The organism is Nocardioides mangrovi (assembly GCF_020073815.1).
Lineage (GTDB): Bacteria > Actinomycetota > Actinomycetes > Propionibacteriales > Nocardioidaceae > Nocardioides > Nocardioides mangrovi.
Genome location: NZ_JAIQZJ010000006.1, coordinates 112,832 through 167,567 on the forward strand (window position 1 = coordinate 112,832; position 54,736 = coordinate 167,567).

Below are 54,736 nucleotides of genomic sequence, written 5' to 3' on the forward strand. Positions count from 1 at the left end.
TAGGCGCCCTGGAGGCCGGTGGTCCCGTCGACGGTGCGCACCTTCGCTCGCATGCGGACGCGCGGCCGGGTCTTGGTGAGGCAGTCAGCCGCCACGGACACCACCGTCCGGTGGGCTCGCAGCGACGTCGCGATCCGCGAGCACGGGAGCACATGCGGCTCGATCGGGTCGTTCAGCGGTCGCCACGTCAGGCTCTTGTCGACGACCCGACCGCGGCGGTCGCGCAGGATGGTGACCGCGTAGACCTTGTGCCTGTTGCTCGGCTTGATCAGGAGCTCGGTTCCCGAGAGTCGGCCGGCGCGCATCCTCGGGATCGTCACGTTGGCCGTGATCCGATGGGCGGTCCGCCGTACGACGAGCTCCGTGATGTCGACGGCGTGCGAGGTCGAGTCGCCGCGTCGGTCGGACACGCCGCGCTGCTGCGCCTCCGCGCTGACCGGCGCGAGGGCCAGACCGGTGCCGAGGCTGAGGGCGATGAGTGCGCGTGCGGTGGCCTTCATGCGGGTCTCCTTCGGTGCTGTGGGGCAGGTACTGAGGATGAGACGTCCTGGACCCGGCCCCAGGTCACCGATCGACCGGACTTCTTTTCTGCGTCAGGACTGTGACCTTCTCGGTCCTCGGGGCATCTAGGAGGGGGACGGGAGGACACATGGACCGACGTGCGACGCAGGACTTCGAGGACTTCGCCCTCGCGCGCTCCGGCGACCTCTATCGCCAGGCCTGGGCGATGTGCGGCGACCGCCACCGCGCCGAGGACCTGGTCCAGGAGACGCTGGCGAAGGTCTTCGTCCGATGGCGCCGCATCCAGACGCCCTACGCGTACTCGCAGCGGACCCTCCTCCGGACCTACCTGAGCCGGCGGCGCCTGCGCAGCAGCAGCGAGCAGCCGTGGGGCGAGCTCCCCGACCACGCGGGCGTGACGGACCCCATGGAGCACAGCGACGCCCGGCTGACGCTGCAGCAGACGCTCGCCGGCCTCACCCGTCTCGATCGCGCCGTCCTCGTCCTGCGGTACCTCGAGGACCTGTCGGTGGCGGAGACCGCCGACCGGCTGGACCTCTCGCCCGGCGCGGTGAAGACCCGAACCATGCGAGCCCTCTCGCGGGCGCGCGAACGGAGCGTCCGATGAACGAGACGGAGATGGCCGAGCTGCTGCGGCGCTCGACCGGCGACCTCGCCCCCGACCTGCCCGGGCTGGTGGCGGGCGGCCTGCGGCGTGGTCGGGTGCGGCAGCGTCGCCAGCGTGTCGGCGCCGTCCTCGCGGCGAGCGCGGTCGTGGCCCTGGTGGGGTTCGGGAGCGCGCATCTGCTGGGAGACGGCGGAGGGACGAGCCGCGGGGTGTCGCCAGCGGGCGACCCCTCGACCACGGTCCCGACCGTCTCGCCGTCCGCCACCACGTCCGACGAGCCCCTGGAACGCGCGGAGCTCGCGGTCACCACCGAGCAGGTGCCCACCACCTTCGCCGGTCTCGAGCCCGGCCGGGTCAGCGGTCCGTCGCCGAAGTCCGGACCCGACGCGGCCCCGGTCGTCGACTTCACGTGGAGAGGCTTCGGGATCCGTGTGGGCCTGACCCCGGACGACTACGTGGACGACCACGCAGTCGTGGACCCCGCACGGCGGTGTGCGGAGCAGGCCGGGCCCGCGCAGTGCCGGCCCGGTGCCGACGCGACCGTGGTCACCACCTCGAGCTTCGTCAACCCCGCGGCGGACGGGGGCACCTCGGTGCGCTCGGTGACCGTCTTCCGGCCCGACGGCTGGGACGTCCTGGTGATGGTCTACAACGGGCCGGGCAAGGACGGGCCCGTGACGGCCGCCGAGCCGCCGTTCGACCTCGAGGAGCTGGAGCGGATCGCGTCGAGCGACGTCTGGTTCGCGTGAGCTCGCGGCTGGTGGCCGGGCTCGACGAGGACCACGACCGATCCGGGATGTCACATCGTCGGCCCGGCCGACGTCTTCATGTCGAACCCACCCCAGGAGGACGACATGACCGGAACCACCCGCATCCCCGCCGCCGAGATCACCGGCGTCAAGGGTGCGCTGATCAAGCGTTTCGCCCGCAAGAGCCTCGGCCAGGTGCCGACCTCGCTCGGCGTCTACTGGCACCACCAGAAGGTGCTCATGGACATGGCCTCGCTGGGCGGCAAGGTCCAGAAGTGGGATGCCTGCGACGAGCAGCTGAAGTCCTTCGCCCACATGGCGGTCGCCTCGCAGGTCGGCTGCACCTGGTGCCTGGACTTCAACTACTTCGAGGCCCACAACAAGGACCTCGACATGGACAAGGCCCGGGAGATCCCGCGCTGGCGGGAGTCCGCCGCCTTCTCGCCGCTGGAGCGTGAGGTGCTCGCGTACGCCGAGGCGATGACCGAGACCGAGCCGACGGTGACCGACGAGATGGTCGCCTCGCTGCGCACGCAGCTCGGCGACGCCGCGGTCGTCGAGCTGACGGCGGTGATCGCGTTCGCCAACTTCACCACCCGTGGCAACGTCGCGCTCGGCATCGAGTCGGACGGCTTCGCCGCTGCCTGCGGGCTGCGGCCGCTGGCCGAGCGCGTCGCCGTAGGGTCGTGACCGTGCCCGCCGAGATCGCCGAGGATCCCTTCGTCGAGCACCGCGGCCTGCTCTTCACGGTCGCCTACGAGATGCTCGGGTCCGCCGCCGAGGCGGAGGACGTCGTGCAGGAGACCTGGATCCGGTGGGACGCGATCGGGGCCGACGCGCGCGGCGAGGTCCGCGACCCGCGCGCGTTCCTGGTCCGGATGGTCACCCGCAAGGCGCTCGACCGGCACCGGTCCAACGCCCGCCGGCGCGAGGACTACGTCGGCGAGTGGCTGCCCGAGCCGCTGCTTACCGCACCCGACGTCGCCCTCGACGTCGAGCTGGCCGACAGCGTCTCGTTCGCCATGCTGACCGTGCTCGAGACGCTCACGCCCACCGAGCGAGCGGTCTTCGTGCTGCGCGAGGTCTTCGACCTGCCGTACGACGAGATCGCGCAGGCGGTCGACAAGTCCGCGGCCGCCGTCCGGCAGATCGGGCACCGCGCCCGCGAGCACGTCGCCGCCCGGCGGCCCCGGGTGCAGGTGAGCCGGACCGAGCAGCAGGAGGTCGTCGAGCGCTTCCTCTCCGCGGTCACCGGCGGCGACCTCCAGAGCCTGCTCGACGTGCTGGCGCCCGACGTGGTCCTCGTCGCCGACGGCGGCGGTGTCGCGCAGGCGATCGTCCGGCCGGTCCTGGGTGCGAAGAAGGTCGCCAACCTGCTGCGCACCTTCCCGAAGTTCGGTGCCGGCGCGACCGTCCTGCCCATGGTGCTGAACGGGGCGCTCGGCGCCCGGATCACCGGGCTGCCGGACGGGTTCGACTCCGCCATCAGCTTCCTGGTCGAGGACGGCCTGATCAGCCAGATCTTCGTCGTCCGCAACCCGGGGAAGCTCGGCCGGATCGACGTCGAGGCGACCTTGAGCCGCTAGGCCGCTATCGTTCGATCACATGTTCGTACCGGTGCCCGTCTTCGTGGTGGCCGGCCCGCTCGGGGCCGGCAAGACGACGGTGCTCAACCACCTGCTGCGGCACAGCGCCGACACCCGCATCGGCGTCATCGTCAACGACTTCGGCGACATCGACGTCGACGGGCTGCTGGTCTCGGGACAGGCGAGCTCGACGATCGCGGTCTCGGGCGGCTGCCTGTGCTGCGCCGCCGACGACGGTGAGGTCGCGGCCTACCTCGACCGGCTGACCCGTCCGCGTAGCGGCATCGACGTCGTGGTGGTCGAGGCGAGCGGAGTCGCGGAGCCGGCCGCCCTGGTCGTGAAGGTCGTCGCGGGGCTGGGCCGACGCGCGTCGTACGGCGGCCTGCTCGTCGTGGTCGACGCGGAGCACCCGGACCCGCCGGGGCTCCCCGGGCTCGAGGAGCAGGTCGAGCCCGCCGACCTCGTGGTGGTGACCAAGGCCGACCGCGTCGACCGGTCGGCCCTCGACGCGGTCAAGGAGCGGGTCCGCCGGGCCGCGCCCGGCCGCCCGCTGGTCGACGCCCCTCATGGTGCGCTCGACCCGTCGCTGCTCTTCGACCTGCGCCACGACCCGACCCGGCAGCTGACGCTCGGCGACATCCATGCCGGCGAGCACGCTCACCTGCACACGCCCTACCGCACGGTCAGCTGGCGCGAGGTCCGGCCGCTGCACCCGCGTCGCCTGGCCCACCTGCTCGGCGACGGCGTGCCGGAGGCCTTCCGGATCAAGGGCTTCGTCGAGATCGGGATCGCCGGCCTGCCGCGCCGGTGGACGGTCCACCGCGTCGGCCAGCAGGTCCGGGTCACCCCCGGCGCGCCCGGGCGCCGCCGCGGCAGCCAGCTGGTGCTGCTCGGTCCGGAGCTCGACGGCGCGGCCTACGACGAGCTCGGGGCGCTGGCGGTCGGGGCGGGGGAGGAGCCGGACGTCTACGACCTCGCGGTCCTGGAGCAGTTCGTGCCGCGGCGTCACCGCTTGAGCCCGACGCTCCTCGCCCTCGACGAGGAGCGTGCCCTGGACGAGGGAGCCTGAGATGGACGTCGCGAGGATGCAGGAGCACTGCCTGGCCAAGCCGGGCGCCTGGGCGGACAACCCCTGGGACCACGACCACCCGGTGATCAAGGTCGGCGAGGGGGAGCGCGGCAAGATCTTCGCGTTCCTGGGCGCCGGTGGCGTCGGGGTGAAGGGCGGCGCGACCCGGGAGGTCGCCGACGAGTGGCTGGACCGCTTCCCCGGTGACGCCACCGTGATGCGCTACATCGGCCGGTCCGGCTGGAACGACCTCGCCTTCGGCGGCGCCATCCCCGACGACGAGCTGCTCGAGGCCGTCGACGAGTCCTACCGGCTCGTGGTCGAGAAGCTGCCGAAGAAGCACCGGCCTGCCGGCTGGGAGGGCTAGGACCTAGCGCAGCCAGCCCGGCCGGCGCTGCTCCTTGTCGCGACGCTTCTCCAGACGGCGTACCTCGGAGTCGACGATCTCGCCTCGCGACGCCGCCACCCGGACCAGGTGGAGCAGGCTGAAGACGATCACGAACGCCGGCCAGAAGAAGTACGGGTCGAAGTCGCCGTGCCGGAAGGACGTCGCGAACCAGATCGCCGAGGTCACCAGGCTCGCGCCGAGGAACGAGAAGACCGCCTCGCGGCGCTTGCGCTCCCACTCCTTGGCCGCCATCCGCTCCAGGTCGGTGGAGGTCGCGCGGACCAGGCTCTGCCGCGGGGAGACCCGAGGAGCCACGAGGTCGGCGAGGAGCGGATTGATGTCGCCCAGCAGGCGGACCGTGCCGACCTGCGCGGTGCGCTGGTCGTACTCCTCGCGGTCGAGCCGCCCGTCGGCGTACGCCTCGTCCAGCACCTGGTGCACGACGGCCCGGTCCTGGTCGGACGCCCGCAGCGGCGCGTACTGCCCGTCGCGCGGGTCATGGGTGAACGACGACCAGACCTCGCGCTGCCCGTCCCTGTCCACGCGCTCATCGTAGAAGGCGGCCCGAGGAGGCGTGCGCACCTGGTCGACAGGGGGCGCACGGAGGTGGGAAGGCGCCCGGTCCAGCCCGCTGACATCCCACGTTTCGGGGGCGTTACCTCCGGGCAGACCGGTCGTTGTCCGAGGGAGAACGGGTTCTAGTGGGGAGCGCGCGAGCCTGTTTGCCGAAAACGAGAACACGTTCTAATGTGGCGGCGGTCTAGACCAGGGCTTGGGGAGGTGGCACGTGGCGTTCTCTGCCGTGTCCGTGATCCGTGGACCGGGTGAGCTGGCGACGATGGTCGTCGACGTCACCAAGCTGGCCTTCACCACCCGCTTCCAGCTCCGCGAGTTCATCGAGCAGGCCTGGTTCATCACGAGCGTGACCCTGATGCCGACGATCCTGGTGTCGATCCCGTTCGGCGCCGTCATCTCGCTCCAGGTCGGCAACCTCACCGGGCAGCTCGGCGCCCAGTCGTTCGCGGGCGCCACCGCCGTGCTCGCGGTGGTCCGCGAGGCCGCCCCGATCGCGGCCGCGCTCATCATCGCCGGCGCGGCCGGCTCCGCGATCTGCTCCGACCTCGGCGCCCGCAAGATCCGCGAGGAGATCGACGCGATGGAGGTCCTCGGGGTCAACCCGCTCGCGCGCCTCGTGGTGCCGCGGGTGGCCGCGACCATGTTCGTCGCGTTCATGATCATCGGCATCGTCATCGGCGCCGGCATCGGCGGCGGCTACTTCTTCACGGTGATCGTCCAGGGTGGCTCGGCGGGCGCGTTCCTCTCGTCGTTCACGGCCCTGGCGAGCATCAACGACCTCTACATCGCGATCGTCAAGGCCGTCGTCTTCGGTGGCATGGCCGCGATCGTCGGCGCCTACAAGGGCCTGCACGCCGGCGGCGGCCCCAGTGGTGTCGGCCGCGCCGTCAACGAGTCCGTGATCGTCGCGTTCATGCTGCTCTTCTTCATCAACGCCGTCATCACCGCGATCTACTTCCAGGTCGTCCCGCCCCCGGGGCTGTGAGGGCTGACTGACATGGCGACCATCACCGGCCTCGGCACCTCCTTCGTCAGGGGGCGACGCGACTCCCTCGAGGCGTACGGCGACCAGCTGCTCTTCTACATCAAGGCGCTGGCCTGGGTCCCGCGCGCGATCAAGCGCTACCCCCGCGAGATCGTCAACACCCTCGCCGAGGTCACCTTCGGCGCCGGCGGTCTGACGCTCATCGCCGGGTCGGTCGGCGTGATCGCGTTCCTGTCGTTCTTCGCCGGCACCGAGGTCGGCATCCAGGGCTACGCCTCGCTGAGCCAGATCGGCGTCGCGAAGTTCAGCGCGTTCATCTCCGCCTACTTCAACACCCGCGAGGTCGCGCCGCTCATCTCCTCGATCGCCCTCGCGGCGACGGTCGGCTGCGGCTACACCGCCCGCCTCGGCGCGATGCGGATCTCAGAGGAGATCGACGCGCTCGAGGTGATGGGCATCCCGTCGCTGCCGTTCCTGGTGACCACCCGCATGATCGCGGCGTTCATCGCGGTCATCCCGCTCTACATCGTCGCCCTGAGCGCCTCCTACCTCTCACCGCGACTGATCACCACCTACATCTACGGCCAGTCGCCGGGCACCTACGACCACTACTTCCTGCAGTTCCTGCCGCCGATCGACATGCTCTGGTCGTTCTTCAAGCTGCTCTTCCTGGCGACCGCGGTGATCCTCATCCACTGCTACTACGGCTACACCGCCTCGGGCGGGCCGGCCGGGGTCGGTACGGCGGTGGGCCGGGCGATCCGCACCAGCATCGTCACCATCGTGGTGGCCGACTTCTTCCTCAGCTTCGCCATCTGGGGCTCGACGACCACCGTCCGGATCACGGGGTAGCCGCCGATGCTGGTGAACATCTACCACGACAGCCCCCGGGAGCACCGGCGGCTGCTGGTGGCCGGCGTCGTCTTCCTGACCGTGATCGCGCTGCTCATCGGCCTGTCGATCGCGATCTACCAGAAGGTGTTCACCCACGTCACGACCATCACCATCAAGGCCGACCGGGCCGGCCTCCAGCTGACCAAGTTCGGCGACGTCCGCATCCACGGTGCCCTCGTCGGGCAGGTGCGCAAGGTCTCCCAGGACGGTGACGACGCGGTCATCACGGTCGCCCTCGACCCCGACCAGGCCGAGCAGATCCCGGACAACGTGTCGGTCGAGATCCTGCCGACCACGCTCTTCGGGCAGAAGTTCGTCTCCTTCGTCTCGCCCGACCACCCGTCCGGCACCCCGCTCGCCGACGGCGACGTGATCCCGGCCGACCGGGTCACCACCAACGTCGAGCTCAGCCACATCCTGGCCAACCTCTTCCCGCTGCTGCGCTCGATCCAGCCGGCCGATCTCAACAAGACCCTCAACGCCCTGGCCACCGCCCTCGGCGGCCGCGGCGAGGAGCTCGGCCGGACCATGGACCAGCTCGACTCCTACCTCGGCGCGATCGGCCAGCACCTGCCCACGCTGCGCGAGGACCTGGTCCGGCTCGCCAACGTGGCCGACACCTACGACCTCGCGGCGCCCGACCTGCTCGACGTGCTCAAGAACGTCACGACCACCGCGCAGACGGTGATCGACAACAAGGAGCAGCTCTCCACCTTCTTCTCCGACCTCGGCGGCCTCGCCGACACCTCCACCCGGGTGCTCCGCGACAACTCCGCCAACCTGATCCGGATCGGCCAGGTCACCGAGCCGGTACTCAACCTGCTCGCGACCTACTCGCCGGAGCTCCCGTGCCTGATCGAGGGTGCCGCCAAGTACGCCCCGCGCCTGGCGAAGACCTTCGAGGGCAACCAGATCAAGCAGTACATCGAGTTCGGCACCCCGCAGTACCACGCGTACGACGAGGACGACCGCCCGACGTACGGCGAGGTCGGGCACGGCCCGTGGTGCCTGGGCCTGCCCAACCCCCAGGTGCCGTCGCCGCCGATCGCGCTCGACCAGGGCAGCGACATCGACGAGCACCCGCCGACCAGCCCCCTCCCGACCTTCCTCCAGGGCGCCAACCGCGTGGGCGCCGACTACTCCGGCAGCTCCGGCGAGCAGCAGATCCTCAACACGATGCTCGCCGAGGCGACGGGCAGGAACGTCGACACCTTCGGCTCGCTCGGCTCGCTGCTCTACGGCCCGGTGGTGCGTGAGTCGACCGGAGGTGGGGCCTCGTGAGCCGCAACTCCACGACCATCGCCGCCGGCATCAAGCTCGCGATCTTCACGGTCGTCTCGATCCTGGTCACCGGCCTGCTCGCGGCGATCATGGGCAACATCGGCTTCGGCGCCGGTACGACGTACCAGGCGATCTTCACGACCGCCTCGATGCTCCAGAAGGGCGACGACGTGCGCGTCGCCGGCGTGAGCGTCGGCGAGGTGAAGAGCGTCGAGCACTACGACCGGACCGAGGCGCTGGTGACCTTCCGGGTGAAGGCGGACGTCCCGCTGACCACCGCGTCACGCGCCGAGATCCGCTACCTCAACCTGGTCGGCGACCGCTACCTCGCGCTGGAGGAGGGCTCCGACGCCGACGCCGAGCCGCTCGGCTCCGACGACACGATCCCGGTCAGCCACACCCAGCCGGCGCTCGACCTGACGACCCTCTTCAACGGCTTCCAGCCGCTCTTCCAGGCGCTCGACCCGCAGCAGGTCAACGACCTGAGCATGAACCTCGTGCAGGTGCTCCAGGGCGAGGGCGGCACCGTCCAGGGGCTGCTGCAGAAGACCGCCTCGCTCACCAACACCCTGGCCGACCGCGACCAGCTCATCGGCCAGGTGGTCGACAACCTCACCCAGACGCTGACGACGGTCGACAGCCGGCACCAGCAGCTCAACGACCTGGTGGTCTCGCTCAAGAACTGGATGGGTGACCTGGCGCGCGACCGCGGCACCATCGGGTCGTCGCTGAAGAACATCTCCAGCCTGACGACCGTCGTCGCCGACCTGATCAAGCAGGGTCGCCCGCTGGTGAAGTCCGACGTCGCGAAGCTGCGCCAGCTCGCCGCGCTCCTCAACGAGAAGGAGAGCCGCAAGCAGGTGATCGACCTCCTCGACCGGCTGCCGGAGTCGATGACCGACCAGACCCGGACCGGCACCTACGGCTCTTGGTACAACTACTACATCTGCGGGTTCAGCGGCCGCATCACGCTCCCAGCCGGCCTCGGTGACATCCCGGGCGTCAAGCAGATCATGGGCGCGCTCAACAACATCGAGTTCCACTCGACCGCACCGCGCTGCAACCAGGCCTCCGGAGGTGACTCCCCGTGAGCCCGACCCCCGCACGCAAGGCCGAGCTCCGCGTCCTGCGGTTCGGCGCCATCACCGTCGTGGTGATGCTGCTGATCATGGCGGCGGCCTTCAACCTGTCCCAGTTCCCCGGCTTCCGGGGCACGACCTACCACGCGGAGTTCGCCGACGCCTCCGGCCTGCACACCGGCAACATGGTCCAGGTCGGCGGCATCCGCGTCGGCCGGGTCACCGACATCTCCCTCGAGGACAGCAACACGGTGCTGGTGTCCTTCGAGGTGGACAACGGCGTCGACTTCGGCACCGACAGCCGCGCCTCGATCGAGGTGCTCAACCTGCTCGGCGAGAAGTACCTCGACCTGCAGCCCGCCGGTGACGGACAGCTCTCGAGCGACGACGTGATCCCGGTCGACCACACCGAGTCGGCGTACGACATCGTCGGCGTGTTCGGCGACCTGACCAAGACCACTGAGCGCATCGACACCGACCAGCTCAGCAAGGCCCTCAACGTCGTCGCCGACACGACCAACAAGGCAGCGCCCGAGATCGAGTCCAGCTTCCGGGGCATCGCCCGGCTCTCGCAGTCGGTCGCCTCCCGCGACGAGCAGATCCAGCAGCTGCTGAAGAGCTCGCAGAGCGTCAGCAAGGTGCTCGCGGCCCGCAGCGCGGACCTCGTCGACCTGATGAAGCACAGCGACCTGGTCTTCAAGGAGGTCCAGCGCCGCAAGCAGGCCGTCCACCTGCTGCTGGTCAACGCGCGCAGCCTGGCGGACGAGCTGAAGGGCGTCGCCGACGACAACCAGGACCAGATCGCGCCGGCGCTCAAGGAGGTCGACTCGCTGCTCTCGCTGCTCAACAGCAAGCAGAAGGAGCTCAAGGACACCCTCGCCGCGCTCGGCCCCTACGTGTCCATCCTCGGCAACATCATCGGCACCGGTCCGTGGTTCGACGCCTACGCGTCCAACCTGCTCGGGATCCCGACCGGTGAGTTCGTCCCCGGTCAGCTGGAGGGCAACTGATGGCCATCCGAACCGGTATCCGCCCACGCCTGAGCGGCCGCCTGCTCGCGGTCGCGATGGCCGTCCTGCTGCTCGTCGGCACCTACTTCCTCGTGCTTCGCGACGACACCCAGACCAAGACGCTCACCGCCCACTTCTCGCGTGCGGTCAGCGTCTACCAGGGCACCGACGTCCGGATCCTCGGCGTCAACGTCGGCCGGGTCACCTCGGTCACCCCCGAGGGTGACTCCGTGAAGGTCGTCATGGAGTACGACGCGCAGTACCAGGTGCCCGACAACGCTAAGGCCGTCGTGGTCACGCCGACCCTGGTCGCGGACCGCTTCGTGCAGATCACGCCGGCCTGGAAGGACGGCGACACCCTGATGGCCGACGGCGCGGACATCCCGCTGCCCGACACCGGCGTCCCGGTCGAGCTCGACCGGATCTACGCCAGCCTCAAGGACCTGTCCGAGGCGCTCGGGCCCAACGGCGTCAACAAGGACGGCACCCTCGACCACGTGCTCGCCGCCGGCGCCCACGCCCTCAAGGGCAAGGGCAAGCTCGGCAACCAGATGCTCACCCAGCTCTCCCAGGCCGCCCAGACCTTCGGCGAGGGCAGCGGGCCGCTCTTCGACACGGTCAGCCAGCTCGCCGACTTCACCACCACGCTGGCGCGCAACGACGCGTTCGTGCGCGCGTTCGTGAAGGACCTCGCCGGCGTCTCCGGTCAGCTCGCCGGCGAGCGGACCGAGATCCAGCAGGCGCTCGGTGCGGTCGCCGACGCGGTCGGCACCGTCAAGTCCTTCGTCAACGACAACCGCGACGCCCTGGTGACCGACGTCGAGAAGCTGACCCAGGTCATGAAGACGATCAACTCCGAGAAGGACAGCCTCGACACCGCGCTCCGGGTCGCCCCGACGGCGATCGGCAACCTCGCCCTCGCCTACAACAACCGGACCGGCACCATCGGCTCGCGGATCGGGATCAGCGGCAACGTCTGGGACGCCGACGGGTTCCTCTGCGGCGTCGTCCAGCAGACCCAGCTGCCGAAGACCAGCAAGGACCTCGCCTGCTCGCTCTTCAAGCAGCTCCTCGAGCCCGTCGAGGACCAGCTGCCGACGATCCCGCCGAGCGGCGCGGCCCGCACCGCGACGGGGGAGTCGAGCCGCCACTCCGGCACGCACGCCCAGCGGCGCGCCGCCCAGGTCCAGAACCAGTACACCTCCACCGAGGACCCGACCCTCGCCGGGTTGATGGGCGGGTCGTCGTGACGGCCCGGCTCGCGCGCTGGGTGGCGCTGCTCACCGGCCTGGTCCTCCTCTCGGCCGGCTGCAAGTTCGACGGCGCCTACGACCTGCCGCTGCCCGGCTCGCCGGTCGACGCCGGCAACTCCTACGAGGTCACCGCGGAGTTCCACGACATCCTCAACGTCGTCCCGAAGTCGCCGGTGATGGTCGACGACGTCACCGTCGGCGAGGTCACCGACGTCGAGCGGATCGGGTGGAACGCCAAGATCACCATGCGGATCAAGGACGACGTCGACCTCCCGGCCAACGCCATCGCCGACATCCGGCAGGTCAGCCTGCTCGGCGAGAAGTACGTCGCGCTCGAGCCCCCGTCGGACGGCTCGGCCGAGGGCAAGCTCGCGGACGGCGACAACATCCCGCTCTCCGCCACCGGTCGCAACCCCGAGGTGGAGGAGGTGCTCGGGGCGCTCTCGTTCCTGCTCAGCGGCGGTGGTGTCGGCCAGCTCGGCACCATCACCCACGAGCTCAACGAGGTGATGGACGGCCGCACCGACCGGCTGCGTCACCTGCTCGCCAACCTCGACAGCGTCGTCGGCACCATCGACGACCAGAAGGACGACATCGTCAACGCGATGGACTCCCTCAACCACCTGACGTCCACGCTCAACAAGGAGAAGGACAACATCACGGGGGCGCTCGACGTCGCGGGTCCGGCCGTCCAGGTGCTCGCCGCCCAGCACGACGAGCTGATCGCGATGCTGACCTCCCTGCAGCGCCTCGGCGCCGTCGGCACGCGCGTGATCGGGCAGAGCAAGGACGACATCCTGGCCTCGCTCGACCACCTCCAGCCGATCCTCCAGCAGCTCTACAACGCGGGAGACAAGCTCGCGCCCGGCCTCAACCTGCTGGTCAGCTTCCCCTTCCCGAAGGAGGCCTCGGAGGTCGTCAAGGGCGACTACGCCAACACCTCCATCCGCGCCGACATCAACCTGGAGAACCTCCTGCCGGCCGGCAGCTCCGGCGGTGGCATCCCGGGCGTCGATCCCGGCAAGACCGTCAACCAGGTGCTCAAGTGCCTGCGCAGCGGCGAGCTCACCAGCAAGGCCTGCCAGAAGGTCCTCAACTCCCTCAACCTGGTCAAGAAGCTCCGCAAGGCGTGCAAGAAGGACAAGTACGCCGACAACCCGGTCTGCACGATCATCAACACACTGCCGGGGGCCGGCGGCCTGCTCGACGGCGTGGGCGGGGCGCTCGGCGGTCTGCTCGACGGCCTCGGCGACGCCCTCACCAGCGGCACCGCGAGCAGCAAGCCGTCCGCGGACTCCCTCTTCGGAGGTGGGCAGTGAGCCACGGCATCAAGATCCGGATCGCGGCGTTCCTCGTGCTCAGCGCCGTCGGCATCGTCTACATGGCCGGCTCCTACCTCGGCCTGGTCGACCGCGTCCTCGGCCGGGGCCTCACCATCCACGCCACGCTCCCCACGTCGGGCGGCCTCTTCGAGGGCAGCGAGGTCACCTACCGCGGCGTGAAGATCGGCAAGGTCGCCAAGATGCAGGCGACCGAGGAGGGCGTCACCCTCGACCTCGCGCTCGAGGACGGCACCCAGCTGCCCTCGGACTCGCCGATGTACGTCCACAACCTCTCGGCGGTCGGCGAGCAGTACCTCGACTTCGAGCCGCCGAACGACGACGGGCCGTACGCCGAGGCGGGCGACACGCTGCACGGCACCGCGGACTCGCTGCCCGTCGACGAGGGCGACCTGCTCGTCGAGCTCAACAAGTTCGTGAGCTCGGTGGACAAGAAGAACCTCCAGGTGGTCGTCAAGGAGCTCGGCGACATGTTCGACGACACCGGCCGGCCGCTGCAGCGCCTCCTCGACAACGGCAGCGCCTTCATCCGCGAGGCCGCCGCGCACACCGACGACACGATCCGGCTGCTCGACCAGGGCAAGCGGGTGCTGCGCACCCAGCAGGGCCAGAGCGAGAACATCCGCAGCCTGGCCAGCAACCTCAACAGCCTGACCGGCGCCCTGGCGGCGAGCGACGACGACCTGAACGACGTCCTCGACGGCACCCCGGGCACCGCCCGCGCGATCGACGGGCTGCTCAAGGACCTCGAGCCGACGCTGCCGGTGCTGCTGGCCAACGCGGTCAGCGTCAACCAGGTCGTGATGACCCACCTGGCGGGCACGGAGCAGCTGTTGGTGACCTACCCGCGGGTGATCTCGGCGGGGTTCACGGGCACGCCGGGTGACGGCTACGGCCACGTCAACCTGCAGTTCGACCAGACCCCGCCGTGCTCGGAGGGCTACAAGCCGCGCAGCCAGTGGCGCTCGCCGCAGGACCTCACGGACTCGCCGATCTACCCGGCGCAGTGCACGAGCGGGCCGCCGTACGTCATGCGTGGTCCGAAGTACTCGCCCGACGAGTCGGGCAACAGCTCGCCGGGGCGCGTCTACCGTTCGTCCTACGACCCCGGGACGGGGGTCGTCGACGGAGCGGTCGACCGGCACGGCAACGCCGTGCACCTCATCGACCCGAGCAACCTGTCGCTCCTGGGAGGGAACGCATGGAAGTGGCTGTTGGCAGGTCCGGTGACGGACTGGTGAGCTCCACCGGACGACGGCCGGGCCGGGTGACCCTGATCGCCCTCGGCCTGGTGACGCTGCTGCTGGCCGCGCTCTGCGTGGTCGGCGGCGTGCTCGTCGTCCGCGAGCACCAGGACCGGCAGGACGCCGCCGACGACCAGGCGCGCTACGGCGACGTGCTGGCCTCGGCCCGCGCCGAGGTCGAGGCGATGATCAACATCGACTACCAGGACGCCCAGGCGAGCATGGACGCGGTCGCGGCGGGCGCGACCGGCGACTTCGCGAAGCAGTACGACAAGAAGACGCCCGGGGTGCTCGACCAGCTGAAGAAGGCCCGGTCGGTGATGGACGGGAAGGTGCTCTGGGCCGGGGTGGAGGACATCGACGCCGACTCCGCCACCGTGATCGCGGCGACCACCGGCACGGTCAGCAACGCCAACACGGGGGACAAGCCGGTCGCCCGCAGCTTCCGGATCAAGGTGAGCCTGGTCCGCGAGGACGGCGCCTGGAAGACGTCCGACCTGGAGTTCGTGTCGTGAGCGGCGACAGGCGCAGGCTGCGCTCCAGCAACCCGTCCGGCCGGCCGCGGAAGGTCGCCGGGCAGCGGCCCACCCCGGACGGCGAGCCGGGGTCCGCCGAGGAGCCGGTGGTCGAGCCCGACGCGATCCCCGTGGAGGAGGCAGGGGACACCCCGCCGCCGTCCGTGCCGCCCCCGAGTGACGACACGCCGGACGAGCCGCAGCCTCGGCGCCGCAGCCGGCTGCTGATCGGCTTCGTGGCGGCGATCGTGATGCTCGCGCTGGTCGCGGCCGGCGAGATCGTCTACCTGGTCCGGGACCCGGACCCGACCGTGTCGGCCTCGCGGCCGGTGGTCACCGGCGACGTGACGACCCGTGCCGCGGTCGACGCGGCGGCCCGCTCGGTGGAGCAGATCCTGTCGACGACGTACCAGGACTACGACAACCAGGTCGACCAGGCGACGTCCAAGATGACCGACACCTTCGCCGAGCAGTACCGCACCACCGCGGAGGGGCTCGCCGACAAGTACGCCGCCGAGAAGCTGAAGATCACCGTCAAGGCGGTCGACCAGGGCGTGTCGCAGGCCTCCGGCAACGAGGTGCAGGCGCTGCTCTTCCTCAACCAGTACGTCGAGAAGGTCGAGAAGGGGCAGCCGAAGACCGGGGTGGCGCAGTACCGCGCGCTGGTGACCGTGGTGCACACCGACCACGGATGGCTGGTGTCGAACATCGAGACGCAGTAGGGTTCCGAAAACTAGAACACGTTATAGTTGAAGCGTGACCCCTCGAGGAGAAGGATCGCCCGCGTGACCGCGCAGTCCGTCGACACCGACCTCCTCGTCATCGGCGCAGGCCCCACGGGCCTGTTCGCCACCTACTACGCAGGCTTCCGCGGCATGCGGGTCGCCGTGGTCGACTCGCTGCCCGAGCTCGGCGGCCAGATCACGGCCATGTACCCCGAGAAGGCGATCCTCGACGTCGCGGGCTTCCCGACCGTCAAGGGCCGCGAGCTCGTCGAGGGGCTGGTCGAGCAGGCCTCGACCGCGGAGCCGACGTACCTCCTCGAGCGCACCGCCGCGAGCCTCACCGAGGACGCCGACGGCGTCACCGTCGGGCTCGACGACGGCACCGAGGTCCGGGCCAAGGCGGTGCTGATCACCGCGGGCATCGGCAAGTTCAGCCCGCGGCCGCTGCCGGCCGGCGAGGACTGGATCGGCCGTGGCCTCGAGTTCTTCGTGCCCAGCTTCCAGCCGTACGCCGGCAAGGACGTCGTCATCGTCGGCGGCGGGGACAGCGCGTTCGACTGGGCGCTGCACCTCGAGCCGGTGGCCGCCTCGATCACCCTGGTGCACCGCCGCGACGCGTTCCGGGCCCACGAGCGCACCGTCGAGGCGGTCCGCGCCTCACGGGTGGAGATCGTGACCAAGGCCGAGGTCTCCGCGATCCACGGCAACGGCACCGTCGAGTCGGTCGACATCACCGTCGAGGGGGAGACCACCACCCGGCCCGCGCAGGCGATCGTGGCCGCCCTGGGCTTCGTGGCCGACCTCGGACCGATCCAGCAGTGGGGGATCGAGGTGCAGAAGCGGCACGTCGTCGTCGACCCGTCGATGCGCACCAACCTCACCCGGGTCTTCGCCGCCGGCGACATCACGGAGTACCCCGGCAAGGTCCGGCTGATCGCCGTCGGCTTCGGCGAGGCCGCGACGGCGGTCAACAACGCAGCGGTCGTGATCGACCCGAGCGCCCACGTGTTCCCCGGTCACTCCTCGGAAGGGAGCTAGGAAATGAAGATCAAGGTCGACTTCGACCTGTGCGAGTCCAACGCACTGTGCGAGGCGATGGCGCCCGAGGTGTTCGAGCTGGACGACGACGACTACCTCCAGCTCAAGACCGAGGAGACCACGCCCGAGAACATCGAGGCCGTGAAGCGCGCGGTCGCCGCGTGCCCGCGCGCCGCCATCTCCCTGGAGGACTAGGACTTGAGCACCTCTCTCGACGGCAAGACCTCACTGGACGGGAAGGTCGCGATCGTCACCGGGGCCGGAGCCGGCCTCGGGCGTGCCGAGGCGCTGGCCCTGGCCGACGCCGGGGCGCGGGTCGTGCTCAACGACCTCCCCGGTGGCGCCGACGAGGCGGCCGAGGAGATCCGCTCCCGCGGCGGCGAGGCCACCATCGTCACCGGCGACGTGGGGGAGCGGGCCACCGCCGACGCCATGGTCGCCGCGGCGGTCGACGGCTTCGGCGGGCTCGACATCGTGGTCAACAACGCGGGCGTGACCCGCGACCGGATGCTCTTCAACATGTCCGACGAGGAGTGGGACCAGGTGGTGCACATCCACCTGCGCGGCCACTTCCTGCTGACCCGCAACGCCGCGGCGTACTGGCGCGCGCGGGCGAAGGAGTCCGGCCCGGTCGGGGCGAGCGTGGTCAACACCGCATCCGAGGCCTTCCTCTCGGGCCCGCCCGGACAGGCCAACTACGGCGCCGCCAAGGCCGGCATCGCCGCGCTGACGGTCTCGACCGCGCGGGCGATGGGCAGCAGCGGCGTCCGCGCCAACGCGATCTGCCCGCGGGCGCGCACCGCGATGACCGCGCAGGTCTTCGGCGAGGACACCTCGGGCGAGGAGGTCGACCCCTACTCGCCCGACCACGTCGCGCCCGTGGTCGCCTACCTCGCCTCACCGGCCGCCGAGCGGATCACCGGCCAGGTCTTCGTCGTCTACGGCGGGATGGTGGCGCTCGTCGCCGCTCCCGTCGTCGAGCAGCGCTTCGACAAGTCCGGGCTGCTGTGGACCGCCGACGACCTCGACAAGCAGCTCGGCGGCTACTTCACCGACCGGGATCCCTCCCTCGGCTTCGCCGCCGACTCGATCATGAAGCTGAAGGTGTGAGCATGGCTGGCAATGGACGACTGGCAGGCAAGGTCGCGATCGTCACCGGTGGCGCGATGGGGCAGGGCGCCGAGATCGTCCGGCAGTTCGTCGCCGAGGGTGCGAGGGTCGTGATCGCCGACGTCGCCAAGGAGCAGGGCCAGGCGCTCGCGGACGAGCTGGGCGCCGACGCCCACTTCGCGGCGCACGACGTCAGCGACGCCGCCTCCTGGGCGACGCTCGTCGAGGACGCCAACGCCCGCTTCGGGCCGGTCAACGTGCTCGCCAACAACGCCGGCATCCTCCGCTTCGGCGAGATCGAGAAGATGCCCGGCGACGAGGTCGAGCTGCTCTGGCGGATCAACCAGATGGGCTGCTTCCTCGGCATGCAGGCGGTCACCCGCACGATGCGCAAGAACGGCGGCGGCTCGATCATCAACGCCTCGTCCGTCGAGGGCCTCGCGGGCATGCCGGGCTGCACGGCGTACGCCGCGACGAAGTGGGCGATCCGTGGCATGACCAAGTGCGCGGCGATGGAGCTCGGGCCCAAGGGCATCCGGGTCAACTCCGTGCACCCGGGCATGATCGACACCCCGATGACCCGCGTGCACGGCGGCGACGCCGCCATGGAGTACGGCGCCTCGAAGGTGCCGCTGCGCCGGGTCGGCCACCCCGAGGACATCGCCCCGCTCTACGTCTTCCTCGCCAGCGACGAGTCGTCGTACATCAACGGCGCCGAGATCGCGATCGACGGCGGCGTCACCTCGACCCACGGCTTCGGCGGCTAGGCGGCCTGGCGTGGCCAACCAGCGCGGCCAGGTCGTGATGTCCGACGACGAGGTCGCGGAGTTCCTGGTCCAGCAGCGGTCCTCGACGTTCGGCACCTTCGGCCGTGACGGACAGATCCACCTCGTCGGCATGTGGTACGCCGTCATCGACGGCGTGATCTGGTTCGAGACCAAGAAGAAGGCCCAGAAGACCGTCAACCTGCGGCGCGACCCGCGCTGCTCCTTCCTGGTCGAGGCGGGGCACACCTACGACCAGCTCCGGGGCGTGGCCATCGAGGGCACCGCCGAGGTGGTCGAGGACGAGGCCGTCGTCTGGGACGTCTGCGTGAACATCTTCGAGCGCTACAACGGCGAGTACACCGAGGAGATGAAGCCGTTCGTGGAGTTCATGGCCCACAACCGCGCCGCCGTCCGGCTGGACGCCGGGCGGGTGCGGTCGTGGGACCACCGCAAGCTCGGCCTGCCGGCCATGGAGGTCGGCGGCTCCACCGCGGCCTTCCTCGAGTAGGGCCGCCGGTGCGCGCGGCGACGGTCGTGGCCGGCGGCGGGCTGACGGTCGGAGAGCTGCCCGACCCGACGCCCGGGCCGGGGCAGCTGCTGGTGCGGGTGCGTGCCTGCGGCATCTGCGGCTCGGACCTGAAGACCGCCGGGCTGCTGCCCGACGGACCGGTGCTCGGCCACGAGATGGCCGGCGAGGTGGTCGCCGCCGCCCCCGATGTGGCCGCGGACTGGCCGGTCGGCAGCGGCGTGGTGAGCATGCCGGTGCGCGGGTGCCAGTCCTGCGCGGACTGCGCCGCCGACGACCCGGCACGCTGCTCGACGGCCGCCCTCCTCGGGGTGGGTGGCGACGCCGGCGCCTTCGCCGAGCTGGTGGCCGTGTCCGCCGCCGAGTCGGTGCCCTGGTCGGGCACCTTCGAGCTCGGCGCGCTCGTCGAGCCGGTCGCGGTCGGCCTGCACCTCGCCGAGGCCGCCGGCCTCAGGGCCGGCCAGCGGGTGCTGGTCGTCGGCGCCGGGCCGGTGGGCCTGGCGGTCGCGATGTGGGCGGCGCACCGCGGCGCGGCCGAGGTCGTCGTGTCCGACCCGTCGCCCGATCGCCGCCGCGACCTCGCCCACTTCGGCGCGACCCGCGCGGTCGACCCGGCCGTGGACGACCTCGGGACGGCGTACGACGTGGTCGTCGAGTGCGTCGGCCTGCCCGGCATGGTCGACCTCGCGATCAACGCGCTGCGGCCACGCGGCCGGGCCGTGATCGCCGGCGTCTGCATGGAGGCGGACCCCTTCTGGCCGGTCGTCGCGGTCACGAAGGACGTCACGCTCGCCTTCGCGTCCTACTACACGCGCGCGGAGTTCGCGGAGGCCGCCCGCGTGCTCGCCACCGGCGAGCTGGACGCGAGCGCACTCGTCACCCGCACCGTGTCGCTCGACGAGCTGCCCGAGGCGTTCGCCCGGCTGCGCACGGACAAGGACGAGCGGAAGGTGCTCGTGCTGCCCTGAGCCGGAGCCCGCCGGGTCAGCAGGTGATGCTGGCCCGCACGTCGTTGGTGAGCTGCTGGGCCTCGAGCTCGATCACCGACAGTCCGGCCTTGAACTGCTGCATGTGCGTCGCCTCGCCGAGGGCGACGGCCTGGTCGGCGATCTCCTGGGAGCGCGGCTTGAGCTTGGCCTTGAGGTCGGCGGAGAGGTCGGACACGGCCTGGGCCAGGGCCTTCATGGAGTCCGCGGCGTCCTCGAGGCTGGCGTGGGCGGCCTCGAGATCGTGGTCCTTGAGGTGCGTCTTGACGGCGGTGAGGTCGGTCGACGCCTCCTGGTAGGCCGAGCAGACCGCCTTGCCGCCCGCCACCGGGGAGCCTGTGGCGCTCGGCGCCGTGCTGTCCGCCGTCGGCGTGCCGCTGCTGGAGGTGTCCGACCCGTCGCTGCTGCAGCCGACCAGGGCGGCGGCGAGCGCGGCGGCGCAGGGAAGGAGGAGCAGGCGGTGCGGGCGTGACAACGGCATGCGCACGAGTGTGCCGGTCGGCTCCAAGCGTCCGCGCACCGGGTTAATCGGATGCCGTGCCCCGGACGGGTGGTTAGCGTCGGCCGCATGGCCCTCGACCTCGCGGCTCTGACCTTCGCGACGCCCGACCCCGAGCGCCTCGCCGGCTTCTGGGCCGGCGTGCTCGGCGACCACGGGGCCGGCTTCGAGCTGCGCTTCGTCCGGTCGGACGAGCCGAAGCGCGGTCCCAACCAGGTCCACTTCGACCTCGGCAGTCGGTCCTGGGAGGAGCAGGCCGCGACCGTCGAGCGGGTCCTCGAGCACGGCGGCCAGCACCTCGACATCGGTCAGCTGCCCGAGGAGCTGCACGTCGTGATGGCCGACCCGGACGGCAACGAGTTCTGCGTGACCGAGCCCGGCAACAACTTCCTCGCCGGCTGCGGCCTGATCGGCTGCCTGTCCTCCGACGGCAGCCAGGCGGTCGGCTACTTCTGGTCCGCGGCGCTGGGCTGGCCGCTGGTCTGGGACCAGGACGAGGAGACCGCCATCCAGTCGCCGGCAGGTGGCACCAAGATCTCCTGGGGCGGCCCGCCCTTCAACGAGAGGACCGGCCGCAACCGCCTCCACCTCGACCTGGTCCCGTCCGCCGACAGCGATCTCGACGCCGAGGTAGCGCGCCTCCGCGGACTCGGCGCGACCCGCCTCGACCTGGCCGCCTGCGACCCTGCCGGCGTGGTCCTGGCCGACGTGGACGGCAACGAGCTCTGCGTCCTCCCGGGCTGACCGCCTCGTGACCACCATCGACGGCGAGCCCGTCCTCGACCGGCCCTCGATCGCCGAGGTCGAGGCGTACTTCGAGACCGCCCCGCCCGAGGCTCGCGCGGTGTGGCTGCGGCTGACCCGCAAGGGTGTCGAGCCCGCCTCGCTGACCGCGGACGAGCTGGTCGACGTCGGTCTGTGCTTCGGCTGGGTCTCCGCCGTACGCCGGCGCGGCGACGACGACACCTACCTCCAGCGCTACACCCGGCGCCGACCCGGCTCGAAGTGGTCCCGACTGAACATCTCCAAGGTCGAGCGCCTCACCGCCGAGGGCCGGATGCGGCCCGGGGGACTCGCCGAGGTCGACGCCGCCCGGGCGGACGGCCGCTGGGACAACCCCTGGACCTGAGCCCGGGCTGAGCCAGCGACGGTCCGGTCGCGGCACAGAGGCTGCGCGCTGAAGGTCAGTCGCGCAGCAGGAGCTTGACCGCGACCTCGATCTGCTGGCCGGTCTCGGCGGCGGACGTGCGCCCGGTGACCCAGCCGACGAGGGCGGAGAGCCAGACGTCGCCGATCACGCGGGCGATCGCGACGTCCTCCTCGGTGAGCTCGTCGGCGGGACGCTCGGGGTGCATGACCCGGGTCAGCATCGAGGTGAGCAGCATGCCGACCTGGTGGATCTCGGCGGCGACCGAGGAGTCGGCGAACATGAAGGCGCGGGTGAGGGCCTCGGTGAGCTTGGCGTCGCTCTGCATGCCGCGGGTGGTGCGCTTGAGGACGTTGATCACCCGCTCGGCGGTGGTGTCGCCGTCGACGGGGTGCTCGCGCATGAAGACGTCGGTGCGCTCGAACTCGCGCTGCAGCGCCGAGACGAGCAGGTGGATCTTCGAGGGGAAGTAGCGGTAGAGGGTGCCCAGCGCCACGTCGGCCTGCTCGGCGACCGCGCGCATCTGGACCGCGTCGAAGCCGCCCGAGGAGGCGAGCTTGATCGTGGCGTCCAGGATGCGCTTGCGGCGGTCGCGCTGGGCCGCGGAGCCCAGGTCCTCGACGGCCAACGAGTTGGCACTGCTCACAAAGTCCCCCTGGGGCGGTAGTCGCGGAACGCAATCGGTCCGCCCGAGTCTAGTAAGGGCCGGACATGTTCCGCTGGTACAGACCGTTAGGCTAGCAATCCACGGTATAAAATAGGAACACGTTCCACTTCGGCTGGCACCGCGTGTCATCGCACCCCGGCCTCCAGACTCACAGAAAGAGGGTGCGGATGCGGGTCGCACTGCTGTCCTATCGGAGCAAGCCGCACTGCGGCGGGCAGGGCATCTACATCCGGCACCTCAGTCGTGAGCTGGTCGCCCTCGGGCACTCCGTGGAGGTCTTCTCCGGCCAGCCCTACCCGGAGCTCGACCCCGGGGTGGAGCTGACCAAGCTGCCGAGCCTCGACCTCTACCGCGAGCCCGACCCCTTCCGGGTGCCGAAGCTCAAGGAGTTCCGCGACCGCATCGACGTCGAGGAGTTCGCGACCATGTGCGCGGCCGGCTTCCCGGAGCCGAAGACCTTCAGCCTGCGCGTCGTCCGCGCTCTGAAGGAGCGCACCGACGACTTCGACATCGTCCACGACAACCAGGTGCTCGGCTACGGCATGCTCGACATCGAGAAGCTCGGCCTGCCGCTCATCACGACCCTGCACCACCCGATCAGCTACGACCGCCGCATCGACATCAAGGCGGCCCGCAACCCGTGGCGCAAGTTCACCCTCAGCCGCTGGTACGGCTTCGTGAAGATGCAGGCCCGGGTGGCCCGCCAGATGCGCAAGATCATGACGCCGTCGGAGACCTCCAAGCGCGACATCGCCCGCGACTTCGGCGTCGACCCGGCCAAGATGCAGGTCATCCTGCTCGGCGTCGACGACATCTTCGTGCCGCCGACCAAGCCGCGCGTGCCCGGCCGGATCATGGCGATGGCCAGCGCCGACGCTCCGATGAAGGGCATCGCGACGCTGCTCGAGGCCTTCGCCAAGCTCCGCACCGAGCGCGACGTCGAGCTCTTCCTCGTCACCAAGCCGACGCCCGGCGGGCGCACCGAGAAGCTCATCGACAAGCTGTCGATCCGCGACTCGGTGAAGTTCGTCCACGGCATCAGCGACGCCGAGCTCGTCGAGCTGATGGGCTCCGCCGAGCTCGCCTGCGTGCCCTCGCTCTACGAGGGCTTCTCGCTCCCGACCGCCGAGCTGATGGCCTGCGGCACCCCACTCGTCGTCTCCGACGCCGGCGCGATCCCCGAGGTCGTCGGCCCCGACGGCCTCTGCGCCGACCTCGTCACCCCCGGTGAGGTGGGCGAGCTCGAGGTCGCGATCGCGGCGCTGCTCGACGACCCCGAGCGCCGGGCGCGCTACGGCGTCGCCGGCCGCCAGCGGGTCGAGGAGCTCTTCAGCTGGCGGGCCGTGGCGCAGAAGGTCGCCGCGGCGTACGACGAAGTGATCACGGACTACCAGGAGGAGCGCGCCCGTGCTGACCGTTGACTTCGACCGGCTGGGCCTGCGGCCCGGCGAGCGGGTGCTCGACATGGGCGCGGGCGGCGGACGGCACGCGTTCGAGATGTACCGGCGCGGCGCCGACGTCATCGCCTTCGACATGGACGCCGACGAGCTGGCCGGCGTGCTGGAGATCTTCGGCGGCATGAAGGAGAACGGCGAGGTCCCCGAGGGCGCCCAGGCCGACATCAAGCAGGGTGACGCGCTCGAGCTGCCCTTCGCCGACGGTGAGTTCGACCGGATCGTCGCGGCCGAGGTGCTCGAGCACATCCACGCCGACGTCGACGCGATCAAGGAGCTGGTCCGCGTGCTGCGGCCTGGCGGCACCCTCGCGATCTCGGTGCCGCGGTGGCTGCCCGAGGTCATCAACTGGAAGCTCTCCGACGACTACCACAACGCCGCTGGCGGCCACATCCGGATCTACACCGACCACGAGCTGATCGACAAGGTCACCAAGGCCGGCAAGTACAACGACGGCCAGCCCGGCGACGCGATGGTCTTCGAGGGCAAGGACTACGCCCACGGCCTGCACGCGCCCTACTGGTGGATCAAGTGCGCGGTCGGCGTCGAGAACGACAACCACCCGCTGGCGAAGGCCTATCACAAGCTCCTGGTCTGGGAGATCATGAAGCAGCCGAAGACGCTGCAGGTCGCGGGCAAGGTCCTCGACCCGCTCATCGGCAAGAGCATGGTCCTCTACTTCCGGAAGCCCGAAGTCGTCTGATGAGCCTCCCGTACGTCGACGGGATCCTCTCGGCCGAGCAGGTGGCCGACACGGCCGCGGCGATCAAGGCCATGCAGGAGCCGTGGGGCGCGGTGCCGTGGACTGTCGGCGAGCACGTCGACATGTGGAACCACGTCGAGGCCGCGATGGCGATGCTGGTCGGCGGCGAGGTGGAGGCAGCCGAGCGCGCCTACGCCTGGATGCCGGGGCTCCAGCGCCAGGACGGTTCCTTCCCGATGAAGATCGTCGGCGGCATGCCCGAGGACGAGCGCGGCGACGTCAACATGACGGCCTACCTCGCCGTCGGGATCTGGCACCACTGGCTGGTCCGCCGCGACATCGGCTTCGTGCACCGCTACTGGCCCGTCGTACGCCGCGCGCTCGACTGGGTGGTGTCGCTGCAGACCGAGTGGGGCGGCATCCGGTGGACCCCGGTCGACGACTTCTGCCTGCTCACCGGCAACGCCAGCATCTACCAGTCCCTGCGGGCCGGGGTCGCGCTCGCCGACCTGCTCGACGACCCGCAGCCCGAGTGGGAGCTGGCGGGCGGCCGGCTCGGCCACGCCGTGCGCGAGCACCGCGACCACTTCGAGGACAAGTCGGCCCACTCGATGGACTGGTACTACCCCGTCCTCGGCGGTGCGGTCCGCGGTCGCGCGGCCTTCGAGCTGCTCGACAGCCGCTGGGACGACTTCGTCCGGCCCGGCCTCGGCATCCTCTGCGTCGACACCAACCCCTGGGTCACGGGCGCGGAGACCTGCGAGCTCGCGATGGCGCTCGACATCCTCGGTGACCACCGCCGCGCCCTGACGCTGCTCAAGGACATGCAGCACCTGCGCGAGAGCGACGGGCGCTACTGGACCGGCTGGGTCTACGACGAGGGTGCCGAGACCGACGAGCCGCGCGACGTCTACTGGCCTGTCGAGCACACGACGTACACCGCCGCCGCCGTGATCCTCGCGGTCGACGCGCTCGGCGAGGTCGCCGGCCACAGCACCGCCGGGTCCGGGATCATGCGCGGCACCTCGCTGGCACCGCACTTCGCCGAGCTCGCGCTCGAGTGCGGCTGCCCGTCAGCCGACGCCGTCGCCGGCGTCCCCGGCCGTACGTCGTAGCACCCGCATCGAGCCCAGCGCCTCCACCTCGGTGAAGGCGCCGCCCTCGAGCGCGCGCAGGAAGACGTGGTACGGCGGCTGCCCGCCGTCGGCCGGGTCGGGGAACACGTCGTGGATGACGAGGAGCCCGTCGCGCATCACCCACGGCGCCCAGCCCGAGTAGTCGTTCTGGGCGTGGATCTCGGCGTGCCCGCCGTCGATGAAGAGCAGCGACAGGGGCGTGCGCCAGAGCGCGCTGACCGTGGTGCTGCGGCCCACGACAGCGACGACCTGGTCCTCGAGGCCGGCCCGGGCGATGGTCTTCCGGAAGACCGGCAGGGTGTCCATCAGCCCGAACTCGTCGTCGACGAGCGACGCGTCGTGGTGCTCCCAGCCGGCCTGGTTCTCCTCCGACCCGCGGTGGTGGTCGACGGTGAGGACGGTCCCGCCGACCTCGCGGGCCGCAGCGCCGAGGTAGATGGCGGACTTGCCGCAGTAGGTCCCGACCTCGAGCACCGGGCCGTGCGGGAGCTGCTCGCGGGCCCAGCGGTGGAGCAGCTGGCCCTCGTCCTCGGGCATGAAGCCCTTGGCGTCGAGGGCGTGGGGGAGCAGGTCGGCCGGCATCTCGGTCACGAGGACGCACCCTAGGGGACGGCGACCGACTCCCGGAGGGCGGACACGGCGGCGAGCAGCTCGGCGTCGGTGACGGGCGTGCCGGTGGGGTGTCGCGGGCCGACGTCGCGGACGACGGCGAGACGCAGCTCGTAGGGGCCGGCGACCACGTGTGCGATGCGGGTGCGCATCGCCGACTTCTTGGCCGGCGGCTCGACGACGTCGACGACACCGTCGTCGGTATGCAGCTTCGTGATCTCCGCGGACCGGGGGTAGCGGCGCTCGAGGTGTCGCTCGCGGACCTCCTCCGCGCTGGCCTGGTCGGCGGCGTACCGGATCTCGAGCACCGCGAAGGTCCGGCGCTCCTGGACGGGCTTGGCGACCTTCGCCGCCCCCGAGCGCTCGCAGCTGCTGACGTCGGCGCCGGTCCAGGGGTCGTCGGCGATGAGCGAGGTGTCGACGACGAGCGGCTCGGCCGGCGGTCCGCCGAGCGCCGTGAACACGTCCGCGCTCAGCGCCACGCACGGCTCGACGTACGCCGCGCCGCCGAGCGTGCCGGTCGCGTCGGTGTTGGTCGGGCGCGGGCCGGCGGTCGCGGTGCCGTCGGCCAGGTGCTGGTCGACGACCGTCCGCAGGTCCACCATCAGCGGCGTCTGCTCCTGGCGGCTGGGGCCTTCGGGGTGCTTGCGCCCGTTCTCGACGTCGTAGCGCGCCTCGACCAGCACGCGGTCGCTGCGAACCTCGAAGTCGCCCTCCGCCTTGTCGTAGCGCAGCAGGCCGCCGGTGCCCGGCACCGGGTCGGCCTCCTTCGCGACGTGCGACCAGCGGCGGGTGGCGAGCCGGTCGGAGGGCAGCTGGGTGACGGTCAGCCGCAGCGAGTGGGCGCCGGGGTCGTCGAACCAGTAGGTGCACTCGGTGGCGAGGCCGCCGTACGCGAAGGCGCTGGCGCCGGTGAACTCGGCCTGCGTCGGGGTGCGGGTGAGGTACTGCTGGCGCACGTAGGCCTGGCTGCCGAACTCGCCGAAGATCTGCGTCACGTCGTCCTTGGGGACGAGGTCGCAGGCGTAGACGAACGCATCGTCGCCGACCAATACCTGGTCGTCGACCGCGTCGCCGGGATCGGCTGGACTCGGCGTCGCAGCGTCCGAGGACGGCTCGGCCGGCGCGACCGCCGCGGAGAGCGGGTTGTCGGGCTCCAGGAGGGCCACGGTCACCGTGATCAGCGCCGCGAGCACCACCAGGGCGACGAGCGCGATCAGCTCGTCGCGATGCGACCGACCTCCCACGGCTGGGAGATGCCCGCGACGTCACATGGGCAAACCGCGCGCGGGACCGTTACGATCTAGAACCTGTTCTACTTCGTTACCCCTGGGAGTCACATGTCGATCGGGATCTCCGACGAGCACGTCGAGCTGGCGGCCAGCCTGCGCAAGTGGGCGGCCGACCTGCGGGGACGTGAGCTCGCCCGCGCCGCCGAGGGGGCGGAGGGGGAGAGCTTCGCGTCGGTGTGGGCCGCCGTGACCGAGATGGGCATCGCGACCATCGGGCTGCCCGAGTCGGCCGGCGGCGGTGGGGGCACCACCCTCGACGTCGCCGTCGCGCTGGAGGCCTGCGCCCACGAGCTCGTGCCCGGCCCGCTCCTCGGACCCGCGGTCGCGGCCGCCGTCCTGGGGGAGGCCCACCCCGAGGACGCGGTCGTCGGGATCGCCCTCGACGGCGTGCTCTGGGACGCCCCGTCGGCCACGCACGTGCTCGCCGAGAGCGGCGACGCGTGGGTGCTGCTTCCGCACGAGGCGGTCGAGGTCGCCCCGGACACCGGACTCGACCTGACCCGCCGCTTCGGCACCGTGACGGTCGCCGACGCCTCCGCCGGGCGGCCCGTCGCGGGCCTGACGACCGAGCGGGTCCGTCGTACGGCGGTCACGCTCGGCGCCGCCGAGGCGGCCGGCGTCGCCCGGTGGTGCCTGGCCACGGCGGTCGACTACGCGAAGGTGCGTGAGCAGTTCGGCCAGAAGATCGGCAGCTTCCAGGCGATCAAGCACCTCTGCGCGGAGATGCTCGAGACCGCCGAGTCGGTCACCGCTGCCGCCTGGGACGTCGCGTCTGTCGACCCGGCCGACGAGGCGCAGTGGACCTTCGCCGCGGACGTCGCGGTCGCGGTCGCCTTCGACGGCGCCGTCGAGGTCGCCAAGTCCTGCATCCAGGTGCTCGGCGGGATCGGCTTCACCTTCGAGCACGACGCCCACCTCTACCTGCGCCGCGCCCTCGCCCTGCGCGGCCTGCTCGGCGGCCGCGACGCTGCCGCGGAGCGGCTGACCGGCGCCGCCGTCGACGGCGTACGCCGGCGCGTGCACCTCGACCTGGAGGGCCGCGACGAGCCGATCCGCGACGAGGTCCGGGCGACCGTCGAGCGGATCGCGGCCGAGCCGGAGGAGTCGCGGCGCGCGGCCTTCGTGGAGACCGGCTACCTGACGCCGCACTGGGCCGCGCCGTACGGCCTCGGTGCCGACGCGGTCACCCAGATCGTGATCGACCAGGAGCTGGCCCGCGCCGGGCTGACCCGGCCGGACATCGTCATCGCCGGGTGGGCGGTGCCGACCATCCTCGAGCACGGCACCGACGAGCAGCGGGAGCGCTTCGTGCGGCCCTCGCTGCTCGGCGACCTGGTGTGGTGCCAGCTCTTCTCCGAGCCGGGCGCCGGCTCCGACCTCGCCTCACTGCGCACCAAGGCGGAGAAGGTCGACGGCGGCTGGCGGCTCAGCGGCCAGAAGGTGTGGAACTCCGTCGCCGAGCGCGCCGACTGGGGCATCTGCCTGGCGCGCACCAACCCGGACGTGCCCAAGCACCAGGGCATCAGCTACTTCCTCGTCGACATGAAGAACACTCCTGGCATCGACGTGCGGCCGCTGCGCGAGATCACCGGCAAGGCGCTCTTCAACGAGGTCTTCCTCGACGACGTCTTCGTGCCCGACGAGCTCGTCGTCGGCGAGGTCGACGACGGCTGGAAGCTGGCCCGCACCACCCTCGCCAACGAGCGGGTCGCCATGGCCACCAGCCGGCTGAGCAGGAGCACCGAGCGGGCCATCGAGCTGGTCGGTGCCGGCGCGTCGAGCGCCGAGCGGGTCGCCGTGGGTCACTCGATCGCCCTGGCGACCGTCTGCTCGCTGCTCGGGGTGCGCTCGACCATGCGGTCGCTCGCCGGGCAGGGGCCGGGTGCGGAGTCGAGCGTGGCCAAGCTCCTCGGCGTACGCAACCGGCAGGAGGGGGCCGACCTGGTCGTCTCGCTGCACGGCGAGCGGGTCGTGCTCGACGCCGACGAGGTCCGCGCGGACGTCTGGGAGATGCTCAACACGCGGTGCCTCTCGATCGCCGGCGGCACCACCCAGATCCTGCGCAACGTCGCGGGCGAGCGGATCCTCGGGCTGCCCCGCTGACGGTCCGGTGACCAGACCACCCTTCCGGGTGGGCCTGATCCCTCATCTTCCGCGCGGGCCTGCCGAAGCGGAGGACGTGCCCGAGAGAGTCGTACGCCTGGCCGACGAGGTGTCGTCGGTGACGAAGGCACGGTTGACGCAGGTCGCCGGCGTCGCCAAGTCCACCAAGATCCTCGCGATCAACGCCTCCATCGAGGCCGCCCGAGCCGGTGAGTCCGGCGCCGGTTTCGCCATCGTCGCCCGTGAGGTCGGCCGGGTCGCCGACACCGTCCGCAACCTCTCCACCGAGCTCGACGAGCAGCTCGCGCCGCTGGTCGAGGAGCTGTCCGCCCTCGGCGCCGCTCTCGTCGAGCAGGTCCGCGGCACCCGGCTCGCCGACCTCGCCCTCAACGCCGTCGAGCTGATCGACCGGAACCTCTACGAGCGCTCCTGCGACGTCCGCTGGTGGGCGACCGACTCCGCCATGGTCGAGGCCTGCGCCGCCGGCGCCGGCACTGCCGAGGCCGCGCACGCCTCGCGCCGGCTCCAGGTGATCCTCTCCTCCTACACCGTCTACCTCGACCTCTGGGTCGCCGACCGCGACGGCCGCGTGATCGCCCACGGCCGCCCGGACCGCTTCGCCTCCGTGCTCGGCTCCGACGTCTCCCGCGAGCCGTGGTTCGCCCAGGCGATGGCCACCACGTCGGGCGCGGACTACGTCGTGGACGACGTCAGCACGCAGCCGCTGCTCGGGGGGTCCACGGTCGCGACGTACGCCACCGCGATCCGAGCCGGTGGCGAGGAGCGCGGCGAGGTCGTCGGCGCGCTCGGGATCTTCTTCGACTTCGCGCCCCAGGCGCACGACATCGTCGCCGGCGTCCGGGTCTCCGAGGACGACCGCGACGTCACCCGTGTGCTGCTCGTCGACGCCGACCACCGGATCCTCGCCGCCTCCGACGGCCGCGGCGTGCTCACCGAGCGGCTCGACCTCGGGCCGGCAGGCAGCACCAAGGTCGGGTCGTTCACCCGCGGGGACGGCGAGGTCGTCGGCTTCGCGCTGACGCCCGGCTACGAGACCTACCGAGGCCTGGGGTGGTACGGCGTCATCGTGCAGCGGCCGCGCGACTGAGCGGGTCGCCGAGCAGGTCGGCGCGCCTGACCAGGTCGAGGAGGCGACGTACGGCGGGGGAGGCGGCGCCGATCTCCACCGACCCCTCGCCGAGCAGCACTCGCTGGAGCTTGACGAGCACCCCGATGGTCGAGGCGTCGCAGAAGGTGACCTCGGCGAGGTCGAGGTGGAAGTCGCGGCAGCCGGCGGCGATGGCGTCGTCGAGCTCGGTCGTCAGCGTGGGGGTCGTGGCGATGTCGAACTCACCGACCGCGCGCACCTCGGCGCGTGGTGGATTGATCCGGACGTCGGCGACGCCGAAGAGATGGTCCATCTCGGTCCCGGTCGAACAATGGTCGAAAGCCGGGAACGGAGGCGCCTTGGTCGGCGGGTCACGAGGAACTCTCGGCTCTTCGACGCTACTCCTCGCGTGTTGCGGTGTCGTTACCCCTCGGGGTGAGGGCGTCTCACACGTCGATCGTGAGCCCGACGGACACCCGGTCCCCGACGTCGACCTGCTCGGCCCGGCGTACGGCGGCCTTGAGCGGCACGATGTAGCCGCCGTCCTTGGGCCACAGGCTCGTCGTCCAGGTCGAGCCGCCCAGCCGGACGGTCACCGGGATCATGCCCCAGCCGTAGGTGACGGCCCCGGCCACGTCGTCGATCGCGGCCGCGTCGTCCTCGGGCACCCACACGAAGTGGTGCGGCGCCGGACCGCGCCAGTGCCAGACCTCGCCGGAGAACTCCAGGTCCATGGTGGCAGCCTAGGTGGCCGCGGCGCGCTACTTCTCAGGGAACCCTGTCACTTCTCAGGCGTTGCAACCCCTGAGAAGTGCAGCATTCACCGGTGCACCGGTGAATGCTGCAAGGGCCGACCGCACTCAGTTCAACCGACGCAGTCCGTCCGGAAGTCCGCCGCCGGCGTGGACGGACTCGACGAGCTCCTGGAGGGCGGTGAGGGCGGCGGACTGCGAGTAGGGGCCGTAGGAGACCCGCGCGACGCCGAGCTCCTGCTGACGGGGGAGCGGCACGCTGCCGGGCACGCCGATGGTGGAGAGCCGGCGGTCGCCGTACGCCGCGACCAGGGTGGCGATCTCGTCCTCGCTCAGCAGGCCGGGGACGAAGACGACCGGGGCGCCGGCGTCGAGGAAGGCGCGGCCCCGCTCGACCGCGTCGGCGAGCACGTCGGCCCGCGGTCGGTCACCGGCGAGCAGGAAGGCGTCGGTGCGGGCGTTGAGCACGAAGTCGGGGACGCCGGCCGCGGCGGCCGCGGCCATGATCGCCTCGACGTTGCCGGTGGCGTCGGCCAGCGGTCGCATCTGGTCCTCGATGTTGGCGCCGACCACGCCGAGGTCGATCGCCCGGCCGATCGTGCCCGCCGGGTCGCCGTACCCGGCCTCGAGGTCAGCGGTCACCGGCAGGTCGGTGGCGGCGACGATCCGGCCGACCATGTCGAGCATCAGGTCGAGCGGGATGTGCTCGCCGTCCTCGTAGCCCAGCGTCGCCGCGATCGAGTGGCTCGCGGTGGCGAGCGCCGTGGTGCCCGGGGTGGTGGCCACGACCCGGGCGCTGACGACGTCCCAGACGTTGACGACGGTGAGGATCTCCGGCGCCCGGTGGAGGGCGAGCAGCTCCGACGCGCGCTCCGCGGTGGTGCTCATGCGCCGACCTCCCCGAGCTGAGCGGCCTGCTCGCGGCGCCAGCCGTTCCAGTGCCAGTGCAGGTAGCGGTCGATCGCGCGTACGACGTGGGCGGAGCGGATCGACGGGAAGACGTCGAAGGCGTGCTGGGCGCCGGGCAGCTCGGCGTAGACGACGGTCGCGCCGGAGACCTCGCGCAGCCGCGCGACGAAGAGCCGGGCCTGCTCGACGGAGACCAGCGAGTCGTGGGCGCCGTGGAGGACGAAGAAGTCGGGGGCGTCCTTGCCCACGCGCAGCAGGGGCGTGCCGGCCTCGAAGACCTCGGGCGCGTCGTCCCAGCGGCGCTTCACGACGCGCGGCGCCAGGAACGTGTCGCGCATCAGCTCGGCGCTGCGCAGCCCGGTCGAGCCGGCGAAGTCGTAGACGCCGTAGTGGGGCACCGCGACCGCCACCGACGTGTCGGCGTCCTCGAAGCCGGGCTGGTAGGCCGGGTCGTTCGGCGTCACCGCGGCGAGCGCGGTCAGGTGACCGCCGGCGGAACCGCCGGTGATCGCGATGTAGTCGGGGTCGCCGCCGTACTCCTCGATGTGCTCGCGGATCCAGGCGATCGCCCGCTTGACGTCGATGATCTGGGCGGGGAAGGGGTCGCGCGGCGCGAGCCGGTAGTTGATCGCGACGCAGACCCACCCCTTGGCGGCGAGATGCTGCATCAGCGGGATGCCCTGCTGGTCCTTGTTGCCGATCGTCCAGCCGCCGCCGTGGACCTGGAGCAGGACCGGGGCGCGGCCGCCGTCGGGTCGGATGGTGCCGGCGGCCGGCCGGTAGACGTCGAGCAGGCCGCGCTTGCCGTGCTCGGCGTCGTAGGGGACGTTCTTGTCGACCACGACGGCGTCGTTGCGCATCCGGAAGGGGTTGACCAGCGACCGCCACGGCGTCGCCAGCTCGGCCGGGGTCGGCAGCGCGTCGAGCTGCTCGGCGTAGTCGGCGCCGATGCCGTCGGTGAGCGCGTCCTCGGCGGTCTTCTGCACCCGCCTGGCCTGGTCGACGAGGAAGCCCTGGCCGAGCAGGTTGGCGGCGGCGAGCGCCAGGCCTGCCCGGCTGCGCCGTCGGCCCCGGCGTACGACGTGGCCCGCCGTGTCGGCGGCCGTCAGCGCCATCAGGTGCGGCGCCAGCTCGGTGGTGAGCCAGCCCGCGAAGAAGGCCGGGATGCCGGCCCGGAAGCCCGGCACCGGGCGGATCGCGTTGGCGGTGAGAGCGGCGGTGACGAGCTGTCGTCGCAGGAACCCCATGTCCACCAATGTAGAAGCAACGCGGACGATCGGTGAGAGGGGTCACCCGTGCCGTTCGGGGGCAGGCTTCGTTGAGGAACGAGAACAGGTTCCACCGGAGGGAGAGGCACCCATGGAGCGGCTGTCGGGACTCGACGCGAGCTTTCTGTACCTGGAGACGCCCGCGCAGCTGATGCACGTGTGCGGCGTGATCGTGCTCGACACCAGCACGATGCCGGACGGCTACGCCTACCCCTCCTTCCGCGACGAGCTGGACCGCCGGGTCCGCGACGTCCCGGAGTTCACCCGCAAGCTGCGCAAGGTGCCGATGGGCATCGACCACCCGATCTGGGTGCGCGACCAGCACTTCGACATCGACCACCACGTCCACCGGCTCGCGCTGCCGTCGCCGGGCGGGTACGCCGAGCTGGTCGAGCTCACCAGTCATCTCGCCGGCCTGCCGCTGGACCGCTCCAAGCCGCTGTGGGAGATGTGGGTCATCGAGGGCTACCACCACGAGGACACCGAGAAGGTCGTCGTCTTCTCGAAGATGCACCACGCGACCGTGGACGGCGTCTCCGGCTCCAACCTGGTCTCGCACCTGTGCAGCCTCGAGCCCGATGCCCCGCCGATGGAGCAGGAGGCGCCGGGGTCGACCGAGCACGAGCCCGGCCAGGCCGAGCTCTTCGCCCGCGGCGTGGTCGGCTTCGCGACCCGGCCGCTCAACGCCGTACGCCTGGTGACGCCGTCGGTGCAGCTGGTCGCGAAGACGATCGACCGGGCCCGGTCCGGTACGGCGATGGCCGCGCCGTTCAACGCGCCGCGCACGTCCTTCAACGGCACCATCACCGGCCACCGCGCGATCGCGCTCGCCGACATGAGCCTCGCCGACATCCGCCAGATCAAGAACGCCACCGGGACCACCGTCAACGACGTCGTCCTCGCCGTCGCCGGCGGCGCGCTGCGTTCCTACCTCGACGACCGCGACGAGCTGCCGCAGAGCTCCCTGCTCGCCTCGGTGCCCGTGTCGGTGCGCGAGGAGTCGCGGCGTACCGGCGGCGCCAACAAGGTGTCGGCGCTCTTCGCCAAGCTCGGCACCGACACCGACGATCCGCTCGAGCGGCTGCAGGACATGGCCGAGGCCAACCGCAACGCCAAGGAGCACCACCAGGCGATCAGCGCCGACTCGCTGCAGGACTGGGCGGAGTTCGCCGCGCCGCGCACCTTCGGCCTCGCCGTCCGCGCGTACGCCGGGCTCAAGCTGCCCGAGCGCCACCCGGTCGTGCACAACCTGGTCATCTCCAACGTGCCCGGACCGCCGGTGCCGCTCTACTTCGTGGGCGCCCGCATCGATGGGCTCTACCCGCTCGGCCCGGTCTTCCACGGCGCCGGCCTCAACATCACGGTGATGTCCAACCGCGGCACCGTGCACGTCGGGATCATCGCCTGCCGCGAGTCGATGCCCGAGGTCGAGGACCTCGTCCAGCGCTTCCCGGCCGAGCTCGCCGCGCTCAAGGCCGCGGTCGCCGGCCGGACCGAGCCGACCCCGATCAAGCGCGCGCGGAGCGCACGGAAGAAGAAGGACGCGAGCGGAAGTCGCGCCGACGTGCGTTGACGGTGGTGACCGCCTCGATGAAGGCGGGCACGAAGCGCTCGGACTGCATGACGCAGGCGGCGTGACCGGCGGCCACCTCGTGGATGGTGGCGCCAGGGATCCGGCGCGCCAGCGAAACCTGGTGGCGTGGCGGCAGGACCTTGTCCTTGGTGGTGACCACGACGGCCGTGGGGACGTCGATGCGGCCCAGCCACGGGCGCGAGTGGTGGCGGCCGAGGGCGGCGACGGCCTGGGCGACCGCCCACGGGCTGGTGCTGCGGAACTCCTCGACCGCCCAGTCGTGGATGTCGCGCGGGGCGATGTCGAGGGCCCGGGCGGTCGCGCGGCCCGCCGTACGAGCGGCCCGCGCGGCGGTGCGCGAGCGGGAGAGCCCGCGGGCGCCGAGCATGGTGACCTCCATGCCCTGGTGGAAGGCGCGCTCGGCCACCGACGAGCGGAAGCGGTCGGTGGTCGCGCAGAGCACGAGCCCGGCCACGACCTCCGGGTGCTGGCGCCAGACCCGCTGGGCGATGATCGAGCCCATCGAGTAGCCGGCGACGATGACGTCCTCCAGGCCGAGCACGCCGACCAGCGCGGCGACGTCGTCGGCGCAGTCCTGGAGCGAGAAGTCGTCGCTCTGGATGCCGCGGCCGTGCCAGCGCTGGTCGAGGGTGACGACCCGGAAGCGCCGCGACAACGGCTCGATCGCCGGGAACCACGTCAGCAGCCCGGTGCACCCCACGGCGTGCAGCAGCACGACGGTCGGGGAGTGCGGGTCGGGGCCGGGCGTGTCGGTGACGTACGTCGACCCGCGACCGGGCAGCTCGACCATCCGGCCCTCGGGGATCCGGACGTGCGGGACGTAGACGCTGCGCTTCACGAGCGCTCGCGGAGACGGCAGGGGCACGCGGGCGAACCTCCCTCTCGACCTTCGCCTGTGGCTAGAGTAGAACAGGTTACAGTTTCGCAACCCGTCCGTACCCGAGACGCTCGCAGGAGATGCACGTGACGCAGGAACCGGAGGAGATCGAGGCGGTCCGCTCGGTCGTCCGTGAGGCGCTGGACCGCGCGATCGAGCGCGAGGACGCCGAGGAGATCGGGGGCGAGAAGACCTGGGCGGCCTTCGCGTCCGCCGGGCTGCTCGGGCTGCCGGTGCCGGAGGCGCAGGGCGGCGAGGGCCTCGGCCTGGCCGCCGTGGCCGTCCTCCTCGACGAGACCGGGCAGCGGGCGATCCAGCTCCCTGTCTGGGAGACCCTCTGCTGCGGCGTGCTGACGATCGCGGCCGCGGGCTCCGAGGGGCAGCAGGCGCTGCTCGCGGGCGTCGTCGGCGGCGAGACGGTCCTGACCCCCGCGCTGCGCGAGGTCGGCGGCGCGATCCCGGCGGAGCCGGCGACGTCGTACGCCGACGGCACGGTGACCGGCCGCAAGATCGGCGTCACCTACGCCGACCGCGCCTCCCGGCTGCTCGTGAGCGCCACCTCGGCCGACGGCCCGGTCGTCGCGCTGGTCGACCCGCAGGGCGCTGGCGTGGAGCTGCTCGAGTCGCACTCGTCCTTCGGCACCACCCAGCACACGGTCGTGCTCGACGGCGCGCCCGCCGAGCTGCTGGCCGGCGCCGACGCGGCCCGGGTGCTGCGCGAGCTGGCGGTCGCCGGTCTCTGCCTGACGGCCGCGGGCGTGGTCGCGGGGGCGCGCGACCTGACCGCGACGTACATCAAGGGACGCACGCAGTTCGGCCGGTCGCTGGCGGAGTTCCAGGCCGTCGCGATGCAGATCGCGGACGTCTACATCGCCTCGCGGACCCTCGACCTGGCCGCGCGCAACGCCGCGTGGCGGATCGCGGAGGGCCTCGACGTGGCCGACGACCTCGCGGTGGCGGCGTACTGGACCTGCCACGAGGCGCCGCAGGCGATGCGCACCTGTCACCACCTGCACGGCGGCATGGGCGTGGACATCACCTACCCCATGCACCGCTACTTCTCGTGGGTCACCGACATCTCGCACGCGCTCGGCGCCCAGGCCGAGGACGTCCACGTCGAGTCGGCGGCGAGCAAGAACCTCGAGCTCACCGAGGCGCAGCGCGCGCTCAAGGCCGAGCTGCGCGCCTACTTCGGCAGCCTCGCGAGCGAGAACGAGCACCGCGACATGGCGCTCGACCGGCACGGCGAGACCTACCAGCGCGTCGTCAAGCAGATGGGCGACGACGGCTGGATGGGCGTCGGCTGGCCGCAGGAGTACGGCGGCCACGGGCTCGGCGAGATCGAGCAGACGATCTTCGCCAACGAGGCGCAGTACTCCGACGTGCACCTCCCGGCGGTGACCCTCCAGACGGTCGGCCCGACGCTGATCCGCTACGGCAGCGAGAAGCAGAAGGACCTGTTCCTCAAGCGGATCCTGGCCGGCGACGTGCACTTCGCGATCGGCTACAGCGAGCCCGACGCGGGCACCGACCTCGCGTCGCTGCGCACGACCGCCAAGCGGGACGGCGACCACTACGTCGTCAACGGCCAGAAGCTCTGGACCACCGGCGGCCACCAGGCCGACTACGTCTGGCTCGCCTGCCGGACCGACCCGGACGCCCCCAAGCACAAGGGCATCTCGATCCTCATCGTCGACACGACGGACCCGGGCTACTCCTTCACGCCGATCATCACCGCCGACCGGTCCCACCACGTCAACGCGACGTACTACAACGACGTGCGGGTGCCGGTCGACATGCTGGTCGGCGAGGAGAACCAGGGCTGGAAGCTGATCACCACCCAGCTCAACCACGAGCGCGTGATGCTCGGCCCGGCCGGCCGGCTCGAGGGCCTGCGCGACAAGGTCGCGGAGTGGGCCACGAAGGCCGGCGTGATCGACCGCCCCGACGTACGCCGCGTGATGGGCGAGGTCACCACGGTCTTCCGGGTCAACGAGCTGCTCAACTGGGAGGTCGCGCGCGCGGCCGCGATCGGCGAGATCTCGGTCGGCGACGCGTCGTCCTCGAAGGTCTTCGCCGCCGACCAGGTGCAGCACCTCGCGGCCGACCTCGTCGACATCGTCCATCGCTACGGCGACCCTGCGGATCCGGAGACCGACGCCCTGATGACCTACCTGGACGGCCAGTCCAAGCGCAACCTCGTCCTCACCTTCGGTGGCGGAGTACAGGAGGTGCAGCGCGAGCTGATCGCGATGTTCGGGCTCTCGCTTCCCCGGGTGCCCCGATGAGCGACGACGCGCTCCACGAGAAGATCCGCGCCGAGGCCGACCGGATCATCGCGCTCGGCGAGGCGTCGGAGTCGCAGGCGCCGTACGAGGTCAACCAGCCGACGATCGGCACCTGGCTCGACGCGATGGGCTACGACAACGACCGCTTCCGGCAGGGCGAGGCGCCGCCGTCGATGGCGCAGGTGTGGACGATGCCCGGCCTCGGCCGACGCCGGCCGCCGGAGGATCCGCTGAGCCGGATGACGGAGTACCTCACCGAGGTCGGCTACACCGCCGTCCTCGGCACCAACTGCGAGCAGAGCTACGAGCGCTACCTGCGCGTCGGCGAGCAGCTCCGCGTGACCAGCGCGCTCGACTCGGTGGTCGGACCGAAGAACACCGCGATGGGGCAGGGCTACTTCGTGACCTCGCGCAACACCTGGTACGTCGGCGACGAGGTCGTGGCGACAATGCTCTTCCGGGTCCTCAAGTTCATCCCGAAGGAGAAGGGCTGATGACCGCCGGCGTGATCCGGCCGATGATCGGCCGCGACTCCCGCTTCTTCTGGGAGGGCACCCAGGTCGGCGAGCTGCGGATCCAGAAGTGCAACGCCTGCGGCGCCAAGCGCTTCCCGCCCGGCCCGGCGTGCCAGTCCTGCGAGGCCTACGACCGCGGCTACGACGTCGCGGCCGGCACCGGCACCGTCTTCTCGTACGTCGTGCACCGCTATCCGCCGGTCCCCGGCAAGGAGCTGCCGATCGTGATCGCGCTGGTCGACCTCGACGAGGGCGTCCGGATGGTCGGCGAGGTGGTCGACGTGTCCGACGACGAGATCGAGGTGGGCATGCGGCTGCGCGTGGACTGGAACCGCATCGACGACGAGCTGACCCTGCCGATCTGGAGGAAGGCCTGATGAGGACGCTGAGCGCGGGGGAGCAGCTCCCCGAGTGGAGCCTGCCGATGACCCCGACCACGATCGTGAGCACGGCGATCGCGACCCGGGACTGGCAGGACGTCCACCACGACCGCGACGTCGCGCAGGCGGCCGGGTCGAAGGACATCTTCATGAACATCCTGACCACCAACGGGCTCGTCGAGAAGTTCGTCGTCGACTGGGCCGGCCACGACGCCGAGCTCAAGGGGATCGCGATCCGCCTCGGCGCGCCCGCGCACCCCTACGACACGCTGACCTTCAGCGGCACCGTCGACGCGGTCGAGGACGGTGTCGCGACGATCTCCGTGGTCGGTCGCGTCTCCCTCGGGGACCACGTGACCGGGACCGTTCGGGTGGTGGCCGGATGAGCCTCTACCGCAAGGCCGCGATCGCCGGCATCGGCGCGACAGAGTTCTCCAAGGAGTCCGGCCGCTCCGAGCTCCAGCTCTCCGTCGAGGCGGTGCGCCACGCCCTCGCCGACTGCGGGCTGACCGCCGCCGACGTCGACGGCTTCACGACGTTCACGATGGACACCTCCTCGGAGATCGCCGTCGCCCGCGAGCTCGGCTGCGGCGAGCTGCGCTTCTTCAGCCGGATCAACTACGGCGGCGGCGCGGCCTGCGCGACCGTGCAGCAGGCCGCGATGGCCGTCGCGACCGGCGTCGCCGACTGCGTCGTGGCCTACCGCGGCTTCAACGAGCGCTCGGAGTCGCGCTTCGGCCAGGTCTCGCTCGCGGCCGCGACGCAGGTGAACACCAACGGCCTCGACAACGCCTGGTCCTACCCGATGGGCCTCGGCACCCCGGCCGCCACGGTGGCCATGCAGGCGACCCGCTACATGCACGAGTACGGCGCGACCTCGGAGGACTTCGGGCGAGTGGCCGTGGCCGACCGCCGGCACGCCGCCACCAACCCCAACGCCTTCTTCTACGGCAAGCCGATCACCCTCGAGGACCACCAGGCCTCGCGGATGATCGTCGACCCGCTGCACCTGCTCGACTGCTGCCAGGAGAGCGACGGCGCGGTCGCGCTGGTCATCGTCTCCGCGGAGCGGGCCCGGGACCTGGCGCAGAAGCCGGCGTACATCTCGGCTGCGGCGCAGGGCAGCGGCGTCGACCAGTACGTCATGACGTCCTACTACCGCGACGACATCGGCATCCCCGAGATGGGCGTCGTCGGTCGGGAGCTGTGGCGACAGTCCGGCCTCGGTCCCGACGACATGCAGATGGCGATCCTCTACGACCACTTCACGCCGTACGTGCTCATGCAGCTGGAGGAGCTCGGCTTCTGCGGCCGGGGCGAGGCGCCCGGCTTCATCGCCGACGGCGCGATCGAGCTCGGCGGCAAGCTGCCGATCAACACCCACGGCGGCCAGCTCGGCGAGGCCTACATCCACGGCATGAACGGCATCGCCGAGGGCGTCCGCCAGATCCGGAACACCTCGGTCAACCCGGTCCCCAACGTCGAGCACGTCCTCGTCACCGCCGGCACCGGCGTCCCCACGTCCGGGATCGTGCTCTCGGTCTGAGGCGAGCCATCGCGGAATGCAGGATTCACCGGTGCACCGGTGAATCCTGCACTTCTCAGGCGTTGCAACGCCTGAGAAGTGACGGGGTTCCCTGAGAAGTCGGGTCCACGAGGGCGTCGTCGGGCAGCGCGTGGATGGTGAGCGTCATACCTCCAGCGTCGGCCCCCGACGCGCTTCGTTCTGGCGGGAATCGGACCCCGCAGATCCGTCGGGTCAACCGACCAGCTTGTCGGCGAAGAAGGCCAGGACCCGGTCGACGCCCTCCTGCTGGCGGTGCTCGGTGAGGGTGGAGTGGCCCTTGCCGTCGAACTCCACGCGGATGAAGGCGTCGCCGATCTCGTGGGTGAGGGTCTCGAAGCGGGTGCCGGTGGCCATGTCGCCGGCGTAGCGGAGGCCGAGGACCTGGCAGCCGCCGGCGGCGCGGGCGCGTACGTCGGCGAGGTCGGCGGGGGAGAGGTTGAGGTCGGCCGCGCGCTTCTTGCCGACCGGGAACGGCAGCGACGGCTGCGCGAGGACGGGCGCGACGACCGAGGTGTCGACCATCATCGCCAGGGCGAAGCCGCCGGTGAAGCACATGCCGAGCGCGCCGACGCCCGGTCCGCCGAGCTCGGCGTGCAGCGACCGCGCGAGCGACCGCAGCCAGCCCGCGATCGGCGAGGTCTGCCCGGTCGCCATCGTGGTGAACTCCCGACTCACGCACACCTTCGGGAAGACCTTCGCCATCACCATCGGGCTCATCGGCGCCTCCGGCTCGCCGAAGAGGTGCGGCAGCACCACGGTGTAGCCCGCGTCGACGACCTCCTCGGCGAAGCCGATCACGTCCGGCGTGAGGCCGGGGATCTCATGGATCACGATGACGCCCGGGCCGCTGCCCTTGCGGTACGTCGGGTGCGTGGTGCCGTCGGCTTCGTGGCTGCCCTGCGTCCAGCTGGCGAGGAGGCTCATGGGCGCACCTTAGGGGCACCGATGAGTTCGGGCGAGGGGGCGGATCACACGAGCACAGGCAGCCGACGGCGGCTGCCCCGTTCCGGGAGGACGACATGCTCGACGCACGACACCGACGGTGGGTCATCGTGCTCACCTCGATCGGCTCCTTCATGGCCGCCATCGACACGCTGGTGGTCTCCACGGCGATCCCCACGATCCGCGGCGACCTGCACGCGTCGCTGCCCCAGGTCGAGTGGACCGTCAACGCCTACAACCTGAGCCTCGCCGTGCTGCTCGTCCCGGCGGCGGTGCTCGGCGACCGGCTCGGCCGCGCCCGCTCGTACGCCGCGGGCATCGCGCTCTTCGCGCTCGCCTCGATCGGCTGCGCGCTGGCCGACGGCCCCGGCCTGCTGATCGCGATGCGCGCGATCCAGGGCGCCGGTGGCGCGCTGGTCCTCACGCTCGGCCTGGCGCTGCTCACCTCGGCCTTCCCGGCCGAGCGGCGCGGGGAGGCGGTCGGGCTCTACAGCGCGGTCACCGGCATCGCCGTGGCGTGCGGTCCGCTGGTCGGCGGCCTGGTCGTCGGCGGGCTCGACTGGCAGTGGATCTTCTGGGTCAACGCGCCGATCGGGCTGGTCGCCGTACCCCTCGTGCTCCGCTACGTCCCCGAGGCCCGGGTGCCCGACAGCACCCTCGACCTGCCGGGCGTGCTGCTGCTCGCGGCCGGCTGCTTCTCCCTCGTCTGGGCGCTGGTCCGCAGCACCACCGAGGGTTGGGGCTCCGGCGAGGTGGTCGGGACCGTCGTCGCCGGAGCCGCGCTGCTCGCCGGGTTCGTCGCGTGGGAGCGGTACGCCGCCCGCCCGCTCATCCCTGGCAGGCTGCTGGCCCGCCGCGGCTTCGTCGCCGGCAACGTGGCGGCCTTCCTCACCTTGGCCTCGCTCTTCTCGGCGGTCTTCTTCTACGGCCAGCTCCTCCAGTTCGCCTTCGGCGACAGCGCCCTCGAGGCCGGTCTGCGGCTGATGGCGTGGACCGGGACCTTCATCGTGGTCGCGCCGATCGCCGGCAACCTCGCCGACCGGATCGGCGAGCGCCCACTGTTGGTCGTCGGGCTGGCGGTCCAAGGGCTCGCGATGCTGTGGTTCGCCGCCACGGTGACGGCCGGCGGCGACTACCTCGACGCGCTCGGCCCCTTCGTGGTCGGCGGCGTCGGCGTCTCGATGGCGGTGCCGTGCGGCCAGAGCGCCGTGGTGGCGGCGGTCGAGGACCGGGACGTGGGCACGGCGTCCGGCGTCAACGCCACCATGCGCGAGCTCGGCGGCGTCTTCGGCGTCGCGCTGACCGTGGCGGTCTTCGGCGCGCACGGCGGCTACGCCTCGCCGGAGGACTTCGTGGACGGCTTCGTCCCGGCGATGGTCACTGCGGCGACGCTCTCCCTGGCGGGCGCGCTCGCCGGGCTGGCCCTCCCCGCCCGGCGGCGCGCTCCCGTCACCGCTGGTACGTCGGCGGCCGCTGCGAGCATGGCGTCATGAGCAGCACCGACACGGCCGCGTTCGACGAGCTCGTCGCTCCGTTGCGCCCCGGGCTGCTGCTCCACTGCTACCGGATGCTCGCCTCCTCCCACGACGCCGAGGACGCCGTGCAGGAGACGCTGGTGCGGGCCTGGCGCGGCATCGACCGGTTCGAGGGGCGCAGCGCGCTCACCACCTGGCTGGTGACGATCGCGACCAACGTGTGCCTGCGCGAGATCGAGCGTCGCGGCCGCCGGCTGCGCCCGGTCGACCTGTCGCCGGCGGCCGACCCGGCCGCCGGACTCGCGCCGCCGCTGACCGAGACCGTCTGGCTGGGGCCGCTGCCCGGGGCCGGGCTCTCCTGGTCGTCGACCCCGGCGGACGCCGTCTACGAGCAGAAGGAGTCGGTCGAGCTGGCCTTCGTCGCGGCCCTCCAGCACCTGCCGCCGCTGCAGCGGGCGACCCTGGTGATGCGCGACGTGCTCGCGATGCCGGCCGCCGAGGTGGCGGCCGCGCTCGACACCTCGGTGCCGGCGGTCAACAGCGCGCTCCAGCGCGCCCGCGCCACACTGCACGACCGCGCGCCCGAGCGGAGCCAGCAGCGGGTGCTCCGCGACCTCGGCGACGACGCCGTGCAGGCCACGGTCGCGTCCTTCATGGCGGCGTGGGAGAGCGCGGACATCGAGGCCGTCGTGGCGCTGCTCGCCGACGACGTGGTGATGGCGATGCCGCCCTTCGGCGAGTGGTACTCCGGACGGGCCGACGTGCAGGGCTTCCTGGTCCGCGCCCCGCTGCGCCCGGGGCGGCGCTGGTCGTGCACGGCGACGACGGCCAACGGCCAGGTCGCGGTCGGCAAGCACGTCTGGGACGAGCAGGTCGGGGCGTTCCTCGCCCACAGCCTCAACCTGCTCACCTTCGACGACGCCGGCGCGATCGCCGGCATCGACGCCTTCCTCGACCCCGAGCTCGTGCCCTAGCGATCAGTCGAGGTGGGGGACGAGCTCGGCCCAGACCGTCTTGCCGGACGGGTCGGAGTCGACGCCCCAGTCGGCGGCGACCGCGTCGACCAGCATCACGCCCCGGTGCCCCTCGGCGTCGGGGTCGGCGTCGACCAGCAGTGGTGCGACCGGGTCGGAGTCGGTGACCTCGAGGCGGACGCCGTGCGCCGTACGCCGCATCAGCAGGTCGGCGTACCCGCCGCCGTGGCGCAGCCCGTTGGTGACCAGCTCGGAGACGACCAGGGTCGCGAGCGGGACCAGGTCGGGCAGCTCCCAGGACTCGAGGAGGTCGGTGACGAGGGACCGGGCGAGCGCGACCTGCCCGGGGGTGCGCACGGTGACGACGTGGTCGGTCGGGGCGATGTCGCAGACGACGAGCGCGACGTCGTCGTCGGCGTTGCGGCCGAGCACCCGCAGCACCTCGTCGGCGGCGTCGTCGGGGGAGGCGGTGGCGAGCGTCTCGAGCACCGCGAGGAGCTCGTCGAGCCGCCCGCCCGTGCCCGCGCCGCGGACGTCGACGAGGCCGTCGGTGTAGAGCACGACCCGGTCGCCGTGGCCGAAGCGGAGCCGCTCCTCCTTCCACACCTGGTCGGGGTAGACCCCGAGCGGCGGCCCGGCGTGCAGGGCGATCTCGGTGACGGAGCCGTCGGCGCGCTGCAGCACCGGCAGCGGGTGGCCGGCCCGCACGATGCTCGCCTCGCCGTTGCGCGGGTCGATGGTGATCAGGCAGCAGGTCGCGAGCAGCGCCTCGGAGTAGTCGGAGGCGGTCAGCCGGTTGGTGCGGGCGAGCGCGTCGGCGGGCCGGTGGCCCTCCGCGAGGTAGGCGCGCAGCGTGGTGCGCAGCCGGCCCATCTCGGCGGCGGCCTGCATGTTGTGGCCCTGGACGTCGCCGATGGCCAGCGTGATGGTGTCGCCCTCGGTCGCGACCACGTCGTACCAGTCGCCCCCGACCTCGGAGTGGGCGACCGCGGGGAGGTAGCGGACGGCCGCGCTGAGCCCGTCGACGACCGGGATCTCCGAGGGGAGCAGCGAGCGCTGGAGCGTCAGCGACGCCTCGGTGACCTCGGCGACGTGGCGGCGCAGCAGCTCGCGCGCCTCCTCGGCGTCGCGGCGGGCGTTCTGCTCCTTCTCGTAGAGCCGGGCGTTCTCGATCGCGATCGCCGCCTGCGCGGCGACCGCCATGACGGTGGCCTCCGTGCGGTCGTCGAAGACGTCGGGCTCCTGGTGACCGAAGAGCAGGGCGCCGATGACCGTGCCGTCGCGACCGATGACCGGCGTGGCGAGGTAGGAGCGGACCGGCAGGTGGCCGGGCGGCATGTGGCCGCGGTAGGGGCCGTCGCGGAGGTCGTCGACGCGGACGGTCCGCTCGCCGCTGAAGGTCGGCTCGAAGAGCTCGGTGATGCGCGGCGCCGGCATCTTCGTGAAGGACTCGGCCTCGGCGCCCGAGACCACGTGGAGCTGGTAGATGTCGCCGTCGGCGTCGATCGCGTTGTAGAAGAAGGCGCCGAACTGGGCGTCGCTGAGCTGGGTCCCGGTGTCGGTCACGCTCTGCAGCACGCGCTGCAGGTCGAGGTCCTCACCGACCCGCAGCATCTCGGCAGGGACGCTGGTCAGCCCACCGCCGTTGTCCGCTCCCGTCCCACCCGACGCCACACCCGACATTGTGACGCAGGACAAGCCAGAATGGGCCGATGCCCCGACTGCACGCGCTCGAGCTCGTCCCGGACGACGAGGGCCGGGACGCGGTGCTCCGGGACTGGCAGGCGCTGCGCGACGCGGGGCTGCCGTCGATGCTCGACCACACCGGCCCGACCAACACCCCGCACGTGACCGTGGTGTCGGCGGCCGAGCTGCCCGAGGACGCCGTCGACGTCGCCCGCGCACGGCTGGGCGCGATGCTCCCCGTGCGTGCCCGGGCGGCCGGGCTCCTGCTCCTCGGCGGCGAGCGCCTGACGGTCGCGCGCGCGGTGGACATCGCCGACGACGTCGTACGCCGGGTGCTCGCGGTGCGCGTGCAGGTGCCCGACCACCAGCACGAGGGCTGGCTGCCGCACGTGACGATCGCGCGCCGGCTGCCGCGGTCGGAGGCGCAGCGGGTCGTCGACCTGCTCGGTCACGCCGACGTCGAGCTGCGCCTCACCGAGCTGCGGCGCTGGGACCCGGAGCGGGGGCGGGTGACGACGATCGCGCAGGCACGAGCAGGGACAGCATCGCCGCCACCAGCGTGAAGGCGATCGACCACCAGAAGGCCTCGTCGAAGCCGACGTTGGCCACTACGACGGCCAGCACCGCGACGCCGAACGAGCCGCCGACCTGCTGGGCGGTGCGGGTGAAGATGCTGGCGTCCGGCATCTCGTGCCGCTCGAGGCCCTGGTAGGCCAGCGTCATCAGCGGGATGAACGCGGCGCCCATGCCGAAGCCGCGCACCAGCAGCGCCAGCAGCAGCCACCACTGCGGGGTGCTGGCGTCGGCGAACGCGAAGGGGACCGTCGCGACGCACATCACCAGGAAGGCGACGACCGCGACCCAGCGCCCGCCGATCGTGTCGGTCAGCCGGCCGGCCACGGTGCGGGAGGCGAGCGCGCCGACGCCCTGCGGGATGAGCAGCAGCCCGGCCCCGAGCGCGTCGTGGCCGCGCACGATCTGCCAGTAGAGGGGGAGCAGCAGCATCGCGCCGTACAGCGCCGCGCCGGCGAGGAACATCAGCGAGGTCGAGACGGTGAGCGGCCGGTGCCGCAGGAGCCGTACGTCGATGAGCGCGCTCGAGCCGCGACGGAGGGCCCAGCCGGTGAACGCGGCGATCAGCACGAGGCCGCCGACGAGCGGGACGAGCACGTCGGGGCTGCCGAAGCCGTCCTCGCCGCCGACCTGCGAGAGCCCGTAGATGACGCCCACGACTCCGGGGACGACCAGGCCGAGCCCGACGACGTCGAGCGGGATCCGGGTGGTCGGCGGGTCGGCCGGCAGCATCCGGACCGCGAGCGCGATGCCGACCACGCAGAAGGGCACGTTGACCAGGAAGAGCCAGTGCCAGCTCAGCCCGCCGAGGATCAGGCCGCCGACGACGGGGCCGAGGATCGGCCCGAGCGCGGCCGGGAGGCTGACCGCGGCCATCAGGCGGCCGAGGTTCCGGCCGTGGGCGGCCTGCATGAGGATCGTCGTCATCAGCGGCATCATCACGCCGCCGCCGAGTCCCTGGACGACGCGGAAGGCGATCAGGCTCTCGGCGTTCCAGGCCAGGGCGCACAGCACCGAGCCGAGGAAGAAGATCGCCAGCGCCACCAGCCAGAGGCGCTTGGCGCCGAGCCGGCTCTGCGCCCACCCGGAGACCGGGATGCTGACGAACATCGCGAGCAGGTAGGCGGTGCTGACCCACTGGATCGTCTCGACGGAGGCGTCGAGCGCGCCGCTGAGGTCGTGCAGTGCGACGCTCACGATCGTGGTGTCGAGGATGACCGCGACGGCGCCGGTGATGACGGCGATCGCGATCCGCTTGAGCTCGGGGTCGAGGGTGTCGTCCGCGGGCGGGGTGGGGGCGGCGCTGGTGCTGGCCTGGGTCATGGGGCGTCCCGTTTTAGATACGTAGGTGTTTCTTGGCTGGCTCAGCTTAGGTCGACGGGATAAGATACGCAAGTGGATCTTGACGAGCAGCCGCAGCGCCGCCGCCGGGGCGAGGAGCTCGAGGACGCGCTGCTCCAGGCGACCTGGGACGAGCTCGCCGACGTGGGGTACGGCGCGCTCACCTTCGAGGGTGTCGCCCAGCGCGCGGGCACCAGCCGCACGGTCGTCTACCGGCGCTGGGCGACCAAGCGGGAGCTGGCCGAGGCCGCCGTCGCCTACGCCAGCCGACTCCACCGCACCGAGCTGCCCGACACGGGGAGCCTGCGCGGCGACCTGCTCGGGCTGATGCGGGAGGCCAACGAGAAGCGGGTCGTCCTGATGGCGCTCTTCATCATCTACATGGGCGGCTACTTCCAGGAGACCGGCACGACGCCGTACGACCTGCGCGGCCTGGTGGTCGCGGAGAGCATCAACTCGCTCGACGTCGTCTTCGAGCGGGCGGTCGAGCGCGGCGAGGTGGACCCGGGGCGGCTGACGCCGCGGGTGCGGACCCTGGCTCCGGACCTCTTCCGGCACGAGGCGATGATGCGGCTCGGGACGGTCCCCGACGACGTGCTGGTCTCGATCGTCGATGAGGTGTTCCTGCCCCTGGTGCTGCGCCCGTCCTCCTAGGCTGGGCCTGTGACCGATCTCCCCGTGCGTGACGTGGTGCTGGACGCCGAGGAGCAGCGGGTCCTCGGCAGCCTGCTGGAGAAGCAGGTGACCGTGCCCGCGTCGTACCCGCTGACGCTGAACGCGCTGCGCACCGCCTGCAACCAGTCCAACAGCCGCGAGCCGGTGACCGACTACGACGAGCACACGATCGAGCAGGTCGGCCGGCGGCTCAAGGACCGCGGGCTGCTGCGCATCGTGTGGTCCGACACCGGGCGGCGGACGTTGAAGTACCACCAGGCGCTGGACGAGGTGCTCGGCCTCGCCGAGGACGAGAAGGCGCTCGTGACGGTGCTCCTGCTGCGCGGTCCGCAGGCACCCGGCGAGCTCCGGACCCGCACCGACCGGCTGCACGCCTTCGCCGATCGCTCCGACGTCGAGGAGGTGCTGCGCCGGATGGCCGGACGCGGCCTGGTCCGGGAGCTCCCGCGCCGGGGCGGCGACCGCGACAGCCGCTGGATGCACCTGCTCGGCGACCCGCCCAGCACCACGCCCGCCGACGAGCCGGCGGCCCCGGTCGTCGACGTCCTGGCCGCCGGCGGCGAGGCCCGCGACGAGCGGGTGCGGTCGTCGTACTCCGCGGTCGCGACGGCGTACGCCGACAGCCTGCTGACCGAGCTGGAGGGCCTGCCGTTCGAGACCTGGCTGCTCGACCGCGTCGCCGCGCACGCCGGCGGGGGACCGGTCGTCGAGGTCGGCAGCGGGCCGGGCCACGTGACGGCCCACCTCGCCGAGGCCGGCGCCGACGCGACCGGGATCGACCTGTCGCCGGGAATGGTCGAGGAGGCGCGCCGGCGCTTCCCGGACGGCTCCTACGAGGTCGGCGACCTGCGCCGGCTGATGCGCCCGGCGACCGCGCCGGGCTGGTCGGCGGTGCTCGCGTGGTACTCCCTCATCCACCTCGCCGGCTCCGAGCTCCCGGCCGCGGTCGACGCGCTCGCGCGGCCCCTGGCCTCGGGCGGCCTGCTGGTCCTGGCACTGCACGCCGGCACGCAGGTGCGCCACCACGACGAGTGGTTCGACGTCCCGGTCGACCTCGACTTCGTCTACCACGAGCAGGACGAGGTGGTCGCCCTCGTGCGCGCCGCCGGGCTGACCGAGGTCGAGTGGTACCGACGCGGTCCGGTCGAGTCGCGCGGCGAGACCAGCCAGCGGCTGTACGTCGTGGCGCGGAAGCCGTGAGATGACCACCGAGGTCGTCATCCTCGTGATCGCCGCGCTGGTCGTGGTGGTCACGCTGACGCCCTACCCCTTCCCGAGGTCACCGGGCGACGAGGAGGCCCGCGCCGACGGCCGGCCGATCATCTACTGGCGCACCGGCTGCTCCTACTGCCTCCGCCTGCGCCTCGCCCTCGGCCCACTCGGGCGCCGGGCGGTGTGGGTGAACATCCGCACCGACCCCGACGCCGCCGCGCGGGTGCGCTCGGTCAACGGCGGCGACGAGACCGTCCCGACGGTCTTCGTCGGCGAGGAGCACCGCACCAACCCGCCGCCGTCGTGGGTGCGCGAGATCCTCAACCGCTGATGGTCAGCGTCCAGGTGCCCTGCGGCCGGTGTCGGGGCCGCACCGTGATCGTGCGCGCTCCCGTGGCGGTCGGCGCGGACATCCGGACCCGGGCCGGCGCCGCCCGCGTCCCCGTGGTGACGGCGACGTCGGGTCGGGTGGCGAACCCGCTCGGGACGATGACCGTGGTCGTGCCGGGCCGTGGCCGGTAGCTGAGCCGGAAGCGGTGGGCGCCGGCGGTCTCGCGGACGGTGCGTCCGGCGAGGGCGAGGGCGTAGGGGCGCCACGCGGCGCCTCGGCCCGGGTCGAGGTGGCCGGCGTCGTCGGTGAAGATGCAGTAGCCGCCGCCGGTCGCGGACCGGCAGCCGTACCAGATCGCCCATCCGGAGGCGAAGCGCGGGAAGCTCGCGGCCTGCTGCTCGACGAGCTCGACGTTGCCGGGGAAGTCGGCGTTGGCCGCGATCGGGCCCCACTCGCCGACGATGACGGGGAGGTGGTGCCGGCGCGGGTACTGGGTGATCTGCGCCTCGTACGCCGAGACCCAGATGCTCGTCGCGTCCCAGTCGCCGCCGTCCTCGACCGCGCTCGAGTAGGCGTGCGGCGCGAAGCCGATCCGGTCGGCACCCGCGCGGGGGTCCTCGATCCCGGGCAGGCGGACCGGCAGGCCCTCGCCGACGAGCACGGTCGGTTCGATCCAGAGCCAGGAGCGGGCGTCGACGGACCGGATGCCGGCGATCACCCGGCGGTACATCGCGGGCAGCTCCTGGGTCTCGAACGTGCCCGACGTCCACATCGGCTCGTTGAAGAGGTCGTAGCCTAGCAGTGCCGGTGAGCCGGCGAGCTGGGCGGCCACGTGGGTCCAGGCCGCGACCTGCGCCTCCTGGAGGTCCGCGTCGTTCCAGAGGTGTGAGAAGGCCGCCTGGACCGCCGGGTGGAAGTAGTTGTTGAACCAGTTGCCGTCCACCGGCTCGAACTCGAGGCCGTCGGTCCGGGTGGCCCAGGCGGGTGCGCCGTCGAAGCCGAACGCCGGACCGAACACGTCCTGGTGCCAGTCGACCAGCACGAGGAGGCCGGCCTCGTGCGCCCAGTCGAGCACGTCCTGGACGTGCTGGAGGTACGCCGCGTCGTAGCTGCCCTCGGTGGGCTCGACCAGGCTCCACTGGATCGGGAGTCGGAGCAGGCTGAGCCCGGCCGCGCCGAGATCGGCCACGTCCTGCTCGGTGATGTCGTCGAACTTGCCGAGGTTGGCGCCGCGCAGCTGCAGGATCCGTCCCCGGTCGTCGGCGAGGCGGGTGTTGCCGTCGCGGTCGGCGGCGGTGCGGGTCGGGAACGGCACCGCTGAGCGGGGTGCCGGGCGCTGCCCCTCGGCCGCGGCCGGATCGGCGACCGGGCTGACGGCCGGCAGGCCCAGTCCGACGAGAGCAGCGGTCGTGGCGAGCAGCGCGGAGACGGCGCGACGTGGCATGCGGGCGACGGTAGGGCAGCGCCGCTGCGCCGCGTGGCAGAAGCGCCGAGAAAGTGGCAGTGGAGTGTCAGAACGTCGCATGAGTGCCGGTACTTGACGGTGGGCCGTCGGTACCTGGGGTGGAGGTCCCGCGCGCCGCGCCCGCCGACGCTGGACGCATGACGATCGCGACGACCGCCCCGCCGACTCCCACGCCCACGCAGCAGCGCGCACTCCTGACCCTCCCCATCGCGCTCGTGGTCGCGGTCGGCGCCGGTACGGCGCTCGGCGTGCTCGACCTGGCCTGGAACGCCGAGCGGCCGTCGGTCTGGTCGGCGGCCGCCAACTCCTGCGCGGTGTGGGCGGCCTCGGCGTACGCCGTCGGGGTGCTGCTCGCCGCGCGGTTGCGGATCGGACCGGTCGCCGGCGCGCTCGCGGGCGTGCTGATGCTGGTGGTCGCGGTCGAGGCCTACTACCTGGCCGGGATCCACTGGCTCGGCAACGACCGGTCTGTGTTGACCTCGGCCTCGACCCAGACGTGGCTCCAGCTCTCGGTCCTGGTCGGCTCGGTGCTCGGCGCCGCCGGCGTCTGGGCGGTCCGCGGCTCGTGGTTCGCCGCGTCGCTCGCGACGGCCGCGTGCGCCGCGATGTTCTTCGGCGACGCCCTGCAGGTCTGGGCCTACCGCCCGCCCGGCGCCTGGCCCGGCATCGAGCACGTGCTGGTGATCCTCGGAGCGCTCGTCCTGGTCGCATCGGTACGCCGCCCCGCCGTCGCCGCGACCGCCGCCGTGCTGTTCCTGCCGCTGAGCGTCGTGGTCGCGCTGGCCTTCCTGACCACCGGCATGGCCGCGTAGCTGGACGGATGCATGGCGGCGAGCGGGGGAGCCCCCTACGCTCCGGGCATGCGCCGAACCCTCGCCGCGGCGGTCGCCGCCAGCCTGGTCGCCCTCTGCGTCACCGACGTGGCGGACGCGCTGCCCGCGGGACAGCCGACCAGTGCCCGCGCGGACTGCGACCCGGCGAGCACCGAGCCCGAGCTCGCCGGCGCCGTACCGACCCCGGACGACGTGCTCGGCTTCCCGCTCGGGTCGCGGGAGGCGACCAACCAGGAGATCGGTCGCTACTGGCAGGCCGCCGACGAGGCCAGCGACCGGGTGGTGACGGGGGTCTACGCCCACTCGTGGGAGGGCCGGCCGCTGCGCTACGCGCTCGTCTCGAACGCCAGCACGCTCGACGAGCTGCCGACCATCCGGCAGGACCTCGACCGGCTGCGCGATCCCTCGACGCCGGACGAGGAGGCCGCCGAGATCATCGCCCGCACCCCGACGATCCTCTGGATCGGGGCCAACGTCCACGGCAACGAGCCGTCCGGTGGCGACGCGGTGGTCCGGCTGCTGCACGAGCTGGCCGACCGCACGGACTGCGTGGCGACCTCGATCCTCGACAACGCGATCGTCGGCCTCATCCCGGTGCAGAACCCGGACGGCCGGGCGCACGACCGCCGCTACAACTCCTACGCGTTCGACATGAACCGCGACGGCCTGGTGGGCACGCAGCCCGAGGTCTCCGGCCGGCTGCAGCTGTTGTGGGACAACCCGCCGCAGCTGTTCGTCGACGAGCACGAGAACAGCGGACGCAGCTACTTCTTCCCGCCGGTCGCCGACCCGGTCTACGCCGAGACCCCGGACGGGCTCTACGACGAGGTCCTGGACATGTACGGCCCCGCGAACTCCGCGGCGTTCGACGCCCACGGCTGGCGCTACGAGACGTGGCGGTCGGGCTACGACTTCTTCGCCCAGGTCTACGGCGACACCGTGCCGACCACGCAGCTGGGGGCGGTCGGGATGACCTTCGAGCAGGGCGACGGCTCGCCGTACCCGGCCCGCGTGCGCCACCAGTTCACCTCCGCGCTCACCACGCTCTACACCGGGGCGACCCATCGGGCCGACGTCCTGCAGACCTGGCGCGACACCTTCGTCGAGGCGCAGGCGCAGGGGGAGCGGTGCGAGCTCGAGCCGAACCGGATCTACAACCCCGGCCACGAGCTCGAGCGGACCGTCCCCGACCGGCCGGTGTGCGGCTACTTCCTGCGCGGCGACTCGCGCGACACGAGGCGGGTGGTGAGCCGGCTCCAGGCCGCGCACGTCGAGGTGGACCGGCTGGTCGACTCGACCGTCGTCGACGACTACCGCCCGTACGGCGAGGCGCCGCGCCGTACGACGCTGCCGGCCGGCACCTACTGGGTCAGCCTCGCCCAGCCGCAGAAGCACTGGGTGCAGGCGGTCCTCAACGAGGACACGTACGTGCCCTTCCCCTACTTCTACGACGTGAGCGGCTGGAGCCTGCCGCTGCTCGCCGGCATCGACGGCGGCTCGACGGGCTCGCCCGTGACCGCTCAGGTGACCCCCGTGGAGCCGGAGACCGCACCGGTCACGCCGCAGCCCTCCGGGCGGGTGCCGCGGATCGTGGTGGTCGACCAGTTCAAGAAGACGTTCAACGACTACCAGTACTCCGGGTGGCTCAAGTGGCGCCTGGGTGAGGACTGGAAGCTCCCGTACCGCGTCCTCACGCCGAGCAGGATCACCGCCTCCGCACTGCGCAAGGTCGACGTCCTGGTCGTCGGCAACGTCGACTCCACGCCCGTCTACCGTCGCCTCGGCGAGGACGGTCGCGCCGCCGTGGCGGACTGGGTCGAGCGGGGAGGCCGGTACGTCGGGTGGCAGGAGGGCGCCCTGCTGGCCTCGGCGCTGGGGATCTCCCGCGTCGGCATGGCCACCCCCACGACCACCTCGCCCGGGGCGCTGATGCGGATCCGCACCCCGCACGGACCGACCATGATCGAGTGGGACAGCGACTACAACCTCGTCCTGCACCCCGGGAAGGCCCGGGTCGTCGGCGCCTTCCCGCAGGACATGTTCGTCTCCGGCTTCGCCCAGAAGTCCGGCGCCCTCGCCGGCACCGCGGCCCAGACGGTCGAGCGGCACGG

Annotated in this window: 58 protein-coding genes (2 of these 58 cut by a window edge); 43 read left to right on the top strand and 15 right to left on the bottom strand. The window is 71.8% G+C overall.

Translation table 11 applies throughout. From position 1 onward, the window contains the following. A protein-coding gene (locus tag K8U61_RS11410) for a hypothetical protein (protein WP_224123143.1) crosses the window boundary here: on the bottom strand, window positions 1–500 show its 5' portion. The gene continues 43 nt to the left of window position 1, outside the view; the window shows 500 of its 543 coding nt (coding positions 1–500); its start codon is at window positions 498–500; its stop codon lies beyond the left edge, outside the window. Window positions 501–649: 149 nt separating this feature from the next. On the opposite strand from K8U61_RS11410, the gene K8U61_RS11415 reads away from it, so the two are divergent. The 6 genes from K8U61_RS11415 (at window position 650) to K8U61_RS11440 (ending at window position 4,900) form a co-directional block, all read left to right on the top strand. Beyond that, on the top strand, window positions 650–1,129 hold the full coding sequence (locus tag K8U61_RS11415; RefSeq protein WP_224123144.1) for a SigE family RNA polymerase sigma factor: 480 nt from the start codon (window positions 650–652) through the stop codon (window positions 1,127–1,129). Next, window positions 1,126–1,878 carry a hypothetical protein gene (locus tag K8U61_RS11420; RefSeq protein WP_224123145.1) on the top strand — a complete coding sequence of 251 codons (753 nt, stop codon included), beginning with the start codon at window positions 1,126–1,128 and terminating at the stop codon, window positions 1,876–1,878. Before K8U61_RS11415 ends, K8U61_RS11420 begins: the two co-directional genes overlap by 4 nt. Before the next feature lie 105 nt (window positions 1,879–1,983). Further along, window positions 1,984–2,568 carry a carboxymuconolactone decarboxylase family protein gene (locus tag K8U61_RS11425; RefSeq protein WP_224123146.1) on the top strand — a complete coding sequence of 195 codons (585 nt, stop codon included), beginning with the start codon at window positions 1,984–1,986 and terminating at the stop codon, window positions 2,566–2,568. A gap of 2 nt (window positions 2,569–2,570) precedes the next feature. Then, window positions 2,571–3,464 (top strand): RNA polymerase sigma-70 factor, encoded by an 894-nt coding sequence (locus tag K8U61_RS11430; protein ID WP_224123147.1) that lies wholly within the window; start codon window positions 2,571–2,573, stop codon window positions 3,462–3,464. Between the two features lie 19 nt (window positions 3,465–3,483). Beyond that, a complete protein-coding gene (locus K8U61_RS11435; RefSeq protein WP_224123148.1) occupies window positions 3,484–4,533 on the top strand; it encodes a CobW family GTP-binding protein in 1,050 nt (349 codons plus the stop codon). 1 nt (window position 4,534) lies between these two features. Then, window positions 4,535–4,900 carry an MmcQ/YjbR family DNA-binding protein gene (locus tag K8U61_RS11440; protein ID WP_224123149.1) on the top strand — a complete coding sequence of 122 codons (366 nt, stop codon included), beginning with the start codon at window positions 4,535–4,537 and terminating at the stop codon, window positions 4,898–4,900. Between the two features lie 3 nt (window positions 4,901–4,903). On the opposite strand, the gene K8U61_RS11445 is transcribed toward K8U61_RS11440, so the two are convergent. After that, window positions 4,904–5,464: a DUF1707 SHOCT-like domain-containing protein gene (locus K8U61_RS11445; RefSeq protein ID WP_224123150.1), complete on the bottom strand. Its 561-nt coding sequence runs from the start codon at window positions 5,462–5,464 to the stop codon at window positions 4,904–4,906. Window positions 5,465–5,708: 244 nt separating this feature from the next. Here K8U61_RS11445 and K8U61_RS11450 point away from each other — a divergent pair, with 244 nt between their 5' ends. The 16 genes from K8U61_RS11450 (at window position 5,709) to K8U61_RS11525 (ending at window position 20,232) form a co-directional block, all read left to right on the top strand. Continuing rightward, window positions 5,709–6,482: an MlaE family ABC transporter permease gene (locus K8U61_RS11450; protein ID WP_443680168.1), complete on the top strand. Its 774-nt coding sequence runs from the start codon at window positions 5,709–5,711 to the stop codon at window positions 6,480–6,482. 12 nt (window positions 6,483–6,494) lie between these two features. Beyond that, entirely contained in the window at window positions 6,495–7,334 is an 840-nt protein-coding gene (locus K8U61_RS11455; protein ID WP_224123151.1) for an MlaE family ABC transporter permease, read from the top strand. Window positions 7,335–7,340: 6 nt separating this feature from the next. Next, entirely contained in the window at window positions 7,341–8,657 is a 1,317-nt protein-coding gene (locus tag K8U61_RS11460; RefSeq protein WP_224123152.1) for an MCE family protein, read from the top strand. Continuing rightward, window positions 8,654–9,748, top strand: a complete 1,095-nt coding sequence (locus tag K8U61_RS11465) for an MCE family protein (RefSeq protein WP_224123153.1) — start codon at window positions 8,654–8,656, stop codon at window positions 9,746–9,748. Before K8U61_RS11460 ends, K8U61_RS11465 begins: the two co-directional genes overlap by 4 nt. Next, on the top strand, window positions 9,745–10,746 hold the full coding sequence (locus K8U61_RS11470) for an MCE family protein (RefSeq protein WP_224123154.1): 1,002 nt from the start codon (window positions 9,745–9,747) through the stop codon (window positions 10,744–10,746). Before K8U61_RS11465 ends, K8U61_RS11470 begins: the two co-directional genes overlap by 4 nt. Then, window positions 10,746–11,996, top strand: a complete 1,251-nt coding sequence (locus K8U61_RS11475; RefSeq protein ID WP_224123155.1) for an MCE family protein — start codon at window positions 10,746–10,748, stop codon at window positions 11,994–11,996. The genes K8U61_RS11470 and K8U61_RS11475 overlap by 1 nt, the downstream gene beginning before the upstream one ends. Then, window positions 11,993–13,318, top strand: a complete 1,326-nt coding sequence (locus K8U61_RS11480; protein ID WP_224123156.1) for an MCE family protein — start codon at window positions 11,993–11,995, stop codon at window positions 13,316–13,318. The genes K8U61_RS11475 and K8U61_RS11480 overlap by 4 nt, the downstream gene beginning before the upstream one ends. Continuing rightward, window positions 13,315–14,580, top strand: a complete 1,266-nt coding sequence (locus K8U61_RS11485; RefSeq protein ID WP_224123157.1) for an MCE family protein — start codon at window positions 13,315–13,317, stop codon at window positions 14,578–14,580. The genes K8U61_RS11480 and K8U61_RS11485 overlap by 4 nt, the downstream gene beginning before the upstream one ends. Then, window positions 14,577–15,098, top strand: coding sequence for an Rv1363c family protein (locus K8U61_RS11490; protein WP_224123158.1), 522 nt, complete (start codon window positions 14,577–14,579; stop codon window positions 15,096–15,098). The genes K8U61_RS11485 and K8U61_RS11490 overlap by 4 nt, the downstream gene beginning before the upstream one ends. Next, window positions 15,095–15,820, top strand: coding sequence for a hypothetical protein (locus K8U61_RS11495; protein WP_224123159.1), 726 nt, complete (start codon window positions 15,095–15,097; stop codon window positions 15,818–15,820). Before K8U61_RS11490 ends, K8U61_RS11495 begins: the two co-directional genes overlap by 4 nt. A gap of 63 nt (window positions 15,821–15,883) precedes the next feature. Next, entirely contained in the window at window positions 15,884–16,861 is a 978-nt protein-coding gene (locus K8U61_RS11500) for an NAD(P)/FAD-dependent oxidoreductase (protein WP_224123160.1), read from the top strand. A 3-nt stretch (window positions 16,862–16,864) separates the two neighbouring features. After that, window positions 16,865–17,056 (top strand): ferredoxin, encoded by a 192-nt coding sequence (locus K8U61_RS11505; RefSeq protein WP_224123161.1) that lies wholly within the window; start codon window positions 16,865–16,867, stop codon window positions 17,054–17,056. 3 nt (window positions 17,057–17,059) lie between these two features. Next, window positions 17,060–17,971 (top strand): 3-oxoacyl-ACP reductase, encoded by a 912-nt coding sequence (locus tag K8U61_RS11510; RefSeq protein ID WP_224123162.1) that lies wholly within the window; start codon window positions 17,060–17,062, stop codon window positions 17,969–17,971. A 2-nt stretch (window positions 17,972–17,973) separates the two neighbouring features. After that, window positions 17,974–18,738: an SDR family NAD(P)-dependent oxidoreductase gene (locus tag K8U61_RS11515; protein ID WP_224123163.1), complete on the top strand. Its 765-nt coding sequence runs from the start codon at window positions 17,974–17,976 to the stop codon at window positions 18,736–18,738. Window positions 18,739–18,748: 10 nt separating this feature from the next. Then, entirely contained in the window at window positions 18,749–19,246 is a 498-nt protein-coding gene (locus K8U61_RS11520; protein WP_224123164.1) for a pyridoxamine 5'-phosphate oxidase family protein, read from the top strand. An 8-nt stretch (window positions 19,247–19,254) separates the two neighbouring features. Next, the gene (locus K8U61_RS11525) at window positions 19,255–20,232 is read left to right on the top strand and encodes an alcohol dehydrogenase catalytic domain-containing protein (RefSeq protein ID WP_224123165.1); all 978 of its coding nucleotides are present in this window, start codon (window positions 19,255–19,257) and stop codon (window positions 20,230–20,232) included. A gap of 16 nt (window positions 20,233–20,248) precedes the next feature. Here the strand turns inward: K8U61_RS11525 and K8U61_RS11530 are convergent, their stop codons facing one another. Next, window positions 20,249–20,731, bottom strand: coding sequence for a hypothetical protein (locus K8U61_RS11530; protein ID WP_224123166.1), 483 nt, complete (start codon window positions 20,729–20,731; stop codon window positions 20,249–20,251). Window positions 20,732–20,818: 87 nt separating this feature from the next. Between K8U61_RS11530 and K8U61_RS11535 the strand changes: the two genes are divergently transcribed. Continuing rightward, window positions 20,819–21,493 (top strand): VOC family protein, encoded by a 675-nt coding sequence (locus tag K8U61_RS11535; protein ID WP_224123167.1) that lies wholly within the window; start codon window positions 20,819–20,821, stop codon window positions 21,491–21,493. A gap of 7 nt (window positions 21,494–21,500) precedes the next feature. Further along, window positions 21,501–21,878: a YdeI/OmpD-associated family protein gene (locus K8U61_RS11540; RefSeq protein WP_224123168.1), complete on the top strand. Its 378-nt coding sequence runs from the start codon at window positions 21,501–21,503 to the stop codon at window positions 21,876–21,878. A 55-nt stretch (window positions 21,879–21,933) separates the two neighbouring features. On the opposite strand, the gene K8U61_RS11545 is transcribed toward K8U61_RS11540, so the two are convergent. Further along, the gene (locus K8U61_RS11545) at window positions 21,934–22,542 is read right to left on the bottom strand and encodes a TetR family transcriptional regulator (RefSeq protein WP_224123169.1); all 609 of its coding nucleotides are present in this window, start codon (window positions 22,540–22,542) and stop codon (window positions 21,934–21,936) included. Window positions 22,543–22,730: 188 nt separating this feature from the next. Between K8U61_RS11545 and K8U61_RS11550 the strand changes: the two genes are divergently transcribed. Genes K8U61_RS11550 through K8U61_RS11560 form a run of 3 tightly spaced genes read left to right on the top strand, consistent with a single transcriptional unit; the run spans window position 22,731 to window position 25,835 of the window. Next, window positions 22,731–23,984 carry a glycosyltransferase family 4 protein gene (locus K8U61_RS11550; RefSeq protein WP_224123170.1) on the top strand — a complete coding sequence of 418 codons (1,254 nt, stop codon included), beginning with the start codon at window positions 22,731–22,733 and terminating at the stop codon, window positions 23,982–23,984. Next, the gene (locus K8U61_RS11555; RefSeq protein WP_224123171.1) at window positions 23,971–24,720 is read left to right on the top strand and encodes a class I SAM-dependent methyltransferase; all 750 of its coding nucleotides are present in this window, start codon (window positions 23,971–23,973) and stop codon (window positions 24,718–24,720) included. Before K8U61_RS11550 ends, K8U61_RS11555 begins: the two co-directional genes overlap by 14 nt. After that, complete coding sequence (locus K8U61_RS11560) at window positions 24,720–25,835, top strand: prenyltransferase (protein ID WP_224123172.1); 1,116 nt, start codon at window positions 24,720–24,722, stop codon at window positions 25,833–25,835. The genes K8U61_RS11555 and K8U61_RS11560 overlap by 1 nt, the downstream gene beginning before the upstream one ends. On the opposite strand, the gene K8U61_RS11565 is transcribed toward K8U61_RS11560, so the two are convergent. Both K8U61_RS11565 and K8U61_RS11570 read right to left on the bottom strand, forming a co-directional pair. Next, on the bottom strand, window positions 25,794–26,438 hold the full coding sequence (locus K8U61_RS11565; protein WP_224123361.1) for a class I SAM-dependent methyltransferase: 645 nt from the start codon (window positions 26,436–26,438) through the stop codon (window positions 25,794–25,796). The genes K8U61_RS11560 and K8U61_RS11565 overlap by 42 nt on opposite strands. A gap of 20 nt (window positions 26,439–26,458) precedes the next feature. Beyond that, window positions 26,459–27,712, bottom strand: a complete 1,254-nt coding sequence (locus K8U61_RS11570) for a hypothetical protein (RefSeq protein ID WP_224123173.1) — start codon at window positions 27,710–27,712, stop codon at window positions 26,459–26,461. 93 nt (window positions 27,713–27,805) lie between these two features. Here K8U61_RS11570 and K8U61_RS11575 point away from each other — a divergent pair, with 93 nt between their 5' ends. Beyond that, window positions 27,806–29,860 (top strand): acyl-CoA dehydrogenase family protein, encoded by a 2,055-nt coding sequence (locus K8U61_RS11575; RefSeq protein WP_224123174.1) that lies wholly within the window; start codon window positions 27,806–27,808, stop codon window positions 29,858–29,860. Window positions 29,861–29,936: 76 nt separating this feature from the next. Beyond that, entirely contained in the window at window positions 29,937–30,968 is a 1,032-nt protein-coding gene (locus tag K8U61_RS11580; protein WP_224123175.1) for a methyl-accepting chemotaxis protein, read from the top strand. On the opposite strand, the gene K8U61_RS11585 is transcribed toward K8U61_RS11580, so the two are convergent. From K8U61_RS11585 to K8U61_RS11600, 4 genes are all read right to left on the bottom strand, one after another. Beyond that, window positions 30,943–31,281, bottom strand: a complete 339-nt coding sequence (locus K8U61_RS11585) for an STAS domain-containing protein (RefSeq protein WP_224123176.1) — start codon at window positions 31,279–31,281, stop codon at window positions 30,943–30,945. The two genes, K8U61_RS11580 and K8U61_RS11585, sit on opposite strands and share 26 nt — an antisense overlap. Window positions 31,282–31,414: 133 nt before the next feature. Next, on the bottom strand, window positions 31,415–31,702 hold the full coding sequence (locus K8U61_RS11590) for a DUF1905 domain-containing protein (protein WP_224123177.1): 288 nt from the start codon (window positions 31,700–31,702) through the stop codon (window positions 31,415–31,417). A 126-nt stretch (window positions 31,703–31,828) separates the two neighbouring features. Next, window positions 31,829–32,608 carry an isocitrate lyase/PEP mutase family protein gene (locus K8U61_RS11595; protein WP_224123178.1) on the bottom strand — a complete coding sequence of 260 codons (780 nt, stop codon included), beginning with the start codon at window positions 32,606–32,608 and terminating at the stop codon, window positions 31,829–31,831. Continuing rightward, complete coding sequence (locus K8U61_RS11600) at window positions 32,605–33,876, bottom strand: alpha/beta hydrolase (RefSeq protein WP_224123179.1); 1,272 nt, start codon at window positions 33,874–33,876, stop codon at window positions 32,605–32,607. Before K8U61_RS11600 ends, K8U61_RS11595 begins: the two co-directional genes overlap by 4 nt. A gap of 112 nt (window positions 33,877–33,988) precedes the next feature. Between K8U61_RS11600 and K8U61_RS11605 the strand changes: the two genes are divergently transcribed. Further along, complete coding sequence (locus K8U61_RS11605) at window positions 33,989–35,470, top strand: WS/DGAT/MGAT family O-acyltransferase (protein ID WP_224123180.1); 1,482 nt, start codon at window positions 33,989–33,991, stop codon at window positions 35,468–35,470. Here the strand turns inward: K8U61_RS11605 and K8U61_RS11610 are convergent. Next, window positions 35,406–36,356, bottom strand: a complete 951-nt coding sequence (locus K8U61_RS11610; protein WP_224123181.1) for an alpha/beta fold hydrolase — start codon at window positions 36,354–36,356, stop codon at window positions 35,406–35,408. The genes K8U61_RS11605 and K8U61_RS11610 overlap by 65 nt on opposite strands. 92 nt (window positions 36,357–36,448) lie before the next feature. On the opposite strand from K8U61_RS11610, the gene K8U61_RS11615 reads away from it, so the two are divergent. The 5 genes from K8U61_RS11615 to K8U61_RS11635 are packed head-to-tail and all read left to right on the top strand — an operon-like array spanning window position 36,449 to window position 41,097. Continuing rightward, a complete protein-coding gene (locus K8U61_RS11615; RefSeq protein WP_263427016.1) occupies window positions 36,449–38,656 on the top strand; it encodes an acyl-CoA dehydrogenase family protein in 2,208 nt (735 codons plus the stop codon). Continuing rightward, entirely contained in the window at window positions 38,653–39,150 is a 498-nt protein-coding gene (locus tag K8U61_RS11620) for an FAS1-like dehydratase domain-containing protein (protein ID WP_224123183.1), read from the top strand. Before K8U61_RS11615 ends, K8U61_RS11620 begins: the two co-directional genes overlap by 4 nt. After that, window positions 39,150–39,548: a Zn-ribbon domain-containing OB-fold protein gene (locus K8U61_RS11625; protein ID WP_224123184.1), complete on the top strand. Its 399-nt coding sequence runs from the start codon at window positions 39,150–39,152 to the stop codon at window positions 39,546–39,548. The genes K8U61_RS11620 and K8U61_RS11625 overlap by 1 nt, the downstream gene beginning before the upstream one ends. Next, window positions 39,548–39,937, top strand: coding sequence for a MaoC family dehydratase (locus K8U61_RS11630; protein WP_224123185.1), 390 nt, complete (start codon window positions 39,548–39,550; stop codon window positions 39,935–39,937). Before K8U61_RS11625 ends, K8U61_RS11630 begins: the two co-directional genes overlap by 1 nt. Continuing rightward, window positions 39,934–41,097, top strand: a complete 1,164-nt coding sequence (locus tag K8U61_RS11635) for a lipid-transfer protein (RefSeq protein WP_224123186.1) — start codon at window positions 39,934–39,936, stop codon at window positions 41,095–41,097. Before K8U61_RS11630 ends, K8U61_RS11635 begins: the two co-directional genes overlap by 4 nt. A gap of 213 nt (window positions 41,098–41,310) precedes the next feature. Here the strand turns inward: K8U61_RS11635 and K8U61_RS11640 are convergent, their stop codons facing one another. Further along, window positions 41,311–42,042, bottom strand: coding sequence for a dienelactone hydrolase family protein (locus tag K8U61_RS11640; RefSeq protein WP_224123187.1), 732 nt, complete (start codon window positions 42,040–42,042; stop codon window positions 41,311–41,313). Between the two features lie 95 nt (window positions 42,043–42,137). Between K8U61_RS11640 and K8U61_RS11645 the strand changes: the two genes are divergently transcribed. Then, window positions 42,138–43,553: a DHA2 family efflux MFS transporter permease subunit gene (locus K8U61_RS11645; protein WP_224123188.1), complete on the top strand. Its 1,416-nt coding sequence runs from the start codon at window positions 42,138–42,140 to the stop codon at window positions 43,551–43,553. Continuing rightward, window positions 43,550–44,509 carry an RNA polymerase subunit sigma-70 gene (locus K8U61_RS11650; protein ID WP_224123189.1) on the top strand — a complete coding sequence of 320 codons (960 nt, stop codon included), beginning with the start codon at window positions 43,550–43,552 and terminating at the stop codon, window positions 44,507–44,509. The genes K8U61_RS11645 and K8U61_RS11650 overlap by 4 nt, the downstream gene beginning before the upstream one ends. 3 nt (window positions 44,510–44,512) lie before the next feature. Here K8U61_RS11650 and K8U61_RS11655 read toward each other — a convergent pair whose 3' ends face one another. Continuing rightward, the gene (locus tag K8U61_RS11655) at window positions 44,513–46,183 is read right to left on the bottom strand and encodes an ATP-binding SpoIIE family protein phosphatase (RefSeq protein ID WP_224123190.1); all 1,671 of its coding nucleotides are present in this window, start codon (window positions 46,181–46,183) and stop codon (window positions 44,513–44,515) included. A gap of 38 nt (window positions 46,184–46,221) precedes the next feature. Here K8U61_RS11655 and K8U61_RS11660 point away from each other — a divergent pair, with 38 nt between their 5' ends. After that, window positions 46,222–46,758, top strand: coding sequence for a 2'-5' RNA ligase family protein (locus K8U61_RS11660; RefSeq protein ID WP_224123191.1), 537 nt, complete (start codon window positions 46,222–46,224; stop codon window positions 46,756–46,758). Here the strand turns inward: K8U61_RS11660 and K8U61_RS11665 are convergent. Beyond that, on the bottom strand, window positions 46,667–48,091 hold the full coding sequence (locus K8U61_RS11665) for an MDR family MFS transporter (protein ID WP_224123192.1): 1,425 nt from the start codon (window positions 48,089–48,091) through the stop codon (window positions 46,667–46,669). The genes K8U61_RS11660 and K8U61_RS11665 overlap by 92 nt on opposite strands. Window positions 48,092–48,163: 72 nt before the next feature. Here K8U61_RS11665 and K8U61_RS11670 point away from each other — a divergent pair, with 72 nt between their 5' ends. The 3 genes from K8U61_RS11670 to K8U61_RS11680 are packed head-to-tail and all read left to right on the top strand — an operon-like array spanning window position 48,164 to window position 50,327. After that, on the top strand, window positions 48,164–48,763 hold the full coding sequence (locus tag K8U61_RS11670; RefSeq protein WP_224123193.1) for a TetR/AcrR family transcriptional regulator: 600 nt from the start codon (window positions 48,164–48,166) through the stop codon (window positions 48,761–48,763). A 9-nt stretch (window positions 48,764–48,772) separates the two neighbouring features. After that, window positions 48,773–49,984, top strand: coding sequence for a DUF480 domain-containing protein (locus tag K8U61_RS11675; RefSeq protein ID WP_224123194.1), 1,212 nt, complete (start codon window positions 48,773–48,775; stop codon window positions 49,982–49,984). A 1-nt stretch (window position 49,985) separates the two neighbouring features. Then, window positions 49,986–50,327, top strand: coding sequence for a glutaredoxin family protein (locus K8U61_RS11680; RefSeq protein ID WP_224123195.1), 342 nt, complete (start codon window positions 49,986–49,988; stop codon window positions 50,325–50,327). On the opposite strand, the gene K8U61_RS11685 is transcribed toward K8U61_RS11680, so the two are convergent. After that, entirely contained in the window at window positions 50,317–51,771 is a 1,455-nt protein-coding gene (locus K8U61_RS11685) for a glycoside hydrolase family 5 protein (RefSeq protein ID WP_224123196.1), read from the bottom strand. The two genes, K8U61_RS11680 and K8U61_RS11685, sit on opposite strands and share 11 nt — an antisense overlap. A 158-nt stretch (window positions 51,772–51,929) precedes the next feature. On the opposite strand from K8U61_RS11685, the gene K8U61_RS11690 reads away from it, so the two are divergent. Together K8U61_RS11690 and K8U61_RS11695 are read left to right on the top strand one after the other, a co-directional pair. After that, the gene (locus tag K8U61_RS11690; protein ID WP_224123197.1) at window positions 51,930–52,604 is read left to right on the top strand and encodes a DUF6518 family protein; all 675 of its coding nucleotides are present in this window, start codon (window positions 51,930–51,932) and stop codon (window positions 52,602–52,604) included. A 48-nt stretch (window positions 52,605–52,652) separates the two neighbouring features. Further along, window positions 52,653–54,736, top strand: partial view of a M14 family zinc carboxypeptidase gene (locus tag K8U61_RS11695; protein WP_224123198.1) — the 5' portion only. Its footprint extends 217 nt past the window's final position; the window shows 2,084 of its 2,301 coding nt (coding positions 1–2,084); its start codon is at window positions 52,653–52,655; its stop codon lies beyond the right edge, outside the window.

Coding starts and splice junctions, on each gene's coding strand:
- K8U61_RS11600 (WP_224123179.1), bottom strand. CDS start 33,876: ATGGGGTTCCTGCGACGACAGCTCGTCACCGCCGCTCTCACCGCCAAC.
- K8U61_RS11690 (WP_224123197.1), top strand. CDS start 51,930: ATGACGATCGCGACGACCGCCCCGCCGACTCCCACGCCCACGCAGCAG.
- K8U61_RS11595 (WP_224123178.1), bottom strand. CDS start 32,608: ATGAGCACCACCGCGGAGCGCGCGTCGGAGCTGCTCGCCCTCCACCGG.
- K8U61_RS11630 (WP_224123185.1), top strand. CDS start 39,548: ATGAGGACGCTGAGCGCGGGGGAGCAGCTCCCCGAGTGGAGCCTGCCG.
- K8U61_RS11640 (WP_224123187.1), bottom strand. CDS start 42,042: ATGAGCCTCCTCGCCAGCTGGACGCAGGGCAGCCACGAAGCCGACGGC.
- K8U61_RS11605 (WP_224123180.1), top strand. CDS start 33,989: ATGGAGCGGCTGTCGGGACTCGACGCGAGCTTTCTGTACCTGGAGACG.
- K8U61_RS11415 (WP_224123144.1), top strand. CDS start 650: ATGGACCGACGTGCGACGCAGGACTTCGAGGACTTCGCCCTCGCGCGC.
- K8U61_RS11650 (WP_224123189.1), top strand. CDS start 43,550: ATGAGCAGCACCGACACGGCCGCGTTCGACGAGCTCGTCGCTCCGTTG.
- K8U61_RS11660 (WP_224123191.1), top strand. CDS start 46,222: ATGCCCCGACTGCACGCGCTCGAGCTCGTCCCGGACGACGAGGGCCGG.
- K8U61_RS11620 (WP_224123183.1), top strand. CDS start 38,653: ATGAGCGACGACGCGCTCCACGAGAAGATCCGCGCCGAGGCCGACCGG.
- K8U61_RS11425 (WP_224123146.1), top strand. CDS start 1,984: ATGACCGGAACCACCCGCATCCCCGCCGCCGAGATCACCGGCGTCAAG.
- K8U61_RS11645 (WP_224123188.1), top strand. CDS start 42,138: ATGCTCGACGCACGACACCGACGGTGGGTCATCGTGCTCACCTCGATC.
- K8U61_RS11635 (WP_224123186.1), top strand. CDS start 39,934: ATGAGCCTCTACCGCAAGGCCGCGATCGCCGGCATCGGCGCGACAGAG.
- K8U61_RS11565 (WP_224123361.1), bottom strand. CDS start 26,438: ATGCCGGCCGACCTGCTCCCCCACGCCCTCGACGCCAAGGGCTTCATG.
- K8U61_RS11505 (WP_224123161.1), top strand. CDS start 16,865: ATGAAGATCAAGGTCGACTTCGACCTGTGCGAGTCCAACGCACTGTGC.
- K8U61_RS11440 (WP_224123149.1), top strand. CDS start 4,535: ATGGACGTCGCGAGGATGCAGGAGCACTGCCTGGCCAAGCCGGGCGCC.
- K8U61_RS11685 (WP_224123196.1), bottom strand. CDS start 51,771: ATGCCACGTCGCGCCGTCTCCGCGCTGCTCGCCACGACCGCTGCTCTC.
- K8U61_RS11680 (WP_224123195.1), top strand. CDS start 49,986: ATGACCACCGAGGTCGTCATCCTCGTGATCGCCGCGCTGGTCGTGGTG.
- K8U61_RS11585 (WP_224123176.1), bottom strand. CDS start 31,281: ATGGACCATCTCTTCGGCGTCGCCGACGTCCGGATCAATCCACCACGC.
- K8U61_RS11460 (WP_224123152.1), top strand. CDS start 7,341: ATGCTGGTGAACATCTACCACGACAGCCCCCGGGAGCACCGGCGGCTG.
- K8U61_RS11665 (WP_224123192.1), bottom strand. CDS start 48,091: ATGACCCAGGCCAGCACCAGCGCCGCCCCCACCCCGCCCGCGGACGAC.
- K8U61_RS11535 (WP_224123167.1), top strand. CDS start 20,819: ATGGCCCTCGACCTCGCGGCTCTGACCTTCGCGACGCCCGACCCCGAG.
- K8U61_RS11530 (WP_224123166.1), bottom strand. CDS start 20,731: ATGCCGTTGTCACGCCCGCACCGCCTGCTCCTCCTTCCCTGCGCCGCC.
- K8U61_RS11515 (WP_224123163.1), top strand. CDS start 17,974: ATGGCTGGCAATGGACGACTGGCAGGCAAGGTCGCGATCGTCACCGGT.
- K8U61_RS11455 (WP_224123151.1), top strand. CDS start 6,495: ATGGCGACCATCACCGGCCTCGGCACCTCCTTCGTCAGGGGGCGACGC.
- K8U61_RS11625 (WP_224123184.1), top strand. CDS start 39,150: ATGACCGCCGGCGTGATCCGGCCGATGATCGGCCGCGACTCCCGCTTC.
- K8U61_RS11575 (WP_224123174.1), top strand. CDS start 27,806: ATGTCGATCGGGATCTCCGACGAGCACGTCGAGCTGGCGGCCAGCCTG.
- K8U61_RS11550 (WP_224123170.1), top strand. CDS start 22,731: ATGCGGGTCGCACTGCTGTCCTATCGGAGCAAGCCGCACTGCGGCGGG.
- K8U61_RS11560 (WP_224123172.1), top strand. CDS start 24,720: ATGAGCCTCCCGTACGTCGACGGGATCCTCTCGGCCGAGCAGGTGGCC.
- K8U61_RS11420 (WP_224123145.1), top strand. CDS start 1,126: ATGAACGAGACGGAGATGGCCGAGCTGCTGCGGCGCTCGACCGGCGAC.
- K8U61_RS11435 (WP_224123148.1), top strand. CDS start 3,484: ATGTTCGTACCGGTGCCCGTCTTCGTGGTGGCCGGCCCGCTCGGGGCC.
- K8U61_RS11475 (WP_224123155.1), top strand. CDS start 10,746: ATGGCCATCCGAACCGGTATCCGCCCACGCCTGAGCGGCCGCCTGCTC.
- K8U61_RS11590 (WP_224123177.1), bottom strand. CDS start 31,702: ATGGACCTGGAGTTCTCCGGCGAGGTCTGGCACTGGCGCGGTCCGGCG.
- K8U61_RS11615 (WP_263427016.1), top strand. CDS start 36,449: ATGCACGTGACGCAGGAACCGGAGGAGATCGAGGCGGTCCGCTCGGTC.